The following is a 56,175-nucleotide window of genomic DNA, read 5'->3' on the forward strand; positions in this document are numbered from 1 at the left end:
TGAGATGTCGAACCAGAAGAAACCGCTCGGGGACAACGTGCACAGCCACGGCAACTCACCGATCGCGGGGAAGTCGCCGCCGCCGGAAAGCTCGCGAGGCACCACACCCGCGAACTGCGACAACTCCATCTCCACCGGCTGCGGCACCGACGACAGGTTGTGCACGCACAGGATCCGCTCCGTCTGCCCCCGTTCGTCGGTGTATTCGCGCACAAACGCGAGCACGTGCGGATTCGCATGCTTCACGACGTCAAACGTCCCCCGCCCAAACGCCTTGTACTGCTTACGGATGTGTACCAGCCTGCGCACCCAATGCAGCAGCGAATTGCGCCGCTGCATCTGGCTCTCCACGTTCACCGTGTGCGTGCCGTACTGGTCGTTGCGGATCGGCGGCAAGTACAGCCGCTCCGGGTCCGCCGCGGAAAAACCGCCGTTTTTATCGTTCGACCACTGCATCGGGGTGCGCACCCCGTCGCGATCCGGCAGCCAGATGTTGTCGCCCATGCCGATCTCGTCGCCGTAGTACAAAAACGGCGAACCGGGCAGGCTGAGCAGCAGCGCATGGGCGAGTTCCAGGCGGTCGCGGTCGCCGCCGAGCAGCGGGGCGAGGCGGCGCCGGATCCCCACGTTCGCGCGCATCCGCGGATCCGTGGCGTAAGCGTCGTACATAAACGCGCGTTCCTCGTCGTCGACCATCTCCAGCGTGAGCTCGTCGTGGTTGCGAAGGAAAATGCCCCACTGTGCGTCGTGAGGGATCTCCGGCGTGCGGGCGAGGATGTCCACCACCGGCTGCGCGAGCTCCTGCTCAAGCGCCATGAAGATACGCGGCATGACCGGGAAGTGAAACGCCATCTGGCACTCGCTCGAGCCTCCTTCGGCGGACGGACCGAAGTACTGGACGACCTCGTCCGGCATCTGGTTGGCCTCGGCGAGGAGGAAGCGGCCGGGGTAGTGCTCGTCGAAAAGCGTGCGCACGCGCTTAATGAACTCGTGCGTCTCGGGCAAATTCTCGGAGCTCGTGCCCTCGCGCTCGAACAGGTAGGGGATCGCGTCGAGGCGGATGCCGTCCATCCCCAAATCGAGCCAGAAGCGGATCACGTCTAAGACCTCTTCCTGCACCCGCGGATTGTCGTAATTCAGATCCGGCTGGTGGGAAAAGAAACGGTGCCAAAAAAACTGCTTGCGCACCGGGTCCCACGTCCAGTTCGACTCCTCGGTGTCGATGAAGATGATGCGCGTGCCCTCGTACTGCGTCGGATCATCCGTCCACACGTAATAGTCGCCGTACGGCCCCTCCGGGTCGCGGCGGGACGCTTGGAACCACTCGTGGGTGTCCGACGTGTGGTTAATGGGGAAGTCCGTGATGATTCTGATACCGCGCTTGTGGGCGGCGTCGATAAGCGAAACGAAGTCCTCCACAGTGCCGAACTCAGGCAGCACCTTGCGGAAGTCGCGGATGTCGTAGCCGCCGTCGCGCAGCGGCGAATCGTAAAACGGCGGCAACCACAAGCAGTCCACCCCCAGCCACTCCAAATAGTCCAGCTTCTCCTCCAGGCCGGCGAGCGTGCCGGAGCCGGTGGCCTGCGGGTCGTAGAAGGCGCGCACGAGCACCTCGTAGAACACCGCGTCCTTGTACCACTGCGGGTCCGGACGCTGCCACGGCTCGGCGGCCGGGGCGGGGGTGGGAAAATCGCTCGATTTCGGGGCACTGCTCATGCCCCTCGAGCGTATTAGATGGCGCGCACCGCCGCGGCGATTCGCTCAACCGCCTCGCGCAGGATCTCCGGCGAGGTGGCGAAGTTCATTCGCGCGCGGTGCTCGCCGCCGGGGCCGAAGTCCCTGCCCTCCGAAAGCGCGACCTTCGCGTGCTCGAGTAGCCAGGCGGCGGGCGTGACGCTGGAAATCGCGGTCTCGGAAAAATCCAGGAAGAGCAGGTAGGTCGCCTCCGGCTTCAACACCTTGATGCCCGGCACCGCCTTCGGCAGCTCCTCGAGCAGGAAATCGCGGTTGGCCTTGAGCAACTCGACCTCTTCGTCGAGGTACTCGCGGCCCTGCGAGTAGCAAGCTTCCGCGCCGGCGATGCCGAGGGTGCCCACCCCATCGACGATGAGCGGGGAGATCGCCTTCCACACCTCGACGTCCTCGTCGTTGGAGAAGATGATCTGGGCGCACTTCAAGCCGGCGATGTTCCACGCCTTCGAGGTGGCCGTGATCGTGATGCACACGTCCGGGTTGTTCGCCGCGGCGCAGACGTGCTTGCGGTCGTAGGTCAGCGGCGCGTGGATCTCGTCGACGATGACGCGCCCGCCGTGGCGACGAGCGATCTCGCACACCTCGTCCAGCTCCTCCGCGGTGAACATCCAGCCGCCCGGGTTGAACGGGTTGGTCACGATGATGCTGCCCGCCCCGTTCGCGAACGCCTGCCCCACCTCGGCCATGTCCAGGCCGCCGTTGGAGCTCACCGCCACGCGCTCGCGGCCCGCAGCCTGGGCGATCGGCACGAACGGGAAGTACGCCGGCATCGGCACGATAACGGGGCCTTGCGTGAAGTACATGATGGACAGCAGCACGCCGCGCACCACATCCGGCACCAGGAAGACCTTCTCCGGGTCGGGGCGCCACCCGTAGCGCCAGTCGTAGAAGTCTGACAGCGCCTCTTCCACCTTGTGGGCGTGCGGGGCAGGGGAGTAGCCGAACATCTCGGCCTCAGCGGCGGCAACCAGCGCGTCCTTCACCGCGGGTGCGGTGGGGAAGTCGCTCTCCGCGATGAACATGGGAATGACGTCCTCGCCGTACTGCGTCCACTTGCGGGTGCGGCGGGCTCTCAACGTTGCGGGGTCTGGGAACTGCATGGGTGTAACGGTAGCTATTCGTCGTCGGGCTCGCCGGTATAAAAGCCGAAAGCTTTCAACCGTTCCCGGTCGGCCGCGGAGGAGGAGGCGGTTAAGCGCAACAGTTCGGAGTAGATCCCGCCTGATGTGGCCAGCTCGTCGGGTGAGCCGATCTCGTCGACGTGCCCGTCGCGCAGGGTGATGATGGTGTCCACGCCTGCGATCGTCGACAAGCGATGCGCAATCATCAGCGTCGTGCGGCCCACCATCAACTCGTCGAGACCCGCCTGCACAGCGCGCTCCGCCTTCGTATCCAGCGCGGACGTCGCCTCGTCGAGCACCAGTATCGGCGCGTCCTTCAACATGGCGCGCGCCACCGCAACGCGCTGCTTCTGCCCGCCGGAAAGACGCAGGCCCCGCTCGCCGATGACAGTGTCGTACCCGTCCGCGAAGTTCGTGATGAAATCGTGAGCATTTGCACGCTTGGCGACGTCCACCACCTCCTCACGCGACGCCCCCGGCTTGCCGTACGCGATGTTGTCGTGCACCGTGCCCGAAAACAGCGCCGCCTCCTGGAACACCACGCCCGTAGTCGCACGCAGCTTCTCCACGTCGAGCTCGCGTACGTCCTCGCCGCACACCTCCAGGCGGCCGCCCGTGGCGGGGTAGAGCCCGAGCAGCAGGTTCACGATGGTCGACTTCCCCCCGCCGGACTCGCCCACGAGCGCGATCTTCTCACCTTCGCGGGCCGAAAACGTCACGCCGTGCAGCACCGGCTCACCCGCCACGTACTCGAAGCTGACGTTGTCGAAGGACACCACCGGCTCCCGCACCGCAAGCGGCGGGTGCTGCACGGGCGAAAGCTCCGGCATGCCCGACGTCTGTGTCGCCGCGACCACCTGGGCGTTCGCAGTGGGCTCGACCGGGGAGTCCATGACCCGGAAGTAGTCGCGCGAACCAGCCACGGCACGCTGGGCGGAATCGACGATCCAGCTCATCATGGTCACCGGCTGGCGCGCCATGGTGACCATCTGGATGAGCATCACCATCTCACCGACGCTGAAGTGCCCGCCCAGGGTGCGGGTGAACACGATGAGGTAGATGCCGAAGAAGATGAGGTTCATCGCCACGCCACGCAACGTGTCCATGGAGTGCCACCAGCGCGACTGGGGCCGCGTGACGTCCACCACCGACGTGTAGTGGCGGCCGAAAGAATCCAGCTCGCGCACCTCCGCGCCGTAAGATTTGGTCACCTTCACCTGGCCGACCACCTCGGCGAAGCGCCCGTTCGCCTCGTCGATGTGCGCGTTCTTCTCCTGCTCGAAGACCTGCCACCGCTTCGACGTAAGCGCGGTGAGCCAGGTGTAGAGCGGAAACAGCAGCGCCAACAGCACCGTCAACGGCCAGTAGTAGGCGGCCGTGATGGCCAAAATCGCCACCACCTGCAAAAGCATCGGCAAAAAGTTGTTCGTGAACGACTGGATGAACTGCGTGACGTTCGCAATCGAACGATCCAGCCGCGCGATAATCGTGCCTGTGACCTGCTTGTCGAAGTACGACTGCGGCAACGCCAGCAACTTCGCGAAATACCGCGTGGACAAAATCTGCCGGATGCGCGACACCATCACGTCGCCCATGTATCCCGAAACGTTGCGCAGAAGCGACGCGCCCGCCTCGGCCGCGAACAGCGCCACCGCGAGCCAGGTGACGGTGCGGGTGGGGGAGGGGGCTGCGGAGCCGTCGTTAAGAAATGCGACGATTGTGTCGGTCGCCTCCCTAATGAGAAACGGCGACACCAAACTCAACCCCGCCACCGCCGTGGACACCACCACCACTCCGATATAGAACGGCCACAGAGCGGAGGTGCTACGCAACACGCGCGTCAAAGACTGCATGATTTCCGCATGGTACTACCGCGCTACACTCACACCCATGATGAAGCGCCTCACCCTCGCCGCCACCCTCGCAACCTCCCTCGCTCTCACCGCATGCGTGACCGGGGACGAAGCAGAAGAACAAGGTGCCACCGGCGAAGACATCGAGGTAACCACCCCAGCCGAAGAAGACGAGGAGCGCTTCGAAGTCGACGAGGTAGACCCGAAAGTAACGGACGAGACCACCGGCGAGCGCGTCGAAGACCCCGCCATGGACCTGAGCTACAAATGGCAGGGCACCGAGTACTCACCCAACGGCTCCGTTGTGGTCGTGGCCGTGACCAACGAATCGGATGCGCCCATGCCCGCCGACACCCTCAGCGTGAAACTGCGCTACAACGACGGCAACTCCATGCAGGATGCGCGCTTCAACCCGGACGCGGAAGCCGCCGGCATCGACATGGTTGGGGTGGACCACCCGCTCGGCCCCGGTGCGACCACGAACGCGAAGTACCCCTTCGACGTGTCCACGGGCAACCTGTGGGACGCGGAGTTCACCATCGGCAACGTCACCTTCAAAGGCAATTTGAACAACTAGAAGCAGCCGCGCAGGTAGCCGAGAGGGTCGTGGGTTTCGCCCTCCCCGACACGCCATGCTTGTCGACGCCTCCGGTACACCTCCCAGCCCACCTCACCACCACGGGCAAAGCCGAGCAGCCAATCATTGAGCTCGGTGCCGGGGCGGAAGAGCGCGGCGAGCTCACTCGAGTGCGTGCCGGCGGGAAACTCCGCCTGCCAGACGTTGCCCGGGGCGTGCTCGCAAGCCTCGTCCACCCAGCGTCGAATCAGCGCGTCCGAGTTGAACTGCCCAGCCACCGGCCTGCCCGCCGCCTTGACCGCCGCAACGTACTCGCCCGCAGTGCCCTTCTTCAGCCCCATACGGCGACCGGCGGAGCGCACAAACGCGCCGCCTAGCCCCGCCCGGTCCAGCGCGGCACCGTGATTGATGAACTCGTCGCGCGTAGAGGTGACCACCAGGTCCACCTGCGCCAGCTCCGTGCCGTCGAACGGGTGCGGCCCCACCGCGCAGTCCGTGATGTACTGCGTGCGGAAACGCTGGTATCCGCGCTCCATCTTCTGCGGGTTGTCGCGGTACAGCGCGTTGAGCGCATCACGGGTCAGCGGGGTAGACAGCGCCGCTCGCGCCGCCCACTTCCGCGCAGAAAACGGCCTGCGGGGAAACGCCGGCGAGAGCGCGAGCGCGCGGCGGAACTCGCCCTTGTAATGGTCGCGCCGGGCAAGCCACAACGCGATGCCCGCGCCAGCAGACTGGCCCACCACCGTCACGTTCGTCGGATCGCCACCGAACGACTCAACGTTGCGCTGCAGCCACGCAAGCGCCTCCGCACAATCCGCCACGCCCCGGAAATGCCCCGGCGCATCCGTGTGCAACGGCAGAAAACCCGGAAACTTCAACCGGTAACCCACCCTCACCAGCACCACACCGGCGCGCGCGAACGCCTCCGGGTGCATAAAGGTCTCAGTATGGTCACCGACCTCGTAGCGGCCGCCGTGGATCCACACCACCACCGGCAGGTCATCCCCTGGGCGCGCGCCGTCCGGAGTGGTCACGGAAAGGGAGGCGGTGCCGGGTTGGGGCCGGGTGGCGTCGATAAGCAAGCCCTGCTCGACCCGCAACGGGTCGTCGAACGCGCCCACGATGCGGGAGTAGGGGACCGACTCAAACCAGCGCGCACCATCGCGGGTCACGCCCACGACGGTACCGGCGGGGCAGGTGACTTCCGTGTGCATGCCTTGAAGCGTATCCACATAGAATGGCGCGCATGAAAAACCCGTTGCTCGAGCCGTCCACACTGCCGTACAACCTGCCGGATTTCCAGGCGATTCGGCTCGACCACGTCGAGGAAGCATTCGAGCAAGCGCTACACAACCACGCCGCCGAAATCGCAGACATCACCACCGCCGAAACCCCCACCTGGGAAAATACCGTCGAAGCCTTCGAGCTCGCGGGCGCGGACCTCGACCGGGTGATTGCCTGGTTCTTCAACCTCCAATCCACCGACGGTAACGCCGACTTCGACGCCGTGGCCGACCGCATAGTGCCCCGCCTGTCCGCACACGTCGACTCCATCTACCAAAACGGGGAGCTCTACCAACGGCTACGCGCCGTACGTGTGCCCGCCGACGAAGCCTCCCGCCGCCTCCACGCCGAACTGCTGCGCCGCTTCACCCGCCGCGGCGCCGAACTCGACGCCACCGGCAAAACCCGCCTCCAGGACATCAACCGGCGCCTTTCCGAGCTGTCCGAACGCTTCGGCCGCAACCTGCTCGCCGACACACGCGGACTCGCCGTCACCTTCACCCGCGACGAACTCGCCGGACTCTCCGAGGAGCAACTCGCCGCCTACGAACGCGACGGCGCATACGTTATCCCCATCGAACTGCCCACCACACAGACACTCCAAGCCGAGCTCGACGTCGCGCAATCGCGGCGCAAGCTTTTCGACGCCTCCCGGTCCCGCGGCGCCCACACCAACACCGACGTCGTCCTAGAAACCGTGAAGCTGCGCCAAGAACGCGCCCGCCTGCTCGGCTTCGACACCCACGCCGACTTCGTCATCGCCGAAGAAACCGCCAGGACGGCCGCCGCCGCACGCGGACTCATCGCCGACCTCGCGCCAGCCGCCGCCGCAAACGCCGAAGCGGAACGCAAACTCGCCAGCGAACTCGCAGGCGAAGAACTCGACGGCGCCGACTGGCCGTACTGGCAAGCCAAACGCCGCGAACAAGAACTCGGCTTCGACGAAACCGAACTGCGCAAATACTTCCCCCTCGAGCAAGTGCTTATCGACGGCGCCTTCCACGCCGCCAACCTCCTCTACGGCATCACCGTGACCAAACGCGACGACCTCAACGGCTACCGCGACGACGTTGACGTCTGGGAGATCAAAGACGAAGACGGCACCGGACTTGGCCTCCTACTCACCGACTACAACGCCCGCGAATCCAAACGCGGCGGCGCGTGGATGAGCTCGTTTGTGGAGCAGTCGCACCTGGCGGGCACAAAACCCGTAGTCACCAACGTGATGTCCGTGACCTCGCCGTTACTCACTATCGACGAGGTAACCACCGTCTTCCACGAGTTCGGTCACGCCCTTCACGGGCTGCTCTCGGATGTGCGGTACCCCTCGCATTCCGGCACGAACGTCCCGCGCGACTGGGTGGAGTTTCCCTCGCAGATCAACGAGAACTACGCCTTCGCCCCGGAGATCGTGCGCAACTACGCCCGTCACGTGGACACCGGCGAGGTGATCCCCGATGAGCTCTTGCGTGCCATGAACGAGGCGCGCCAATTCGGCCAGGGCTTCGACACCGCCGAGTACCTCGCCGCTTCCGCGATCGATCTGGCGTGGCACTCTTTGGAGGGGGACTTGCCCGAGGACATTGCCGCCTTCGAGCAAGAGGTTCTCGGCGATTACGGCCTAGACGTCGACGGCCTGGAGCCGCGGTATCGATCCACCTGGTTCAACCACATTTTCGGAGGTGGCTACTCGGCGGGCTACTACTCCTACCTGTGGGCGGAGGCGCTCGACGCGGACGGGTTCTCGCTGGTGGAGGCTGAGGGCATCAACCGCGCGACGGGGCAGAAGTTCCGCGACGCGATTCTGTCGCAGGGCTCGTCGCGCGATTATGCCGCGGCGTACCGGGCGTTCCGCGGCCGAGGCAAGGACGTGCGCCCGTTGCTGGAGCGTCGCGGTCTCGCCGGCGCCGCAGCACCCGATACTGCCGCGCCCGGCACCATCGCATCTGGCGAAGAGGCGTAGCGCCCGTGTCCATCTTCGACCTGAGCCCCTGGCTGCAAGTCCCGCTGATCCTGGCCGCGGCGGTGCCTGTCGGTGGGCTACTCGCGTGGGGATTACTCCGGGTGATCGACTGGGTGGCGGCGAGAACCTCGAACACGTCCGATGCGGTGGACGCAACGATGTGAACCGGTGCTCCGCTACGTCTCGGAGCCCGTTTCCGGCCGGCGAGGGCAAAGCGCTAGGCTTGTGTGCCATGGCCAATCCAGAGGAGCTGCGTAAGCAGGATCAACGCTTGCCGAAGCAGCAGCGCAAGTATCCGCAGTCGCGGGTAACGCAGGTGATGTGGCTGCTCATCGCGCTGGTGATCGTCGCTGCTGTCATCGGCGCGCTGTAACCGCCCGCGTCCTGCGCGACGGGGATCTTTTCGTGCGCGGCTCGGTGCTCTTGTTTTAGGCGCAGGGCTCCTCGACGCAGGGTTTTCAGGCGCTGGGTTTCTAGGCGCTGGGTTTTTAGGCGTTGGTGAGGATGTGTGCGGCGCCGTAGGGGTGGGTGGTGTTTGGTACGGGTGTGCCGTTGGGCGATACCCAGCAGGTGGTGCCGTTTACCCGTTGCATTCCGCCGCGGCGGTTGTTGTGTGCGGGGTTGTCGTGGTTGATGCGGTTGTGGTAGCTGCACAGCATGGCCAGGTTCGACATGTTGGTTTCGCCACCTTGGGAGTATGCGGTGACGTGGTGGACTTGGCAGTACTCGGAGGCGTGTTTGCAGCCCGGCCACGGGCACACCGTGTGGGTCATTTTCGCGAGTGTGCGCTGCTTGTCGTTGGCGTAGCGGGCGCTGCGGTACAGGTTGACTGCGCCTTCGTGGGGGTGGAACAGTGCCACTTCGGAAAGTTCGGGGCGCATGGCGAGGTATTCGGCTCCGGTGATGGTGGTGCCGTCGGAAAGCCCAAGCACGACCTCGTCGCCGTCGCTGGCCATGATGCGCATGTGTTGTTCCAGGGTCACCACCACAATGGGCCGCGGTTGTGCGTGGGCGATACCGCCGCCGTCTTTGCGGATGAGTTTCAAAAAGCGGCGCAGCATTTGCGGCCCTGCGGGTTTTGTCGTGTCGATGTCTTGGCGCAGGTAGTGCTCCAAGTCGGCGAGGTCGCGTTCGTCGGCGGTGAGAAACAGCGAGCGCAGCCCGTTGGAGGATTGGGTCAGCCGCAGCGATTTGGTGCGGTGGAATTTCTTCTCCGGCACGACCTTTGCGATGCGGGTTTCCAGCTGGCGGTAGGTGGCGGGCTCGGCGAGGAGTTCGAGGCGTAGGTTCCAGCGCGCGACGCGGTCTTTGATGTGGGCGATGCGGCGCTCGATGAGCCGGAGTTGGTCGAGGCTGAACGCGCTTTGCGCGGCGAGGCGGCGGGCTTCGGTGGCTTTGTAGGCGAAGCGTTTTTCGCCGTAGTAGGTGTCGTGGAGTTTTTGCCACTGGGTGGCAACGGCCGGGTCGAACCCGGCGGCGAGTGCTGTGGGCCGGTCGAACCCGTCGAGGGCGTCGATGGTGGGCCCGGTTTTAAGGTAGCGGTCGAATCCTGTCATAGCCCGGCACGCTAAACTCACACGCAAGCGTCGTAAAGCCCTGCCTGCGAAAACTGTGGATAACTTTGTCCAGCCACCCCAGTTATCCACAGTTCGCTCTAGGGGCGTTGCGAAGCCTCCGCGATACGCGTAAACAGTGGAAGTTTCGCAAGCTTTTCGACGGTCACGGGGTCACCGGAGGCGTCGCAAAGCGGAATGCACCAGTTGGAGTACTGCTCGGAGTTCGTGCCGGGCTGGTTCTGGATGCGGGTGTCGCCCACCATGTCCACCAGGTTCGTGCAGGTCATCGCCGACGGGGTGGATGCGATGAAGCGAGTCAGGCCTTCGAGCAGTGCTTCGGTGTCCTCGTAGTCGCCGAGCGAGCGGTCGGTGAAGTCGAGCGATGCAAGCGCGGTGCCGTCGAACGCGCCTTCCGCCTGCGCGACGGCGAGCACTTGGGAGATCCACACCGCGTCGGCGGCGTTGAGCTCGTCCAGAGTTTCCTCCACCAGGCCAAGCTCGTGGCGCAGCTCGTTGTGCGCGCCATTGACGTACCCGGCGGTGGGCGGCAGGTCGTGCGTGCCGATCGCAGTCAGCGAGAGGTTGCGGTACTGCTGCGCCGGTCGTGGCGCCTGCTCCGGCGGCACCGACTCGAACCACAGCACGGTGGTGCCCAAAATGCCCTTGTCGCGCAGCACGTCTTGGACCCACGGCTCGAAGGTGCCCAGGTCCTCGCCAACCACTACTGCGCCGGCGCGTTCCGCCTCGAGCGCCAGGATGCCCACCATGGCCTCGTGGTCGTAGTTCATGTACGCGCCGTAGAGCGGTGAATCCATCCGGGGCACCCAGTACAGGCGGAAGAGCCCCAGGATGTGGTCGACGCGGATGCCGCCGGAGTGGCGCAGCACGGTGCGCAAAAGGTCGCGCCACGGCGCGTAGCCTTCCGCGGCGAGGCCGAACGGGTTCCACGGCGGCTGCGACCAGTCCTGGCCCTGCTGCGAGTACTGGTCCGGCGGCGCTCCCACGGATGCGTCCGGCACCAGCACGGAACCGAGAGTCGCGGCATCAGCGCCACCAGGGTGAATGCCCACCGCGAGGTCCGTCATAATCCCGATAGACATGCCTGCGTCCACCGCGGCCTCCTGCGCGACGCGGCGTTGCTCGTCGGCAATGAACTGCAGCCATATGTAGTACTGCACGAGCTCTTCGATGTCGTCGCCGGCGTCGTGGCGCGGGGCGCCTTCGTGCTCCGACTCGGCGGCTTGGGCGGCGCACCAGTGGGCGAACTCGCGCAGGCCCTCGCCCTCCGCTTCGGCGAAGGTGAAGAAGTCGTCGCGGCGGGCCTCGTTGGCCATGGAGAGGTGGAACAGTTCGCGCAGCGCCGCCAGCTTGGCCGCGAAGACGCGGTCGCGCTGCAGCGGCTCCGCGGAGCGGTTCAGCGCTTTGAGCGGGGCGGCGAACTCTTCCATTTCGGCGCGCGAGCGGGCGTCGAGCGCGGCGTATTCCGGCACAGCCTCCACGGAGATGTAGATGGGGTTCACGAAGCGCCTCGAGGTGGGCAGGTACGGCGAATCCTCCACCGGCGGCACCGGTTCGGCGGCGTGCACGGGGTTGATCAGCAGGTAGTCGGCCCCCACGGCGCCGACTTCGCGCGCGAGCGCGGCCAGGTCGGCGAAGTCGCCGACGCCCCAGGACTGCTCGGAGCGCACGGAGTACAGCTGCGCCATCACGCCCCATACAGGCTTGGCTACCACGTCCGTGGTGGTGGAGACCGTTGCCGGTACGACGATCAGCGGGCAGGTCTCGTTCAAGTTGTCGGACTCGAGGTGCAGCTCGTGGTAGCCGCAGGGCAGGTCGCCGAGCACGTGGTAGGTTGCCTCGCCCCAGGCCACGCCGTCGTCGGCGACGAATGGTGGCGCCCAGTTCTCGTCCTGCCAGGCGTCGCGCGAGGAGCCGTCTTCGAGCGCGATCCACACGTGCGACCAGTGCCCGTCGTGGACGTGCACGTTGAAGTGCTTTTCCTGGCCTTGCTCCGCCACCACGCACAAAGGTAACGGACGTGTCGCCCAGTAGGCGTGGCGGGCGGCGAGGTGGAATTCGAGTTCTTCGTCCGAAGGATCGTCGTCAAGCGCGACGCCCATTGCCCGCAACAATTTCACGAAGCTTTCGGCGGGCGGCTCGGTGATGAGCCCGTTGGAGGCGCGGTAGGAGGTGCCGAAGCCGTAGGACTCGGCGAGTGCATGCAGGAGTTCCACGTTTGTCACAAAAGAGCATTGTGCCAAAGACGTCACGTCGGCGCGCGGGGTAGGGTTGGCTTCTATGCCGTCGAAAGGATTCACCACAGAGCTTGGGTTCACTATCGCCGAAGATGACAACTGTCTGCGCCGTCTTATCAGGTTGTGCGAGGAGAATCCGCACATCGTGCTGTTTTCGCGCCCGCGGAATTACGAGTGGGTGAACGTTACGGCCGGGGAGTTCCTCGCCGAGGTGTATGACGTGGCGAAGGGCCTGGTTGCGGCGGGTGTTGAGCCGGGGGATCGCGTGGCGATTTTGTCGAATACGCGCTACGAGTGGCAGTTGGTTGATTTCGCGATTTGGGCGGCCGGCGCGGCGAGCGTGCCGATTTACCCGACGAGTTCGATGCACCAGATCCAGTGGATTTTGGAGGATTCGGGGGCGAAGGTCGCGTTCACCGAGACGCGTGATCACACGGAGCTGATGAGCCCGTTCCTGCCGGGCGGTGGCTTCGATTCGTCGGCGCAGCTCGAGCGCATTTACGAGTTCAATGCGGCGGGTGCGGAGACCATCAAGTTCGAGGGGCGCAGTGTCCCGCAGGAGCTTATCGACGAGCGCTGCGACGCAATCACGCATTCCCATTTGGGCTCGATCGTGTACACCTCGGGCACCACCGGTCGGCCGAAGGGCGTGGAGCTCACGCACGGCAACTGGGCGTACCAGTGCTACGCGCTGCTGGAGAACGAGATCGGGCGCGTGGCGTTCCCGGGTCAGCGCATCATCGTGTTTTTGCCGCTGGCTCACGTGTTGCAGCGCGCGGTGGCGATTGCGTCGACCATCGTCGGTTCCACCCAGTCGCACTGGGCGGATACGTCCACGCTGACGGTGCAGCTGCAGCGTTTCCGCCCGAACCTGGTGCTGGGTGTGCCGCGCGTGTTTGAGAAGGTGCGCGACGGTGCCTACAACAAGGCGGCGGACGGCTCGGCGGTGGGCAAACGCGTCTTCCTCGAGGCGGAGAAGGCCGCCATTGAGTACTCGAAGGCGCTGGATACTCCTGATGGCCCGACGCGGGTGCAGAAGGCGAAGGTGAAGCTGTACGACAAGCTGGTGTACTCGAAGATCAAGGAGGCGGTGGGCGGTTCTGCTTGGTACGGCATCACTGGCGGGTCGGCGATGTCGTCGGATTTGAGCCACTTTTACCGCGGAATGGGCCTGCCGATCTACGAGGGGTACGGGCTGACCGAGACCTGCGCGGCGTGCTGCGTGAATAACGCCAACGCGAACCGGATCGGCACGGTGGGGCGGCCGGTGAACGGTTACTCGGTGCGTATTAACGACGACGGCGAGATCGAATTCAAGGGCCCCGGCGTGTTTGAGAAGTACTGGGGCAACCCGGAGGCTACGGCGGACGCGTTCGACGACGGCTGGTTCAACTCAGGCGATTTGGGCGAGGTGGACGAGGACGGTTTCGTGCGCATCACGGGCCGCAAGAAGGACCTCATCGTCACCGCAGGCGGCAAGAATGTTTCGCCGGGGCCGATGGAGGAAATCATCCGCCAGGACCCGCTGATTTCGAACGCACTCGTGGTCGGCGACGGCAAGCCGTTCATCGGCGTGTTGGTCACGCTGGACGAGGAGGAGCTGAAGCGCTGGAAGGCGAACCACAACATCCCGCAGCAGCGCAAGACCTCCGAGCTGGCGCAGGACCCGGCGCTGCGCGCGGAGGTGCAGGACGCGATCAACATGGCGAACGCGACCGTCTCACGCGCGGAGGCGATTAAGAAGTTCCGCATCCTGGACCGTGACCTGTCTGAGCAGCATGACGAGATGACGCCGACGATGAAGGTGAAGCGCAATGTGGTCTTCCAGCGCTTCCAAGAGGACATCGACAAGCTGTACCAGCGTTAAACTCCGGCGCGCCTTCCCGGTGCCGCGGGGAGGGTGGCCTAGCATCGGCGGGGAGTTTCAAAAGTTCCTGTGATGCAAGGGGGTGCCGCGTGCACAAAACAGCTGCTGTGCTGCGGCACCGTGAGCTCACACAGGAGATTTACAACATCGGCGACGAGGTCGCGGAGTACATCGAGCACGCCGCCGAGGCGATCGCTGATTACGACGGCGAGCTGACCGAAGATTGCCTCGCGGAGTTCGTGGAGATCGTCGACGATGCCCGCCAGGATGCCCGCCGCGTCGTCGCGGAGCTGATCGGTTTGCGCCAGGCACTCACCTCGGGGCGCGCCGCGGGGGTGCTGTCGGCTTCAGCGCGGCCCGAGGAGCGCATTCCGGAGCCTGAGCTTCTCGACGCCTCCGGGTTAGAAGACCTCTTCCCCCTCCAAGCGCCATTTTCCGTGCAGACGATGCACGACGCACTCACCGGCCGCACCGACCTTGTGGTGCAGCACCTGGGCGAGGTGGTCAGTTACACCCTGGAGCAGACCGATATGGTGGCGCGCGAGCTGGGCGTGGTGAGCCTGCCGCACCTCTACGCCCGAGTGGGCGAGATCGTCGAAGATGCCGTCATGGGCTGGGTGGAAACCGTATGCATCGATCACCCGGCGTTCGTGCGCACGATGCGTGGGTCGAACCCGCCGGAATTCTTGGACGAGCGCGCACGCATTGACCGCGTGGTGGCGAAGGTGGCGGCGAAGCGCTCCCGCCGCGGCGCATAAGGCGGGGGTGCATCGCGATGACTGACCAGTTCGGCGTATACATCCACGTCCCGTTTTGTTCCACGAGGTGCGGGTATTGCGATTTCAACACGTACACGCCGACGGAGGTGGATGCCTCCCACGCGAGCTACCTTGACGCGCTGGAGAGGGAGCTTGAGTTGGCGGCGGCCAAGGGTTTGCCGGTGGCGGACACTGTGTTTATTGGAGGCGGCACTCCGAGTCTTCTGGGGGCTGAGGGACTGGGGCGCATTCTTACTGCGGTGCGTAACACGTTCGGGCTGCGGGCGGGGGCGGAGGTGACTACGGAGTCGAATCCGGAGTCCACTAGCCCCGGGTACTTCGAGGGCTTGCTGGGCCATGGGTTCACTCGGGTGTCGTTGGGCATGCAGTCCGCTTCTACGCCAGTGTTGAAGGTGTTGGACCGGCAGCACACGCCGGGGCGTGCGGTGGCGGCGGCCTCGGAGGCGCTTGCCGCTGGCTTTGAGCACGTGAACCTCGACATGATCTACGGCACGCCGACGGAAACTGACGACGATGTGCGCAAAACCCTCGACGCTATCCTCACCACAGGCGTGGACCACGTGAGCGCGTACAGCCTCATCGTCGCCGACGGGACGCGGATGGCCCGCCAGGTGCGCACCGGCGAGCTGCCCGCGCCCAGCGAGGACGCCTATGCGGACCGTTACGAGCTCATCGCCGACACGCTGGAGGGCGCGGGCTACGAGTGGTACGAGGTGTCCAACTGGGCGAAGCCGGGCGGGCAGTGCCGCCACAACCTCATCTATTGGCGCGGCGCGCGCTGGTGGGGCCCGGGGGGTCGTCGATAAGCATGTGCGTGCTGGGCTGCTGCAAGATGGCGAGCGGCTGCGCGTGACGGACAAGGGCCGTTTGCTGGCGGACGGGATTATTACGGATATCCTGGCTGCCGAGTAGGTGCACAACCAGGCCGCGGAAGGGGGCCGGAAGGAGGCAAGCATGGCTGCAGCGGACGAACGCAGGCAGGCGGTGCTGCGCGCGATTGTGGCCGACTACATCGCGAGCCAGGAACCGGTGGGCTCGAAGGCGCTGGTGGAGCGTCACAAGCTGGGGGTGAGCTCCGCGACGATCCGCAACGACATGGCGGTGCTGGAGCAGCAGGGCTACATCTCGCAGACGCACGCCTCCTCTGGCCGCATCCCCACCGAGGCGGGCTACCGCGCCTTCGTCGACGCGCTGAACGATGTGAAGCCGCTGAGCCAGGTGGAGCGCCACGCCATCCTGGAATTTTTGGAGTCCGGCGTGGACATGGAGGATGTGCTGCGCCGCTCCGTGCAGCTTCTCGCGCAGCTGACGAATCAGGCGGCGATGGTGCAGCTGCCCACCTTGAGCGTCTCGCGGGTGAAGCATTGCGAGGTGGTGTCACTGAGCCCCACGCGCCTGCTGCTTGTGCTGATCACCGACACCGGCAGGGTGGATCAGCGCAACGTGGACCTCGCAGCACCGATCGGCGATGACGGGGTGCGGCTGGTGCGCGATTTGCTTAACGACGTGCTGGTGGGCAAAACCATGCAGGACGCCAGCGATTCGCTGCGCAGTCTGACCACCAGGGCGATGGACAACGTCCAGGACGCCGTGGAGCGCGCCAGCGAGGTGTTGATCTCCACGCTGGTGGAAACCGCGCCGGACCGGCTTATCGTCGCGGGTTCTGCGAACCTCACCGCCGGCGGCAGCTTGCAATCGGTCATTGATGCGCTTGAGCACCAGGTGGTGGTGCTCAAGCTGCTCGCGGGCGCGCAGGAGCTGGAGCACATTTCCGTGCGCATCGGCAGCGAGAACGAGAACGAGGAATTATCTCGCGCCAGCATTGTTACAACAGCATATGGCCCAGGTGATGAGGCGCTTGGCGGTCTCGGGGTGGTCGGCCCGACGCACATGGACTACCCCGGTACCATGCAAAAGGTTGCCACCGTGGCCCGCTACATCAGCCGCATCCTGCGGGGCGAGTAAGGGCTATTTGCGGCCTGGAACGGTGCAGAAGACGTAAAGAAACTCGTTGAAGAAGGTTAGTTAGAACATTGGCTCGTGATTACTACGGCATCCTGGGCGTGGACCAGGAAGCCACGGAGCAGGAGATCAAGAAGGCGTACCGCAAGCTTGCGCGCAAGTACCACCCGGACGTGAACCCGTCTGAGGAGGCGGCTGAGAAGTTCGCGGAGATTTCGCTGGCGCAGGAGGTGCTGCTGGACCCGCAGAAGCGCAGCATCGTGGACCGTGGCGGCGACCCGATGGACGCCGGCGGCGGCATGGGGGGCGGCGCCGGTTTCGGCGGGGGCCTGGGCGACATCTTCGAGGCGTTCTTCGGCGGCGGTGCCGGAGGGGCGCGCCAGCCGCGCTCGCGCGTGCAGCCGGGCAACGACGCGCTTTTGCGCACCACCATCACGCTGGAAGAGGCGTACGCCGGCGCGAAGAAAGACGTCACCGTTGATACGGCAGTGTTGTGCGAGCGGTGCCACGGCACCGGTTCGAAGTCCGAGTCGAAGCCTGTCACCTGCGATCAGTGTGGTGGTCAGGGTGCGGTCCAGGAGGTGCAGCAGTCTTTCCTGGGCAACGTGATGACGCAGCGCGAGTGCCCGAAGTGCCGCGGCTACGGCGAGATCATCACCGACCCCTGCCAGCAGTGCGCCGGCGACGGCCGCGTGCGCGCCACCCGCGACCTGGTGGTGAACATCCCGGCGGGCATCGCCTCCGGCATGCGCATCCGTATGGCGGGCCAGGGCGAGGTGGGCCACGGCGGCGGCCCGGCCGGCGACTTGTACGTCGAGGTGCAGGTCGAGCCGCACCCGGTGTTCGTGCGCGAGGGCAACGACCTGCACCTGCGACTTTCTGTGCCGATGTACGACGCGGCGCTGGGCACCGAGATCGCTGTGGACAACCCGGCGGGCGAGCAGACCCGCATCGAGGTCCCCGCGGGCACCCAGCCGGATGAGCGGGTGGTGCTCCAGGGCGAGGGCATGCCACGCCTGCGCGCGGAGGGGCGCGGCGACATGGTGGCCCACATCCAGGTGATCGTGCCGACGGCGTTGAGCAACGAGGAGCGCGCCGCGCTCGAGGATCTGCGCGACGGCTGCCCGGACGAGGCCGCGGTGCAGACCGAGGACGAGGCCGCGGAGACCGGCTTCTTCAGCCGCATGCGCGGAAAGTTCCGCCGCTAACATGTCGCTGCCGTACTTCCTCGCCGAAGACCCGAGCTCGGGCGTGCTCGAGGGCCCCGAGGCGAAGCACGCCAGCGTGAAGCGGATCGCGCCGGGGGAGCGCATCATGCTTATCGACGGCCAAGGCACCCAAGCCGAAATCCAGGTCACGGACGTCACGTCGGGGCGTGTGCAGGGTGAGGTTGTGGGGGCGGAGCTCGTCGATAAGCTTCTGCCCCAAGTCACCGTCGTGCAAGCCATCCCGAAAGGCGAGCGGGCGGAACTCGCTGTGGACCTGGCGGTGCAGGGCGGCGCGGACGAGATCATCCCGTGGATTTCGCACCGCACGATCGCGCGCTGGCCAGCGAATAAGCAGGCCAAGCAGGTGGAGAAGTGGCGTTCTCAGGCGTTGTCGAGCGCGAAGCAGGCGCGGCGCGCGTGGGTGCCCGAGGTGCGCGAGCCGGTGACCACGAATCAGTTGCGCGACTTGCTCGCCGATTCTGGCGCGCTCGCGTTGGTGCTGCACGAGGACGCCACGGAGTCCATCCGCGACGTCGATTTTGCCGGTGCGGAGCAGGTGGTGCTTATCGTCGGGCCGGAGGGAGGCATCGGCGACGACGAGCTGGAGGTTATCGGTGCGCGCGCCGTGAAGTTGGGCCCGGAGGTGTTGCGCACCGCCTCGGCGGCGTTTGCGGCGTTGTGCGCGATCGGGGCGCTTTCCGGGCGCTGGTAGGGTTGAGCCACATGGAAGAAGTGGTCACGCGCAAAGTCGAGCTGGATTCGGCGTACGCGCAGCCCGTTCTAGGGTTCAACGACGACAACCTGCGGGTACTCAACCAGCACCTCGGGGTGGATCTGCACGCGCGCGGTACGACACTCAGCGTGCGCGGTGAGGCGTCAGACGTGGCGCATGCACTGCGTGTGGTCGACGAGCTGGAATCCATGGCGCGCCGCGGCGTGCCGTTAACCGCGGAGACGGTGGTGCAGGCCGCGAAGATTATGGAGGCCGAAGCACCGGAGTCCGTCGCGGACATCCTCGGCGCGGAGATCGTGGCGCGCCGCGGCAAGGTGATCCGCCCGAAGACGGCTGGCCAGCGGCGCTACGTGGACGCGATCGACGAGAACACGATCACGTTCGGCATCGGCCCCGCCGGTTCCGGTAAGACGTACCTCGCCGTGGCGAAGGCCGTGCAAGCACTGCAGAACAAAGAGGTCAAGCGCATCATTTTGACCCGCCCGGCCGTAGAAGCGGGCGAGAAGCTCGGGTTTTTGCCGGGCACCCTGAGCGACAAGATCGACCCGTACCTGCGCCCGCTCTACGACGCGTTGCGCGACATGATGGACCCGGAGGTCATCCCGAAGCTTATCGAGGCAGGGATTATCGAGGTCGCGCCGCTTGCCTACATGCGCGGGCGCACCCTTTCGGATGCGTTCGTGATTTTGGACGAGGCGCAAAACACCACCGGCGCGCAGATGAAAATGTTCCTCACGCGTCTCGGTTTCGGCTCGAAGATGGTGGTCACGGGCGATACGTCCCAGGTGGACTTGCCGCGCGGCACCGTGTCGGGCCTGCGTGTGGCGCGTCGCATCTTGGGCGACATCGACGACATTTCGTTCCAGGAGCTCTCCGGCGACGACGTGGTGCGCCACCACCTTATTTCCCGCATCGTCGCCGCCTACGACCGGCACGATGCACAGAACGCGGCGCGCTACGAGAAGCGCCAGCGCGAGATTGAGGCGGAGCGCGAGCAGGAAGCCGGGCAAGGGGGCGCGCAGTGAGCATCGAGGTGTTAAACGAGTCGGGCGAGTTGGTCAATGAGCAAATGCTTATCGACGTCTGCTCGTTCGCCCTTTCCACCATGGATGTCCACCCGGACACGGAGGCCACCATCACGTTGGTCGATGAGCCGACGATGGCGGATCTGCACGTGCGCTGGATGGACCTGGAGGGCCCGACGGATGTGATGAGCTTCCCCATGGACGAGCTCTCGCCCGGTGGCGGCCGCCCGGATGCGGCTGAGCCGGGGCCGGCGATGTTGGGCGACATCATTTTGTGCCCGGCGTTCGACGCGAAGCAGGCGGAGATGGCGGGCCACTCGCTCGGCCACGAGATGGCGCTGCTTACCGTCCACGGCGTACTGCACCTGTTGGGCTACGACCACATCGAGCCGGAGGACGAGCGCGAGATGTTCGCGCTGCAGAACGAGATCCTGGCGGATTGGTACGACTCGCTTTCCGCGCGCGGCGTGCAGTTCCAGGAGCGCCCGGAAAACGCCCACGCGTTCCCATCGGCTGCGGACCGCGACGAGCTGGACAAGCTCATGCGCGAAGCAGAGACGGGCACTGATACTAAGGGCCGGGACGCGTAAGTGGAGTTTACTATCGCGTATGCGGTGGCCACGGTCGTCGCGCTGTTGCTTTCGGGCCTGCTCGGGTCCGTGGAGTCTGCGCTCGCCCCGATTTCGAAGGCGCGCGTGGAAGGCATGGTCAAAGACGACGTGCCGGGTGCCGCCGCGCTGCTGAAGGTGGTAGCGCGCCGCGCCGACCACGTGAACACGCTCGTGTTGCTGCGCACCGTGTTGGATATCACGGCGGCGGTGTTCGCCGCGATGTTCGCGATGGACATCATTTCCTCCGACGCGTGGGCGATTGCCGCTGCGATTGGCGCGGTGACGCTTTTGCAGTTCTCCATCATCGGGGTGTTCGCGCGCACGGCGGGCAAGCGCAACCCGTACTCCATCTCGCTTCAGTCGGCGCGGTGGCTGGGTGCGTTCCAGGTCATCCTTGGCCCGCTTGCCCGCGGGCTGATTTGGGTGGGCAACTTGTTCAACCCGGGCGAGGATTTCGCGGACGGTCCGTATGCCACCGAGGTGGAGCTGCGCGAGATGGTGGAGGTTGCCCAGGAAAAGGGCGTGGTGGAAACCACCGAGGGCCGCATGATCCAAAACATCTTCGACTTGGCTTCCACGTACGCGCGTCAGGTGATGGTGCCGCGCCCGGAGATGGTGTGGATCGAGGGGGAGAAGCGGGTGCGCCAGGCCACGTCGCTCATGGTGCGCTCGGGCCACTCGCGCGTGCCCGTGATCGGGGAGAGCGTCGACGAGATCATCGGCGTGGTGTACCTGAAGGACATGTTCGACGACCGCGGCGCCCCGCTGGATCCGGACACACCACTTTCGCAAGTGATGCGCGAGCCCTTGTTCATCCCGGACTCGAAGCCGCTCGACGTGTTGCTCTCCGGCATGCAGCAGGCGAACACGCATATAGCAATGCTTATAGACGAATACGGCAACGTCGCCGGCATGCTCACCATGGAGGACCTGCTCGAAGAGATTGTCGGCGAGATCACGGACGAGTACGACGAGGACGAGGAGGCGCCGATCGAGGAGATCGAGCCGCGCGTCTTCCGCGTCCAGGCCCGCCTGCCGCTGGACGACCTGGTGGATTACCTCGCCGACCACCTCGATTACGAGCTGGAGTACTCGGAAGAGGTTCTGGACAACGTGGACACCGTCGCAGGGTTGTTGTCGTACGAGTTGGGTCGCGTGCCGCTGCCGGGTTCGTCGATTCTGCGCGACGGCGTGCGCTACACCGCAGAAGGTGGGCGCGACCGCCGCGGCCGGGTGAAAACCCGGACGGTGCTGGTGTCGGTGGGGGATGAGCCGAAGGAATCTTTAGACGTCGATTAGCTGCGCAAAACGGCGTAAGATGTTACTTGTAAGGCATTCCACCTACAGGAAGGACACTTTCCAAATGCGCGCTGTGCGTTACTACGGTCAGAAGGACATCCGCGTCGAGGAGATCGACGCTCCCACCGCAGGCCCCGGCGAAGTACTCATCAACATCGCTTGGTGCGGCATTTGCGGCACCGACCTGCACGAGTACCTTGAGGGCCCGATCTTCGTTCCGGACCATGGCCACCCGCACCCGATTACGGGCGAGGAGCCGCCGGTCACCCTCGGCCACGAGTTCTCCGGCGTTGTCGCGGAGCTTGGCGAGGGCGTGGACGACCTCGAGGTTGGCCAGCACGTCGTCGTCGAGCCGTACGTCCTGCCGGACGACGTGGACCCGAAGGAGCCGGGCCCGTACAACCTGCACCCGGACGTGAACTTCATCGGCCTGGCCGGCGGTGGCGGCGGCCTGTCGGAGAAGGTCGCGGTCCAGCGTCGCTGGGTCCACCCGATCGCGGACAATGTACCGCTCGACCAGGCCGCGCTCATTGAGCCGCTGTCTGTGGCCCACCACGCGTTCGTCGCCTCCGAGGCGGGCAAGGGAGACGTCGCGCTCATCGGTGGCGCTGGCCCGATCGGCGTGCTCACGGCAGCCGTCGCAAAGGCGTATGGCTGCACTGTTGTCATCTCCGAGCTGTCCGAGCTGCGCCGCCAGAAGGCACTCGACGCGGGTGTCGCCGACCACGCCATTGACCCGTCCGCGACCGATCTCAAGGAAGAGATCCTGAAGATCACCGACGGCAAGGGCGCCGACGTCGCATTCGAGTGCACCTCCGTCAACGTCGTGCTCGACCAGCTCATCGACTGCTTGAAGCTCAAGGGCACCCTGGTCGTCGAGTCCATCTGGTCGAAGAAGGCCGAGTTCGACATCCACGCGCTCGTGATGAAGGAGCTCACCGTCCGCGGCATCATCGGTTACGCCCACGACCACGAGCAGACCATCAAGTTGGTCGAGGAGGGCAAGATCGACCTCGAGCCGTTCATCACCGGCAAGATCGGTTTCGACGGCGTTGTGGACGAGGGCTTCGACACCCTGATCAACCGCAACGAGACCGCCGTGAAGATCTTGGTGTCGCCGGAGCTGTAATCCCGGGGGAGTTTACACTGCTCGTATGAGCAACATTCTTTCAATCCAGTCCGCTGTCGCGTATGGCCATGTTGGCAACTCGGCAGCGGTCTTTCCTTTGCAGCGAATCGGCCACGAGGTCTGGCCGGTGTACACGGTGAATTACTCCAACCACACCGGCTACGGCGCGTGGAAGGGCCCGATCATTCCCGCGGCAGAGGTCGCCGAGGTCATTGAGGGCATCAGGGAGCGCGGGGCATTCGAGCTTATCGACGCTATCCTCACCGGCTACCAGGCCTCCCCGGACATCGCGGACGTGATCGTCGACGCCGTGTCGGGCATCAAGGCGGAAAACCCCAACGCGATCTACGCGTGCGACCCGGTGATGGGTAGCGCGAAGTCCGGCTGCTTCGTGCCGGACGCCGTGCCGCCGATGTTTCGGGAGAAAGTCGTGCCGGTCGCCGACGTAATCACCCCGAACCAGTTCGAGCTGGGGTACTTGGTTGAGCAGGATGTCACCGACTTGGATTCCACCCTCGCTGCCGTCGACGCCGCCCGCGAGATGGGCCCCGACGTGGTGCTCGTGACGTCGCTTACCCGCCCTGACGCACCGTCCGCGGATGCCGCCGCGGACGGCGGGCCGGGAGTGGTTGAGATGCTCGCCGTCGACGACACCGGCGCCTGGCTCGTGCGCACCCCGCGCCTGCCGTTCAAGCGCAACGGCTCCGGCGACGTGACCGCCGCGCTGTTTACAGGTCATATCGTGCACGGCGCAAGTGCTAGGGATGCCCTTTCGCGCACCGCCAGCGCCGTCTACGACATGCTGCGCATCACCCACGAAGCCGACGCGCCCGAACTGAAACTCGTTGAGGCGCAAGACTTTTACGCCAACCCGGCGGAGCAATTTATCGTCGAGAAGCTGTAAAGCCCATGAACATCATCTCGCTGCAGTCGGCGGTGGCCTACGGGCACGTGGGGAACTCGACGGCGGTGTTCGCCATGCAACGCCTCGGCCACGAGGTGTGGCCGGTGAACACGGTGAACTTCTCCAACCACACCGAGTACCCCGCCTGGCGCGGGCCAGTGATCGCCACGAGCGACATCGCCGACATCCTCGACGCGATGAGCTGGGTCTACCCCCAGGTCGACGTGTTTCTCACCGGCTACCTCGGCTCGCCGGAACTCGCCGAGGTGGTGCGGCGCACGGTCGAGCGCATCAAGGACGCGAACCCGGATGCGCGCTACGTGTGCGACCCGGTGATCGGCAACGCTACCGTGGGCTCGTTTGTGGGCGAGGAGATGCCGGACGTGTTCCGCGAGGAGCTCATCCCGCTCGCGGACGCGATCACGCCGAACCAGTGGGAGCTCGCGCTGCTCGCCGGCCTAGAGCGGCAGCCGAGTGTCGAGGAAACGGTTGAAGCGGCCCGCGGCCTCAACGAGCGCGCGCTTGTGACCTCGGTGGACACTGGCAACGATGCCACGATCGGGCTCATCGATGTCACGGCCGACCAAGCTCTCATGGTGGAAACGCCGCGCCTCGGCGGCAACGTGGTGGGCGCGGGCGACCTCGCCACGGCGCTCTACACCGCACTGCTGCACGAGGACCCCACGCGGCGGCTGGAGCACCTCGCTGGCTCCATGTTCGACGTGGTAAGCGATGTCCGCGAGCGCGGCTTAGACGAGCTGCCGCTGGTTGAGCGGCAAGGGGAATTGGTGGCCCCGCGCTCGTCGTTTAGCGCCCGCGCGCTGTAGTCCTCGAGTAAGGCGAGCGACGACGCTACGGTGGCCTGCATGACTGCATCCGCTACTTCGCATGATCTCGCTCAGCGCGCCCGTTCGCTCGACGGCAAGGGCTACGGCGCGTACAAGCAGCTCGCCGGTGAATACAGCGACGGGGCGCTACGCCTGGTCATCGACCATATCCAGGCGGACCCCTACGCCGCGCCGTCGAAAGTGCGCGTGATCGCCCCGCGCGAAGCATTTGCTATCGACGCAACGCTTACTGCCTCGCCCCTCGACCGCACCGCCGCGGCCGACGTGCTGGCCCGCCGGTTCGCTGCCGAGGCCAAGGGGAACCGCGATATTTCTATTGGCGTGCTCGGCCAGGAGGTGCTCCCGCGCACCAACGTGGAGGTTTTCGAAGACCGCGTGGAGTTCCGCCTGCTCGTCTCCCTGCCTGCGAAGGGACGACGCATCCTGGGCCGACGCGCCGCCGAGGTGCTCGAAGACGCCGTGGAGCTGGCCAGCCGCGCGCTCGCTGTCGACGAAACCTCGGTCCGCGACGCCGTGGAACTGCTGCGCGACCAGGAGGCGCTGCGCGCTGAGCTGCCCGACCGCGGCCTCGTCGCATTTATCGGTGATGGCGCGAACCTGCCGCGCCGCTCCGGCGATTCCGACCTGCCGCTTGAGGGCGGCGTCGCCTTCCAATCCCCGGAGCACCTGCGCGCCACCTTCGACCTGCCCAGCGGCCGCCGAGTCACCGGCATGGGCGTGCCGGAGGGCGTGACCGTGATCGTCGGCGGCGGCTACCACGGCAAGTCCACGCTGCTGCGCGCCCTGGAGCGCGGCGTCTACCCGCACATTTCGGGCGACGGCCGCGAGTGGGCGATCACCCGCGCGGACGCGGTGAGCGTGCGCGCCGAAGACGGCAGGCCGGTCACGGCGCAGGACATCTCCGCGTTCATCACCAACCTGCCCACCGGCGCCGACACTGCCGCGTTTTCCACCACTAACGCGTCCGGCTCCACATCCCAGGCGGCGAACGTGGTGGAGGCGGTGCAGTCCGGGGCGAGCACATTGCTTATCGACGAAGACACCTCCGCGACCAACTTCATCATCCGCGACGAACTGATGGGCCGCCTCATCGAAGCGGACCGTGAGCCGATCACGCCGCTCACCGCTCGCGTGCGCTCGCTGCACGCCGAACTCGGAGTGTCCACGGTGATGGTGGCGGGCGGGTCCGGGGCGTTCCTCGGGCTGGCGGACACGGTGATCGCCATGGATGCTTACGTGCCTGCCGATGTCACTGAACGCGCGCACGAGATCGCTGCGGAGGCCGGCGCCGCGCCCCCACAGCGGGCGTTGGAAGATACCTCGTTCGCCCGCGATACGCGCACGCTGAACCCCAGCTGCTTGTCCGTGGAGGTCCGCGGCCGCCGCAAAGCACCGAAACCCCGCGGTGCGGACACCATCTCCATCGGGCGCAGCGACATCGACTTGTCAGCGCTCAGCCAGGTTGCCGGGGCGGCGCAGGTTACGGCGATTGCTGAGGCGCTGGAGGAACTGGCGCGGGAAAGGAGAGAGGTGTCGCTGGCGGGAGCCGTCGATAAGCTATGTGCCCTTGTGCACGCCGAGGGGCCTGCGGCGCTGAGCCGGCGCGACCACCCCGGCCATCTCACCGCGCCGCGACGGTTCGAGGTGCTCGCCGCGCTGAACCGTTTCCGGGATCTGGACGCGCGGTAGTTACACCGCGAATTTTGCGCAATTTGTGCGAAAAGCAGGTCCAAATTCTAATATCTAAGTATGTTACTTTCTCTCGTGCTGGAGAACTACAGGTCGTTTCGCGACCGGGCTGTGCTCGATATGCAACAGCGCTCTTTTCAGACTCTGCGCCCGAAAGACGGGGACTGGAATGCGGCGACCCACCGTCAAGCAGCGATCATCGGCCCCAACGCCGCTGGTAAAAGCAACATTCTTCGGGCTGTATCGCTGATCTCCGAGGCGGTGCGGTGGTCATTACGTGAGCAGAATCTGCGTATCTTGCGCGACCCGTTCGCGCCTGCTGCGGAGGAGCCGACTGGTTTTTCGGTCGAGTATGTCGTCGAGGGGGTCCGGTACGAATGGGAATGCGTGTTGGGCGACTCGGGTGTTGAATCCGAGTTGCTTCGGGCGGCCGACAAAGGCCGGTGGAAACTCATTTTCCGGCGCATCGCCAACGAGATTGAGTTCGGCCCCAGCTGCCAAATTCCCGCACCGGCGCAAGAGAACATCGAGCAATTCCTTCTGCCGTGGACACTCACCCTGTCCGCGTGGGGCGGCGTGAAGAACCGGGGGCCTTACTACGCAGCTGCACAGTGGTGGGAAGAGCAAGTGATGACCATCCTTCCTGCGGAAATGGATCGAGTGAATCGGCACCGCTGGCTTGTCGATGTCATTGCGCACGACCCTCGCTGGTTCAAGATGAGCCATGTTGCTCTCCAGGCCGCGGACTTAGGCATTGCGGGGTTGAGCATCAACGAGCACGAGGTCCCGGAAGAAGTCCGGTTGGTTATGCGAAAAATCGAGGAAGCGACCGCTGGCAACGACAACGCGGTGGTAATCCGTTCTTCCGATGTCGAAGAACTCTTCCGCCAACTCGAATTTGTCCACGTGATCGACGGAGAAGAGATGAGCCTGTCTGAGACCGAGGAATCCGAGGGCACCAAGAACTGGCTCGACCTTGTCATTCCCGCAATGTACTGCCTGACCCGCGGTGGTGTCTTGCTGGTCGACGAGTTGGATTCGAGCCTGCACCCCGATCTAGTAAGACTGCTCATCGAGCTGTTCGCCAACACCGAGATCAACACACTCGGCGCGCAGATTGTTTACACCACGCACGACATCACGGTGCTCGGCAACCATCCTTCGCCGGTTGTTCCTGCCAACGAGACTTGGCTCGTGGAAAAGGTCGGCGGCGCCTCGGAGCTCGTGGCACTGGACGAATACGATGTGCGTTCATCCAACAACGTCGAGCGGCGCTACATGCAGGGCGTGTATAACGCGAAGCCGTTTGTCTCGGCGGAACCTCTCGCCGCGGTGGTTCGCGATATCATCGCAACGGGGTGAGGGAGTGTGGGACGGAACCGAAGAAAACCAGCGGGGAATCGAAAACGATGGCCTGCACTGCTAACCGGAAGCACATCTCATCAGACTTCCCAGTGGGTGCGTTCGTTACCGCGTCAGCAAATGTGAAGTGTGTGCCCCCAGATACGTACGGGCCGAGTGGATCAACTGCGGCAAACTTGATAGCAGAGGAGTTTCAACGTCGTTCCGGTCGGCGGCGCTAAATACGGCTGGTTCACAAGCCCACGTAGAATCGCCCACCATGAGCACCAACCCGACCGACGCGAACGACCCAGCTGCATTCCCCGACTTTCCCGACTTCCCGGACGAGGCGGACCTGCCCGCAGACGCGAACGCCTTCGCCGACGGCGAGCCGCGCCCCGACGCCGGCGGCTTCACCGCCACCCCGGAGGGATTTAAGTCGGGCTTCGTAAGCTTCGTCGGCCGCCCGAACACGGGCAAGTCCACGCTGACCAACGCGCTGGTGGGCGAGAAGATCGCGATCATGGCGGACCAGCCGGAGACTACCCGCCACCCGATCCGCGGCGTGATCAACCGCGACGACGCGCAGGTGATCGTGGTGGACACGCCCGGTATCCACCGCCCGCGCACTCTGCTCGGCGAGCGGCTTAACGACGTGGTGAAAGACACCTTCGCCGACGTGGACGTCATCGGTTTCACGGTGCCGGCGGACGAGAAGATCGGCCCCGGCGACCGCTACATCCTGGAGCAGATCCGGGCTACGAAGCCGAACACGCCGATCATTGGTGTGGTGACCAAGCTAGATAAGACGCCGAAGGACACCGTCGGCGAGCGCCTGCTCGAACTGCAGGAGCTGCTCGGCGAGGGCTCGGAGCTCGTCCCGGTTTCCGCGACGGCGGGAATCCAGACCGACACGCTTTTAGATGTCATCGTGGAGCACCTGCCGGAAGGCCCGCGCTTTTACCCGGAGGGCCACACCACAGACGAAGAGCTAGAGACGCGCATCGCTGAGCTCATCCGCGAAGAGGCATTGCAGGGGCTTCGCGACGAGCTGCCGCACTCCGTCGCCGTACAGATCGACGAGATGCACCCGGATCCGGACAACCCGGAGCGCATGATGATCTACGCGGTGCTCTACCTTGAACGCCCGGGCCAGAAACGCATCATCGAAGGCCCCGACGGGCGCCGCCTGAGCGGCATTGTGCACCGGGCGCGCCGCCAGATCATCGAGCTCGTCGGCCAGAACGTGTACCTGGATGTGCGCGTGAAGATTTTAAAGAACTGGCAGCAAGACCCGAAGGCGTTGGGCAGGCTTGGCTTCTAGCCCGCGCCGGGGGTCGCGTCCGAGTTGGCGCGACCGCGCATTCGTGGTGCGCACCTACGATTTCGCAGAGGCGGACAGGGTGGTCGTGCTGCTCACGCGCGAGCACGGACTGGTTCGCGGGGTGGCAAAGGGCGTGCGCAAGGCGAAGTCGCGCTTCGGCTCCCGCCTGCAGCCTTTCGTAGACATTGACGTGCAGGTTTACCCGGGCAGGGCGAGCGGGCTGGCCACCATCACCGGGGCCGACACGGTGACGTACTACGGGCACAAGCTCACGGGCGATTTTGAGCGCTACACCGCCGCCTGCGCTGTGATGGAAACGGCCGAGAAGCTCGCCTTCGCGGAGGCCGATCCGGAGCTGTTCGCCCTCGTGCGCGAGGCGCTCGGCGCACTGGAGCGCGGCGGGCATCCAACACTGGTGCTCGACGCGTTCATCCTGAAAGCCACCGAGCATGCCGGGTGGGGGTTGAGCCTGTTTCATTGCGCGAACTGCCAGGCCCCGGGCCCGCACAAGGCCTTCAACGCGGCCGTGGGCGGGGCAGTATGCACGAATTGCCGCCCGCCGGGTAGTGCGGACGTGGATCCGGAGACGCTGCACGAGATGTGGCTGTTGCAGCACGGGCATCCGGTTGGGGCAGAGCGCGCCGCGCAGATTCACCGGCTCACAGCGGCGCACGTGCAGTTCAACCTGGAGAGTGGTCTCAAGGCGCTCAAGATTATGGAGCAGGCATAATAAGGCGCATGACCCAGCCGAATTCGCCGCGCGTGCCGCAGATCGACCCGCAGTTCATCCCGAAACACATCGCGCTGGTGATGGATGGCAACGGCCGGTGGGCGCAGCAGCAGGGGCTCAAGCGCACGGAGGGCCACAAGGCCGGCGAGGCGAAGCTGATGGAGTGCGTTGACGCCTGCATCGAGCTCGGCGGTGTGGAGTGGTTGTCGGCGTACGCGTTTTCCACGGAGAACTGGCGCCGCAGTCCCAGCGAGGTGAACTTCCTCATGGGGTTCTCGCGCGATGTGCTACGCCGTCGCCGCGACGAGCTTCACGCGAAGAATGTTCGGGTGGTGTGGGCGGGGCGTCGTCCCAGACTGTGGGCGAGCGTGATCAAGGAGCTTGAGGTTGCGGAGGAACTCACGCGCGACAACACCGGGCTCACACTCGCCATGTGCGTGAATTACGGCGGTCGTGCGGAGATCGCCGACGGTGCACGATTGCTTGTCGACGATATCCTGGCGGGCAACATCACCCCGTCCTCCATCGACGAAGAAACATTCGCGCGCTACCTTTACCGGCCGGACATGCCGGATGTGGACCTGTTCCTGCGCCCGTCCGGCGAGCAGCGCACCTCGAACTTCCTGCTGTGGCAGTCCGCGTACGCGGAGATGGTGTTCCAGGACACACTGTTTCCGGATTTCGGAAAGCAGCAGCTTTTCGACGCTGTCTTGGCGTACGCGAAGAGAGACAGGCGCTTTGGCGGAGCCGTCGATAAGTTCGAAAGCTCTTAAGCGTGCTCGCGTGCTTTTTGCCGCGTCGCCTGGCAGGCGCGGCACACGCCGTACACTTCTGCGTCGTGCCCGATGAGCTCGTATCCGAAGCGCTCGGCGACTAACTCGGCCCACTTTTCCACTGGGCCGCCCTCGATCTCTTCGCTGCGGCCGCAGTCCGCGCACACGAGGTGATGGTGGTGGTGGCCGGTGAGGCAGTCGCGGTAGAGGGTTTCTCCATCGGGGGAGTGGAGGACGTCGACGGCGCCGACGTCGGCGAGCGATTGCAACGTGCGGTACACCGTGGTGAGGCCGACTTTCTCGTCGCGGTGTGTGAGTGCGTCGTGGATGTTTTTCGCCGAGGCGAACTTGTCCATGTCGCGCAGGACCTCAACCACCGCCGCGCGCTGGCGGGTCATCCGAGGGCCCAGCTTGGGCACGGGCCGGGGCTGCTGCGGGGTGCGACGGTTGGTGCTCATACCGGCAGAGTCTAGCGTCGCGCTTGGCTGTGGCTAATCGCGCTGCGGGCGGGGAGTGTGCGGGACGAGCCCGGGGTCGGTCTCTGGACGCCACGCTGCGGGCGGGTCTACGATGGCTGCGCCAGCAACACTGGATTCTGCGCTGGTTTCCGAGCTTGCGCGGGCGCTTCGGCGCTGTTCAAGGTCGTCGCGCTGCTCTGCCGACTGAGATTCTTCGAGCTTCGCCAGCCTGTGGATGATGTCAATCACGCCCGACTGCGCCAACGAATACGTCACCTCACGCCCTGTGCGGTGTGCCGAGACCAGGCCCGCTTTGCGCAGTACACGCAGATGCTGCGAGATCAAAGGTTGCGATTTGCGCAGTTCGGCCACGAGTTCGTGCACCACCCGGTCCCCGGAATCAAGCAGCAGCAGGATTTCCAACCGGGTGAGCGAGTCGAGCACCTTCACCAGTTCCGCGGCGTGCTTCAGGTCGGCGGGTGCAAGAGCGGGGTGCTCGCTCATGGCGCCTTCCTTCCTTCGCTTTCCCCTGCGGGCCGGTGTTAGAGCAGGTGGGTAATGGTTATGGCACACAATACCCAAACAACCAGTCCGGCTCGGACCTCTGTCCAAATTTTCAGGAAAGAAATTGATTTTTTAGGTTCTGCCCGCTCGATCCCCTTTGTTTCGCACCGTGGGTGTCCCCGCGGTGCGCGTGGGGCGATTGGCTAGACTATGTGCCGTAAATGCGGCCCTTGCCGCGACACGTTGTACACCCAGGAGTTTTTGATGCCAGCCAGCAAGATCGATACCGTAGTTAACCTCTGCAAGCGCCGCGGTCTGGTGTATCCTGCGGGCGAGATTTACGGTGGCACCCGCTCGGCATGGGACTACGGCCCGCTGGGCGTGGAGCTTAAGGAAAACCTGAAGCGCCAGTGGTGGAAGCACATGGTGACCTCCCGCCCTGACACGGTCGGCGTGGATACCTCCGTCATTCTTCCGCCGAAGGTGTGGGAGGCATCCGGCCACGTGGCGGTGTTCACCGACCCGCTGGTGGAGTCGCTGTACACCCACAAGCGCTACCGCGCCGACCACCTGCTGGAGGCGTACGAGGAGAAGCACGGCCACCCGCCAGCGAACGGCCTGGCCGACATCAACGACCCGGAGACGGGCCAGCCGGGCAACTGGACCGAGCCGCGCGCCTTCTCCGGCCTGATGAAGACGTACCTCGGCCCTGTAGACGACAAGGAAGGCCTGCACTACCTGCGCCCGGAGACCGCCCAGGGCATCTTCGTGAACTTCAAGAACGTGATGACCTCGGCGCGCTTGAAGCCGCCGTTCGGCATCGCGAACACCGGTAAGAGCTTCCGCAACGAGATCACCCCGGGCAACTTCATCTTCCGCACCCGTGAGTTCGAGCAGATGGAGATGGAGTTCTTCGTCAAGCCTGGCACGGACGAAGAGTGGCACCAGTACTGGATTGACAACCGCTTTAACTGGTATGTCGACTTGGGCATCGATCCGGAGAACCTGCGACTCTACGAGCACCCGCAGGAGAAGCTGTCGCACTACTCCAAGCGCACCGTGGACATCGAGTACGCCTTCGGCTTCACTGGTTCGAAGTGGGGCGAGTTGGAGGGCGTGGCGAACCGCACGGACTACGACCTGAAGACGCACGCGGAGGCCTCCGGTGAGGATCTGTCCTACTTCGACCAGGAGGCAGGTGAGCGCTGGATCCCGTACTGCATCGAGCCGGCCGCGGGCCTGGGCCGCGCAATGATGGCGTTCCTCATCGACGCGTACGACGAGGAGGAGGTTCCAAACTCCAAGGGCGGCACGGACACCCGCGTCGTGTTGCGTTTGGACCGTCGCCTTGCCCCTGTCAAGGTTGCGGTGTTGCCGCTGTCGAAGAAGCCGGAGCTTTCCGGTCCCGCGGAGGAGCTCGCGGCCCAGCTGCGCAAGCACTGGAACGTGGATTACGATACCTCCGGCGCGATCGGTCGCCGCTACCGTCGCCAGGACGAGACGGGTACGCCGTTCTGCGTGACCTACGACTTCGACACCCTCGAGGACCAGGCTGTCACCGTCCGCGAGCGCGACACGATGGAGCAGGAGCGCGTGCCGCTGGCCGAGCTGGAGAGCTACCTCGCCGCACGCCTGGTGGGCTGCTAAATGCATTACGTCAGCTGGGACCGCACGGACCGCGACGCGCCGAAGCTGCTCGCGGAGGCCGGGCCTGAGGTGCTCGGCCGGTTCACACACGAGCGCGCCGAGGTCGGCGGCGAGGTCTGGGAGCTCAATGCCGTTCCGGATTCCGGCGCGGTGGCCACCCGTGGTGGTGAGGAGATCGTTCGCGCCACGGGCCGTTTCACGCGCGCGGAGCCCGTCGAGGTGGTTATCGAGGGCCAGCGCTACTCACTTGTGCCGGAGACGTCGAAGGAGTGGATCGTCGACGACGCGGCGGGCAACAAAGTCGCTCAGTTCACCCAGGACCACAACGGAGTGCGCAAAGCGATTCTGGAGTTCGAGGGCGAGACCGACTTACCGCTCACCCAGGTCGCTGGCCTCGCGTGGGTCACCCGCGAGGTGTTGGAGGCCCGCAAGATGCTCAACTCCAACGCGCTCATTGGGTTTTTGGTGTTCCTTTCGCTGTTTGTCGTCGCGGTGGTGCTTCTATGATTTGGCAGGGCACATCGCTTATCGACGACTCCGTGGCTTCCCATCCCGTCATCGCAGAGTCCTCGGACGATTCGATCACCTTCGGCGAGCACACCCTGCGCGTGGTCTCGCCCCGTCCGACCCATTACCGCGCGGTGCACACCGGTACCGGCGAAGAGTACGCGTTGCGTAAAACCAGTATCACGGTGACCCGGTACACCGCGAACTGCGGAGAACGCACCTACATTGCGAACCGCGTTATCGCGGATTCTTTCGCCTCCATTTTTTCTTCGCGCCGCGAGATCCGCGCGGTGAACCTTGAAGCGTTCGGTAGCACGGGGCCGGATTACGACATCTCGGCCACGAACGCGCCGGGCACCTACGCCCACACCGAGCCGAGCCCAGACGCGGCTGAACTGGGCGGCATCGCGGCCGACCCGAACGCGAGCGCCGTCGTGGCACGCACCGCAGGTAAAGCAACCGGGGACTTGGAGCTTAGCCCTGTCGTGGCCTTCGACGACCCGGTGGCGTTGGACCTGGTGTTCATTTCCTGGGCGCTGACCTTTGTGGACACGCCCTCTCGCCGGACGCTGTACTAGGCCTTCAAACGCTGGCTTCGCAGCACAAAAGCCCGGGAGTTTTGCTCCCGGGCTTTCAACGCGTCTAGGGCTAGAAGGTGCCGCCGCGGTTGGCTGGGCCGCCGCCGGAGAAACCTCCGCCGCCGCCGCCGGAGAATCCGCCGCCGTAGCCGCCGCCTCTGCCGCCGCCGAGGATCGCGCCCCACAGCATGGCGCGAGCCATCGTGTCCGCGGTCTGGCGGTTGCGCGCGGCCTGGTAGCGGCGCACGTCGTCGTCCGCAGCTTTCTCCGCACGGCGCGCGGTGTTCGTGGCGGTGCGTGCCATTTCGATCGCGCCGCGGGTGTCGCGCACACGCAGCTGGTGGGCCTGCGCGTATTGGCGCTTCGCCTCGTTGAGCAGCGTGCGGGCGTGCGAGCCGATGATGCGGCCACGCGAACGGATGAGGTCCTCAGCACGCTGAATCTGGGCGGTTGCCACCTGCATCTGCTGGTCGAAAAGCTGCAGTGCGCGCGACTGATCGCCAGCCACTCCCTTGGCCGTGTCCAGGGCCGCGTCGATCTCAGCATCAAGAGCGGTGAGCTCCTCGTACACCGCGAGCGGGTCGGTCTCCTGGCGGTTGCCAATCGCGTTCAAGCGGGTGCGTGCCCGATCGGAGAGGGCATCCAGCGAAGCGACGTCGATACGCGCGCCCTGCTTCGTTGCTGTCTTGACCTGCTCGATTTCCTGCAGCTCGCCCTCAATCTCGCGGATGAGCGCAGGCAAGTTGGACTGCGCCAAACGGATGTTTTCCCCCGCGCGCTCGATGGCCTTCAGGTTGGTGTCAGAGACCTCCACTGCGTGGGAAGCGCCAGACAGGATATCGATGAGTGCACCCTGTCGCCCGGCCGGTTGCGCGGCAATCTGGCGGGCCTCGCCGAGCGCCTTCTCCGCCTCGTCGAGGGACGCGCGGGCGAGATCCACGTTGTCCACGACGGAGGAGAGCATCTCCGCGTCGTAGTTCGCCTTCAGCCCGTCGAGCGTGTGCTGCGCGGGTTCGAGGCGCGCGCGGATGTCCACGGTGCGCGCGAGGATCTTGTCCACTTCCTCCGGTGCGCGCATGAGCACGCCGCGCATCTCATTGAACTCCTGGGTCCGCGCGTTCAGCGCTTCCTCCGCCTTACCGGAGGAGGAGATGATGTCCACCAGCATGGCACGCTTCTCCGGCTCGGTTTCCGGGATTGCGTCGTAAAGCTTCTGGTGCGTGTTGAACGCGCGCTGCAGGGTGGAGGTCGCCTGGTTCATCGCGGAGGTGAACGGGCGGACGCGCTCCGCGCCGAACTCGCTGGAGGCCAGGGCCAACTCTTCTTTACCGCGGGTGATGGACTCGTCCGCCGAAACCAGCGCGTCGCGAGCCACCTGCTCGAGCGTGGCCGTAGGCAGCCGGCCTAGGGAATCCGTGTCGCCCGGGTCGAGCGCCTTCGCGGACTCCAGCTGTTTCTGCTGCGTCTGCTTCGAGTTGCGGCGGGTAGCGGCGTAAATGCCGCCACCTGCAACCGCGGCAACGCCTAGGCCGCCGAGTGCCCAGCCAGCCCCCGAGCCGCCGTCGCCGGAGCCCGAACCTGAACCGGACCTGCCCGCCGCATCGATCGCGTTGAGCGCCGCCTGCGACCAGTTCAGGTCGGTCAACTGCCCGTAGGCGGCCTGATCCATGCGGTCCACCTCGGCCTGCGTCCACTGGTCGCCAGCGCCGACGCTGTACGCCCGCTCGTCCGGCGAGATCGCAATGATTGCGGTGTTCGGCCCGTTGGCGCCTTTCGCGTTATCCATCCACGAATCGGGGGTGTAATCGCCGAACGAACTCAAAAACACCACTCGGATGGACTTGCCATGGGACGAGCCGTAGTCCTGAATCGCCGTCTCGATCTCCGAGCGCTCGCCGGAGGACAGCACCCCAGCCTCGTCGGTCACGGGCTGGGTGAGCAGGCCGGGTTCCACGCCTACCTTGGTGGCGGTTGCCTGGGCGACCACCACCGGGGCGTCGGCGTTATCGATGACAGTCGCGACGGCCCCTGGTGCGGCCGATAATGCGAAGCCGCCAGCGGCCAGGGGCGCGGCGGCGAGCAGACGAAATGCGCGCGTATTCATGTCCCCTAGGGTAGCCCTTCGGGCAGTCGCTGGGCCGTTTTGTGTGCGGGAGCGTTTACCCTTGGTCAACGTGTACAGCTACGATGCCGCCGACGTTGCCCGCCGCGCCACCGAGGGCGAGAAAGGTGCCCAGGTCGCCCCGGGTGAAGACAACCGTGGTGCGTTCGCGCGCGATCGCGCCCGCGTGTTGCACTCGGCCGCGTTACGCCGGTTGGCGGACAAGACTCAGGTGGTCGGGCCCCGCGACGGCGACACTCCGCGCACGCGCCTGACGCACTCGCTGGAGGTCGCCCAAATCGCCCGTTCCATCGGCTCGGGCCTGGGCTTAGACCCCGACCTGTGCGAGATGGCCGGACTCACGCACGACATCGGCCACCCGCCCTATGGCCACAACGGCGAGGTGGCGCTCAACGAGGTCGCGGCTGATGGCTTTGAGGGCAATGCGCAGACGTTGCGCATTCTGGCGAGGTTGGAGCCGAAAGTGCTTATCGACGGTTCCTCGTACGGCCTCAACCTCACCCGCGCCTCCCTCGACGCGGCGTGTAAGTACCCCGTTACTCGCACCAACCCGGACGGTTCGCTGAACCGCAAGTATTCGGCCTATGACGAAGACGCGCACATCCTCGCATGGGCTCGCGAGGGCCACACCGACGGCGCCCCGCCGATGGAGGCGCAGGTAATGGACTTCTCCGACGACATCGCCTACTCCGTTCACGACGTCGAAGACGGCATTGTCTCCGGCCGTGTATCGCTGAAGGTGTTGTGGGACTTCGTGGAGTTGGCGGCTCTGGCGGACAAGGGGGCCGCGGCTTTCGGAGGCACCGCTGATTCGCTTATCGACGCCGCCGATCGCCTCCGTGCCATGCCCGCCATCGCGGCCGCCGCGGACTTCGACTATGCCCTCAGCAGTTGGGCTGGGTTGAAGCAGCTCACCTCCCAGCTGGTGGGACGCTACGTCGGCGCGGTGACTCAGGCGACGCGCGAGGACGAGGCGAACCAAGTCCTGAGCAACGGTTCGCACTCTGGTGGCGGTCTCGGCCGGCAACACGGCTCCCTCGTTGTGCCCTCCGACATGGAGGCTGAGGTGCGCCTACTGAAAACGGTGGCGGTGCTCTACGTCATGGACGTTCCTGCGCACTTGGCGCGCCAGGATAGGCAACGCGACCGCATCTACCGCGTCCACGAGTATCTGCGCGCGGGTGCCCCGGGCACGTTGGACACCATGTTCCAGGAGTGGTTCGCGCAGGCTGAAAGCGACGCGGAACAGGAACGTGTGATCGTGGACCAGATTGCGTCCATGACGGAATCGCGCCTCGAGCGCACCGCGAAGAAAGCTTCCGCCTTCACCGGCTACTACTAGCGCACGAGTTCGACGCCGACGTCGGCGAAGACCTGCAGCACCATGCGCGTGCGATCGTCGTCAATGCACCAGTCCGAGACCACTACTTTCGCCGTGCCCACTTCGCGCAACAGGTCCGCAAGACCATCGAGGTTGCGTGGGGCGGGGCGCTCGCGGCCAAACACCGCGGCGGAAATCGCGGCGCTTAGCTCAGCGACGTCACTTACCGGGGACGTGATGAGGATTGGGTTGCGCCTACGCCCGTAGCCGTAGCTATGCATCGTTCACCTCGCAGAAGCTCTCGTAGTGGTCGGCGGTGTAGTACCAAACGTCTACATCCCCGTCGGCACCGCCGCCGGTGACAATCCGGCGCGCGCCGCGGTGGTGCAGACCCGGGGTGTCTACGGTGTATTCGCGGTAGTAGCCGGACGGCTCGTCGGGAAGCAATTGCTCGTAGTTGCCGAACCGCTTGTCGTCGTTATCGGGGTAAGGATACGGCCCGCCCTGCTCGATGCGCTCAATAGTCTCGTGCGCCTCGGCCGGCAGCGACGTGCACGCCGGCAAGCCGGAGCTGCTCGCCGGGGTGCTTGGAGCCGTCGAGTTGGAGCTTGACGCATTCGGTGCAGCGGGCCCTTGCGGCGCGGCGCAACCGCCCAGCATTAGGCAGGCAACTGCGGCTGCCAGCACTCGTCTCATGGCCCGTATCTTTGCACACGCTATTGTTGCATCCATGGCAAGGGGCAGAATTCCGGAGAGCGACATCCAGGCGATCCGTGAACGCGCGCCGCTCGACGAAATCGTGGGCGAGTACGTGCAGCTCAAACCTGCCGGATACGACTCGTTGAAAGGCCTTTCGCCCTTCAAGGACGAAAAGACGCCGTCGTTCCATGTCCGCCCCGAGCACGGCTACTACCATTGCTTCTCCACGGGCAAGGGCGGCGACGTGTTCAGCTTCATGATGGAGATGGAACAGCTCACCTTCCCCGAAGCGGTTGAGGCCGTGGCAGACCACATCGGCTACCACATCAACTACCAGGGCGGGTCCACCGGTGCGCGCGACGTGAAGCCTGGCACGCGCCAGCGCTTGCTTGCGGTAAACAAGGCGGCGCACGAGTTCTACATGGAACAGCTCGAAACGCCGCAGGCGCAGCCGGGGCGCGAGTTTTTGCTTGGCCGCGGGTTTTCGAAGGAGCTCATCCATGATTTTGAGTGCGGTTATGCCCCGGACGGCTGGGACACGCTGACGAAGCATTTGCTGCGAAAAGGCTTCGATGTCCAGGAGCTCATCGACGCGGGTATATCCTCGCAGGGCAAGCGCGGCCCGATAGACAAGTTCCGGCGTCGCTTGATCTGGCCGATCAAGGACGCGGCAGGTAATACTATCGGCTTCGGCGCGCGCAAGCTTTTCGACGATGACCCAATGGGTAAGTACATGAACACCCAGGACACGATGCTGTATCACAAGTCCAAGGTGCTCTTCGGCATCGACAAGGCGAAAAAACACATCGCCGAAGGCCACCAAACCGTCGTGGTGGAGGGCTACACCGACGTGATGGCCATGCACGCGGCCGGGGTGAAGACGGCGGTGGCCACCTGCGGCACGGCCTTCGGCAAGGAACACATGAGCCTGATCCGCCGCCTCATGCTGGACGACAACTTTTTCCGCGGCGAGCTGATCTACACCTTCGACGGCGACGAGGCGGGGCAGAAGGCCGCAATGCGCGCCTTCAAAACGGATTCAGAGTTCGGGGCGCAGTCGTTCGTCGCGGTGGCGCCGGAGGGGATGGACCCGTGCGATTTGCGTCTCGCACGCGGTGACGCGGCTGTGCGAGACCTCGTGGCATCGCGCGTGCCGGTCTACGAGTTCGTCATCGAGGCGCTGCTGCAGGATTACTCACTGGACACCGCGGAGGGGCGCGTGCAAGCGCTCAAGCGCACCGTGCCTGTGGTGGCGTCCATTCCAGACAAGGTGCTGCAGCAGGAATACGCGCGACGACTGGCGGGCTGGATTGGTTGGCCGAACCCGGACGAGGTGCTCGAGCAGGTGCGCGCCGAGGCGAAGAAGCCGAAGCAGGAAAAACGCGTGGCTCGCTCTATCAGGGAAGCGGATCCGGCAGCCGGCGGAAACGCTGGGCGCCAGCAAGCGATGCTCGTGGCGCCCAACCCGCACGACCCTGTGCTGTGGCCGCAACGGGAAGCGTTGAAGATCGCGCTGCAGCACCCGGCGAAGGCAGGCAACTACTTCGACGGCATCAACCCGGACGGGTTTACCAACGACGCGTACCGCCAAGTTCGCGAAGCGATCACCGAAGCCGGAGGTGCGGCGGCGGCCCCCGAGCCAGCGACGTGGCTCGCGGCCGTGGCGGGGGAGATGCGCGATGTGGCGGGCCGCAACTTCGTCTCGGAGCTCGCGGTCGAGCCGATTCACGCCGACGACCTCGACGTTTACGCCGATTCTGTGCTGTCCCGCCTGCAGGAAACGCGCGTCGGCGACCAGATCGCGCAGCTCAAGGCCCAGCTCCAGCGGATGCGCCCCTCGGACGACGAGGAAGCGTACAACGCCCTCTTCTCCGATCTGGTCGCGCTCGAGCAGGCGCGCCGGGAGCTTAACGACAGGGCGTTCCGCGGAAACCGCTGAGCCCGCACCCAAAGCCGAAAACCCAGGGTTAGTTGTCAGCGTGCTTGCGCACGGCCCACTCCACCGCGTCCAGCGGCAACGAGGCATCGAAAGCATCACGGGCCTCGCGCAGCGTGTTGAGGTATTCGCCGTACTGCTCCCCACTCCAGTCTCCGGTGGTGTCGATGCTGGCGGCCTCGGCGCGCTTGGAGCAGATGATCACCGGCTTGTCCGCTTCGCCTTCTTCCTGCTGTCCGGCGATGAAGTAGGCCACGGCGGAGGCATACTTCGGTGCGAGGCCGGTGTTGGTCAGGGACGTGTAGGCGTCGATAGGCGATTGCCCCTCAAGCTTGCGGATTGCGGCGAGAAGCTGTGCTGCTTTGCCTTTGTTGCGCAGCAGGGCCTGAAGCTGCATGACGTCGTTGCTCTGGCCTGCGGTGTAGCCGAAGCATGCGCCGAGGAAGTCGATGATCTGCTCGCGGGCGAAGCCGGATTCGCGAACGTCGGCGGCGAAGTCGAACACCTCGGAGCGGGTGATGGAGGCGGTAGCGTCGTCACGGAAGGGAGGGACGCGGCGCAGGTGGTGCGGCCAGCCGGTTTTCCAGCGGATGGGGGAGAAGGTGGCGGTGTCACCGAGCACGTCCTGCGGGGTGGGGTTGATGGCTTCGAGTGCTTCCACAATGTTGTTCACAATGTTGTTCCCAATGTTGTTCATGCGCCCCATCATCCCAGAAACAGGCTGACGGTCCCTACCCTGGCCCGGCGTGATGAATGTGCTGCTGCTCGACGCCCGCTTTCCTGACTCTATCCCCGCCGCATGGGTGGGGCGCCACGCGGTGTGCACGGAGGAGGTCGCAGATTCGGTGCGCAGGCTGTTCGCACCTGACGGGGCGCAGGCGGTGGTCACCACAGACATTACGCGGCCTGAGGTGGAACAATTGCTTATCGACGGAGCTCCGCTTCTCACCGCCCCCACCCTTTCCGACCCGGTCGCCGAAGCTGTGCGCGTGATGGGCGAGGCGCGACGGCGCGGCGAGTGGGAACGGGCGATGACGCACGAATCGTTGCTGCCGTTCTTAGAGGAGGAGGCCGCGGAGGTTGCCGAGGTGATTACCTCCGGCGGCTCGGACGAGGAGTTGAAGAAGGAGCTCTCAGATTTGCTCTTGCAAGTACTCTTCCATGCCGAGATCGCCGCGGAGCGTGGCGCGTTCGACTTTGCGGACGTGGCAGCCGCGTTTGTGGCGAAAATGCGATCGCGCGCCCCCTACCTCTTTGATGGATCCACCGGGACGGTGGACAAAGCCACACAAGACAGGCTGTGGGCCGAGGGGAAGGCGCGCGAGAAGCGGGGAAGTTAATAGGGGACGTTAATACAGGGCGGCTAGCGTACAGCCGGCAGGACGTCGCGAAGCTGCGGCAAGCCCGCTTGGGAGGACAGCTGCGAGCTGAGCTTGATGGCCTGATCCATTGGGGTGACCGGGTCCGGCTTCACAATGCCGCACGCAACGGCGCGGTCGCCGAGGGCGCCGACGGTGGAAGCGGTGACCAGACGCAGCGCCGCGTCCTGGCCGATGACGTCGTTGAGGGTGCCCACCAGCTGGCCGCGGGTGGTGTTTGCGCCCGCAAGGCCTGCGCCGCGGAGGGTGACGCGCAGGACGTCGCAGTTGGCGGTGGCAATGTTGCCGTTGGCCAGCTTCACCAGGCTGGCGAGCTGGGAGGCAGTGGGGGCGGCCTGGGCGGCAGGCGCGACGAGGGTGGTCAGGGCGGTTGTGGCCGCGAGAGCTGCGGCGACGAGACGGTTGCGGCGCATGGAAACGCTCCTTGTGGGCATTGAGGGTGGCATACGGGTGTATAGGACAGCTCCACACCATACCTGTTATTGGAGAGGATAGTGTGGCGGGCGTGAAAATTGTTACATATCTGCGGAGGCGAGGCTCGCGCTCCCCGGAGTGCTCGACGCGGTAGGCTATGCGCCCATGGCAACCACCCGGCCCGGCTCCTTGGACAGCCGCCCCCGCGCTGCAAGGGGCTGCGGTTGCGTCGCCTTGCTCGCCGCGGCCACCGCGGTAGTGCTCGTGGTTGCGTTGGCGGCGTGGGTGCTGTCCTATTTCGGCGCGCCGCTCGAGTTTGAGTCGCGCGAGCCGGTGCCCAACACGGTTCCCCCAGCTGCGGCGGAGGCCCCGCCGGCAATCGACATCCACGCGCCGGGGCGCACCGCCGACCAGCTCTTCGACTGGTCCCAGCCGATCGGCAACGCCATCAACATCAACGGCCAGGCGGTGCGCGCGTACGCGAACGCGGCGCTGATCGCCCAGGAGGCCTGGCCGGAGTGCCACCTGACGTGGAACACGCTCGCGGGCATCGGCTGGGTTGAAACCCGCCACGGCACTTACACGGGGCGCAGCTTCGATCCGGCGCGGCTCGACGAGCACGGCTTTCCGCAGCCGCCGATCATTGGCCCGGCGCTCGACGGGGAGACGGGTTTTGCCCACGTGCCGGATACTGACGGCGGGGCCTACGACAACGACCCAGAGTACGACCGGGCCGTCGGCCCGATGCAGTTCATTCCGGAATCCTGGGCCCGATTCGGCCGGGATGCGGACGGTGACGGGGTGGCGAACCCGCAGCAGATCGACGACGCAGCGCTTGGTGCGGCGAACCTTTTGTGCAACTCCGGAACCCAGATGCGCGATCTCTCCACTGAAGAAGGGTGGTTGGAAGCCATTTACTCCTACAACCACTCCTCGGATTACGTGGCGCGGGTGCGCGACGCCGCCGCAAATTACGCGGTCTCGCAGCCGGCGCACCGTTAGCGTGACAGTGTCAGCAACGGGCCCGCCTACGCGGCGAAAGGTCCGTACACTTGGGGGCTGTACCAATTCACCGCTCAAGTTCACTGCTCAAGGAGTTGAACGAATCATGGCTGACATCATGCACATCTTCGCGCGCGAGATCCTGGATTCCCGTGGCAATCCGACCGTCGAGGTAGAGGCATTGCTTTCCGACGGTTCCGTGGGCGAGGCCGCAGTTCCTTCCGGCGCGTCCACCGGCGAGCACGAGGCGCACGAGCTTCGCGACGGTGACGAGCGCTACGGCGGCAAGGGCGTGCGCAAGGCTGTGGAAAACGTCAACGAGCAGATCGCGGACGCGTTGATTGCTGTGGAGGCAGATGACCAGCGGGTCGTCGATAAGCTTATGTGCGACCTTGACGGCACCCCGAACAAGAAGAACCTGGGCGCGAACGCGATCTTGGGTGTGTCTATGGCCGTGGCGAAGGCCGCTGCGGACGCGGCCGAGCTGCCGCTGTTCCGCTACATCGGCGGCCCGAACGCGCACCTTCTGCCGGTGCCGATGATGAACATCCTCAACGGTGGCGCGCACGCAGACTCTGGCGTGGACGTACAAGAGTTCATGATCGCCCCGATCGGCGCGGAGACCTTCTCCGAGGCACTGCGGATGGGTACCGAGGTGTACCACGCGCTGAAGAGCGTGATTAAGTCCAAGGGCCTGTCCACCGGCCTGGGCGACGAGGGCGGTTTTGCGCCGTCGGTTGACTCCACGAAGGCAGCCCTCGACCTCATCGTCGAGGCAATTGAGAAGGCGGGTTACACCGCGGGCGACGAGATTGCGCTTGCCCTCGATGTCGCATCGAGCGAGTTCTTCGAAAACGGCACCTACAACTTCGAGGGTGGCCAGCACTCCGCTGAGGAGATGGCGCAGGTCTACGCGGATCTGGTGGAGCAGTACCCGATCGTGTCCATCGAGGATCCGCTGGACGAGAACGACTGGGACGGCTACGTCAAGCTCACCGAGGCCATCGGCGACAAGGTGCAGATCGTCGGCGACGACTTCTTTGTCACCAACCCGGAGCGCCTTGCCAAGGGCATTGAGATGGGGGCCGCCAACGCGCTGTTGGTGAAGGTGAACCAGATCGGTACTCTCACCGAAACCTTCGACGCGGTGGATCTTGCCCACCGCAATGGCTACCGCACCATGATGTCGCACCGTTCCGGTGAGACCGAGGACACAACGATTGCCGACCTCGCCGTCGCCCTCGGCTGCGGCCAAATCAAGACCGGTGCCCCGGCGCGTTCGGAGCGTGTGGCGAAGTACAACCAACTGCTGCGCATCGAGCAGATTCTTGGCGACGCTGCCGTATACGCCGGCCGTGACGCTTTCCCGCGTTTCAAAAAGTAACGCGCCTTAGTTACATCCCACCCCTCCGGCAAAGGTTCGCCGGAGGGGTGGGATTGTCCTCGCGCACACCACTTGGGCGGGATAGAATCCGATCCGTGAATTCGAATGCGTCGATCCCGCTCCGCTATGCAACGCCCGAGACTGGCCCTACACTTGGAAACATGTTTAATCTGACGGTGGATTACGTCGCTGAACGCACTGATCACGCAAGCTTCGACCGGGGCCAGAAGATCGACCCCGAGCGCGTGGACATCACGGAGCGCAGCGAGTCCCGAGTCGCCGCAACCGTCACCGCCCCGCACGAATATCACGTCATACTCGACCTTCACGGCACAGACGTAGTTGCGGAGTGTACCTGCACCATTCAGCACGAGTGGTGCCGTCACGCCGTGGCCACCGCGCTAAAGCTGGTTAACCAGCAGGGCGAGATTTTCAGCGAGAAAACGCGCGAGCGCGAAGCCCACAACGCCGTCACCCACGATCCGCTGGATGAGTTCATCGCGAATATCAGCCACGACGAGCTGGTAGAGGTCGTGCGAGACCTGCGAGTGGCCCAGCCCCGCATTGATCTAGCGCTTGAACTGGCGGCTGCACTGCACGGTGGCGGAGAGGAGGCTGTTGCTCAGCGTCTTACGCAGCGCGTGACTCGCCTGTCTCGCAAGAACCCCGGCTGGTCTGCGCGCCTGACCGCTGAGGTGGCGCAAGAATGGTTTGAGCTGCTTGACGTGTGCGCCGTCGGCATCGACCGGGGTTGGGGCGCGCAGCTGGTTGTGCCGCTTGAGGATGCAACGCAGGGCATCGGCGAGATGCTTTTGCGCACTGACGACGCATACGGGGTACTCGCTGATGCGTACCGCACGGCGATCCTGTTGCACCTCGCGGCGTACCGCCAAGCTCCTCCGACTCCGCCCGAGGTCGTGGAGTGGATTTCCTCACTGGTGTTTGAGGAGTCTGGTTTCGGCGAGCCGGACCTGGAAGATTACGGCGAGTGGCTGGACGTTGAGGCTATCGACGAGCTGGAGCACCGCGTAGAGAAGCAGGACGGTGGCGGCCGCTACGACGACTCACTGGAGTACCTGCGCGAGGGCATCGCCCGCCTGCGTGGCGACGACACTGCGCTGGAGCAGATGCTCACCGGTGATGAGTTGCTCGAGTTCTACGAGCAGCGGAACCGTGAGGACGACGCACGCCTGCTGTTGACCGAAGCGGCGACCGAGCGCGTGTCGAAGAAACGCCTGGGTTTGGGTGGCACCGGTGTGTCCATGGAGGCTCTGACTAGCCGTCTGGACCGCTACTGGGGCCCGGGAACGTTGTTGAAATACCGCCACGCATTCGCCAAATCCCACCCGGGGCGTGGCTTCCGCGAGCTTCTTGCCACTGACGGCGTAACGCCGGAGATTACTCACGATGTCATCGGGTCGGCTCCGAGTTGGCTGCGTGCCAACCTGCAGCTCATGCACGCGATTCACTTCGACGACTTCGACTTGGGCTACCAGGTAGCCAAGGAGCACCCGCGTAAGGACGAGCTCGATCCTGAACTTATTTCCGAGATGGGTACCGTCATCGGTGTGAACGTGGATCGTGCGAAGGGTACGGAGCTCATGTTCCGCCTGGTGGAGCACTTTGCTGAGGCTGGCGATTTGCCTTCGTACAAGCGCATGGAGTCCGAGCTGCGCGACATCCGCAAGTTCGTCACTGACGACGCGGCGGCGCTCGAACGATACGAGGAGCTTGTGCGCGATTTGCGCGAGCGGTACTCGAACCGCGCCGCGGTCCGCGAGATCATCGATCGCGTGTAACTTCCGGGCTACACTCTCCCCATGGCCCCACGGGAATCACGCGACACTAAAAACACACGCGCCGTACGAGGAACGTCGCGGCGCGTGTTTTCGCGCCCCGGAAAGCGTCCTAAGACCGTTCCTGTAGCGAGCCGTGACGCCGAACGCGCCGCCGGCGCGAAGACCTCCCCTGCAAAGGGGATCACGTTCCCGAAGCAGGACCTGCGCAGCGTGCTCATCCTGCTCGCCGTGGTGTTGCTGGTGTTGTTCGCCATCGCGGCGCCGCTTCGCAACTACTACGAGGGTCGAGCGGAAATCGCCCGTGCCCAGGACGCCATCGCCCACCTCGAAGCCCAGAAACAGGACCTCGAGGAAGACATCGCGATGTACGACAACGAGGAATTTATCAAACAGGAGGCCCGCCGCCGCCTGGGTGCAGTGGAGGAGGGCGAGGCGGTGTGGCGCATCGTCGACCCGCGCATGACGGCTGGTGAATCCATTACTACAAGCCGCGACGATATCGTGGACGAGCGCGCGGTGACCGAGGTGCTGTGGGATGCACTGCGAGAGGTTCCGGAGTCACCACAGGAAGCCCCCGACGCGCCGGTTGAACCGCCCACCGAGCCCCCTGCACCTGAAGCGCCCGAGGCACCGGGCGAGCAGCCTACTCCGCTGCCCGCCGATCAGCCCGCGGACGGGGAGGCTCAGCCCGCCCCGTAGCTTGAGCGTGGAACAATGGCTGGCATGCAACCGGATGAACACACCTTGGCCATCGTGGCGGAGCAGCTTGGCCGTGCACCCCGCGGCGTGCTGGATATCGCCTACACCACCCCTGACGGGCAGCCGGCGGTAGTAAAAACCGCGCCGCGTCTCGACGACGGCACGCCGTTTCCCACGCTGTATTACCTCACGGAACCGCGTCTTACCGCTGAGTCGTCCCGCCTTGAAGTGGCGCAGGTAATGAAGTGGATGGAAGCTCGCCTCAGTGCCGATACTCCGGAGGGTGAGCGCCTGCGCGCAGACTATCTCGCCGCGCACGAGCACTACCTGGCTAAGCGGAACGCGATCGAAGACTTGGGCACCGATTTCTCCGGCGGCGGTATGCCCGAGCGTGTGAAGTGCCTCCACGTGCTCATCGCCTACGCACTGGCGGAAGGTCCTGGCCGCGTGCGCTTCGGCGACGAGGCAGTCGCGCTCGCAGCTGAGCACGGCAACCTGTGCGGCACCGCCATCCCCGCAGACTGGCCTACGCTGACCGATCTGGGCATCGCGCTCGAGGAGGCGGGGGAGGGGCTGAAGTGACCCCCAATACTTCGCAGCGCGTTGCTGCAGTAGATTGCGGCACGAACTCGATCCGCTTGCTCATCCACGACGCGGAAACCGGAGAAGTCGCTCGGGAAAACACCATCGTGCGTCTTGGCCAGGGCGTGGATGAAACCGGCGCTTTCCATCCCGACGCCATCGCGCGCACCCAGGAGGCGCTCGCAGCGTACGTTGAGCAGATGGGGCAGGAGCGAGTCACGCGTGTGCGCATGGTCGCCACTTCGGCCACCCGCGACGCATCGAACCGCGAGGTGTTCTTTGACATGACGCGTGACCTCCTCGGCAAAATCCAGCCGGGGGCGGTCGCGGAGGTGATTTCCGGCGAGGAGGAAGCATCGCTTTCCTTCGCGGGCGCAACCGCGGACATGGACGCTGCGCGCGGGCCGTTTTGCGTCATCGACCTTGGCGGTGGCTCCACCGAATTCGTCATGGAAACCTCGGACGGAATCAGCGCCGTATCGACGCAGATGGGCTGCGTCCGCGTTACCGAACGCTTCATGCATACCGATCCGCCTACCGAAGCGGAGACGCTTCAAGCGCGAGCATTTATCGACGATCGCCTAGCCGAGGCCGCCGAGCGCGTCCCCCTCGCGGAGGCCAACACATTCGTCGGGTGTGCAGGTACGTTCACTACGCTTTCTGCGCTCGCGCAAAACCTCGATGCGTACGATCCGGAACAAATCCACATGTCGGAAATCTCGTTTGACCGCATGCGCGAGGTCACTCAGGCGCTGCGAGCCGCCACATCGGCCCAGCGTGCGGAAAACCCCGTGGTGCACCCGGGGCGAGCGGACGTGATTGCCGCTGGCTCAACTGTGGTGGAGCAGATGATGCTCGCCTTCGAGCGCGAGGCGGCTGCGTCGGCTTTTGTGATCAGCGAGAAGGACATCCTGGACGGTATCGTCGCAAAGCTTCTGCGACCCTAGCGGCCTAATCCTCGTCCGGCTCCAAAATCTGATCCTCGAGCTCCGCGCGCTTTTTGCCCCGCAGCTTGCCCTTGTTGAGGTCCTTGACCTCGCGCATGCGCGGCTCCGGATCGATCTTGTTCGCCAGCGCCTTACGCGCGGAACCGGTGACCTGCTTCGTCACGGGGGAGTTGATCACCGTCTGAGTTGCGTTCACGATCTGGTGGTAGCGCTTGCGGCCAGCCTTGGTACCGAAGACGTAGCCGGCGGCGGCTCCGATGACGAATTGATACATAGGCCCAGCCTACATACCCGCCCGCCGCGGGGAGGGGAGGACAGTATGTGAGGCGCGACGGCTCACCCGATATAGTGCTTAGAGCGCACAACGATTGCGAAGGGGCTATAGCTCAGTCGGTTAGAGCTACGGACTCATAATCCGTTGGTCGCGGGTTCGAGCCCCGCTGGCCCCACCAGATTTTTGCCACCCCGTGACGCCGGGAAGAGCGACGGGGTCACGGGTGCGATCTTGGTAGTGAGTAGAAGGCGGTTTCCTCGAAAGTCCGAGCAAGTCCCAGAAGGTCCGAGAAACCGCAAGCAGTGCGTTCCCCCAACGCACACGCGCAAGCGCCCCGCTTCGAGAAAGAAGCGGGGCGCTGGGTATTGCTCCTCCAACTGGGCTCGAACCAGTGACCCTTCGATTAACAGTCGAATGCTCTGCCAACTGAGCTATGGAGGAATATTTAGTTCGTTGCGCTGTGCAACGATGTGTAACTCTAGCGCGCGGGGTGCACAATCCCAAAATCGCCAGCTAGTCGCGCAAAAATGGAGTGTGAAGGGCGTCGATCAACGGGGGTTTCCAAGACGCGTTCGAAAAAGGCTCGCGCTCATATCGGCGTGGTGGTTAGGGTAGAGACATGAGAAAACCACTGCTTGCCGCGACCGTTGCAGCAGCTGTCGCCGCCACCACCGTCACTGCCCCTTCTGCACTCGCCCAGGACGGAACGGAGGATGCCTCCTCGTTGTCCTCGGAGTTGTCTTCGGCGTCGTCCTCGTCTGAGGATGGAGAAGGGCTAAGTCCGGGCGCTATCGCAGGGATCACTCTTGGCGTGCTCGCTGCGGTGGGTGCCGGGGGAGCATTCGCGGTGCAGCAGGGCTGGGTCAAGCTGCCGCCGCAGGTCGCAGACGCTGCCCGCAAATTCGGCATACCCGTGGGGCCTAGCCCCGCACAGAAGCCAGCGCCGCGCCCGGCAGGCAACCAGAAGCGTGGGTCGTGCGACGCGGCGCAGTTCGATCGCCTCGTTCCGGGCTGGCCGAATTTCACGGGCACGGTGGTGAACTACTGCGACGGGCAGTGGGCGGTTGCCTCCGCCAACCAGACGGATTGGTTCGTGCGCTTCCGCTTCGTCGGCGACCGCTGGACCGTGGTGCCCACCGACGGTGTGAAGCTCACCGGCATGAGGCAGGGCTGCTACAACGGCATCAAGTTGCGCAACCAGGGCGCGCCGGAGGAGTTCATGCGACGCACCCCGATCTGCACTCCGGCAGAGATCGGGGCTCGGGCTTAGATACAACACACTCGGCGCAAACCTAAAGCAAGAAAAAGGGCCTGGGAAGCAACTCACGGTGAGGTGCTTCCCAGGCCTTTTTTGCGGGCCAGATTAAAGCTCGTAGGTCATCGGGGAGCCCGGGCCGAGCGGGATGCCCAGGAAGTACCACAGCAGGAAGAAGGCAAACCAGCCGAGCAGGATGGTGAAGAAGTACGGAAGTGCCATTGACATCAGCGTGCCCACACCGGCCTTCTTGTAGTACTTCTGCATGAACGTCAGCGTCATGGCGAAGTACGGCGACATCGGGGTGACAATCGAGGAAGCGGAGTCGCCGATGCGGAAGAGCATCTGGGTGACTTCGGGCGAGACGCCGATGAGCATCATCATCGGCACCACCACAGGCGCCATGAGCGCCCACTGGGCGGAGCCAGACGTGATGAACAGGTTCACCAGCGCCACCATTACGACGAAGCCGAAGAACAGCGCGACCTCGGGCAGATCCCAACGCTGCAAGAGCTCCGCGCCTTTAATGGCGGTCCAGCTGCCCAGGTTCGACCAGTCGAACCACGCGAGGAATTGAGCGACTACGAAAAACAGCACGAGGATAGGTACCAGGGTGGTCAGGCCCTTTGTCATGAACTGCGGGACGTCCGCCCAGTCGGTGATGGACTTCGTGACCAAGCCGTAGACAGCGCCGACGAGGAAGAACATGATGGCAATCGGCACCGCGATGGAGCGGATGAGCGGCGACTCCATGAAGCCTTCCTCCGGTCGCGCAAACGGGGAAGCTGGGACGAACAACAACATGAAGTAGACCACGAAGAAGGCGAGCAGCGCGACGCCGGACCACTTCAGGCCCTTCATCTCGATCGGGTCGAGGTCCAGATCGGCATCGCCTGAATTGCCCTCGGATTCGCGCGAGTCATCGCGGTTGCGCTCATCGGCGCCGTCGGCCTCATCCGCGTCGTTGTCCCCGTTGTTTTCGTCGTCGTTGTCCTCGTCGTTGTCCTCGTCGTCGCCACCCGTGGCGGCCTCGATGTCCAGCGCTTCCTCGTTGATCTCCTCTGGGTCGAGCTCGTACTGCTCACGCTTCTCCACGTAGAACTCGGTGATTGCGGTGATCAAGATGGCCAGCACGATCCCCGACGGGATAACGAAGAAGATGTTCGCCAGAGGGGAGACGAAGTAGTCCGGGTCCACAATCTGCGCACCGCTGGTGGAAATGCCCGCGAGGAGCAGGTCGGTGATGTTCAAGATCAGCGACGCGTTGAAGCCACCGGCTGCGGCGGCGAAGCCGACCATGGTACCCACGAGCGGGGAGCGGCCCACCGCGTGGAAGGCCATGGCGCCGAGCGGGACGATGATGACAAAGATCGCGTCGGAAGCAATGGAGCCGGTCACGCCAGCAAGCGCCACCATGAAGGTGAGCATCCGTGGGCCCACCTTCGCCACCATCGCGCGAATCATGGCGGACAGCAGCCCGGAGTGCTCCGCCACTGCGACGCCGAGCATCACCGTGACAATCACGCCCAGCGGCGGGAAAGCGATGAAGTTGTCCACCGCGTCGGTGACCATCCGCGAGATGTTCTCGGCGGTGAGCAGCGACTCCACCTCAACAACCTCACCGGTGCCGGGGTTTTCGGCCCGCATTCCGGCGCGTGCCCCAAGCCAAGACGCCAGGGCGGTAATGCCCGCGAGGATGACGAACAGCCAAAACGGGTCGGGCAGCTTGTTGCCTACGCGCTCGATCCAGCCGAGGACGCCGCCTTTGTTGTTGCGCTTGGAGTCGTCGTCGCGCTTTTCGGGGCTTTTGCTTGTCGACGTCCTCCCGGTATCTTCCCTTACCTTCTTGCCGTCACCTGGTCGGATTGTGAACGATTCGGCCATGCTGTTGCTCCTCGGGTTGGTTAGAAAACAGTGTGAGCTTACCTGTCGGGCCGAAGAAATTTTGCTCTTCCGCATATTTGCGGCCCGTTGGGTGGATGAGTGGACGGGTGTAGGAAAGTAATGCACACTGAGAGGAAACAAAGAGAAAACTGATAATGGGGGGTTTTGATGCGGAGCAATCGTCGAAAAGCAATGTGTGCTCTTGCGTGCACTGCTGCACTGACACTCGGCGCGTGCGGGAGCGAAACAGTCGAGCCGGTAGCGGAGTCCGAAGTTGAGGCGGGCGCACCACTGCCCGTAATCCCCGTTGTCCCGTTGGCGGACGAAAACTTCCGGCCGGCTGCGCCGGAGGGCAGCGACCCGGCAACGGGTTTCGAATTTGCCAGCGGAGTGCTGCCGTTTGCGCAGTACGACCCGCTGGGGTTCGATGCCGCGCTGTTCGACCCGCAACTGGAAATCACCCCGGAGGAGTATCAGGCGGCGGGGCTGCCGGTGCCCCAGGAGCGCACGCCCGAGATCGAGGCGATTATGGATGGCGCACGGATTGCGACCATCTTCTTCGAGGATCAATTGAATTTCGCGCTACAAATCGGCACGATGGCGATGTCGCGGGAAGTGTACGAGACGATTTGGGGCGCGCTACCCGAGCACCGATCGGAGGTGCTGCCCTCGGCGTATGCCGTGGCCAAGAGTGAGGGCGAGTGCACCGCTTACGTCGACACGGCCCGGGGCACGTTGTTCGCCGGGGTGATCGAACTGACCGGCGACTTGGGCCAAGCGGGGTTGTGCGACCGTGCTTTCGGCGTCCTGGAGCGGCTCTATCTTGCGCACCCCGCCAACTAGTTCCCGCTAAGATCCGCAAAGGTGAGCACACCACGCGGCGACAACCAGCCACCCCAGCGACCCGCTAAGGCCGAAAGCGAGCGAGCGCGATCCGAGACCCGCTCCAGCGCCAGCGCGCGGCCGAAGCGCGCCGGAACGCCTCAGGTGCCGCGTCCCACGGTGTTCCGCCCGGGGCGTGGGTGCGTGCTGGGAGGAGCAATCGCCGCGGTGCTGGCGCTCTTGCTGCTCGTCTTCTTGCTCATGCGCCCGGCGCTGGTGAGCCAGGGCGAGCGCACCATCGACTCGACCACGCTGGGCTCGAGCTTCGGCGACATCGCGGAACTGGCCACGGAGGAGTTCGTGTTTTCCGAGGTGGGCAAGTTTGACGACGAAGGCTTGCGCCTGCTCGGCGCGCGTGTGCCGTTTACCGACAAGAACTTCCTCGTCAGCTACGAGGGCCGGGTGACCGCAGGCATAAAGGACACAGGCCGAATCGGCGTGGACGTCGACGAAGAGGCCGGTGCGATCACTGTGCGCGTGCCCCAGGTGGAGGTGCTCGAGACGCACGTGGACGCGGAGTCGGCGCAGGTGTGGGACCAGACAATGAACCCGCTGAACCAGCTGAAGGTTTCGGATGTCACGGAGTTCATCTCCAGCCGCGAGGACGCCGCCGAGCAGAAGGCCATCGATCACGGCCTTCTGGACCGGGCGCGCAGCCAGGCTGAGCAGCTCATGGTCAACCACGCCAAAGCGCTCACGTCGGGCACCGCAATGCAGGATTACAACGTAGATGTGGAGTGGATACAGTGACACAGATCAACCTGGAGGAGATCCTCGGCGAGTGGCCGGTGGACAATGTTTCGGCGGGGCTTACCGGCCTCACTGGCAAGGTGGAAACCACCTTTGGCGACGAGGACCGGGTGTACGAGCTGGCCAGCGTGACGAAGCTGCTGTCGGCCTACGCGGTGCTCGTGGCGGTGGAAGAGGGCGCGTTCGAGCTGGATAGCGCGTGTGGGCCCGAAGGGTCCACCGTGCGGCACATGCTCGCCCACGCCTCCGGCGTCGGGTTCGACTCCCGCGAGCCGCAGAAGGCGCCGGGGGAGCGGCGCATTTACTCCTCCGCGGGCTACGAGTGGTTGGCCGATTACGTGGAGGAGACCACCGGCATCGCGTTCGCCGACTACGCCCGCGAGGCGGTGTTCGAGCCGCTGGGCATGGAGACGGCTGAGATCTATGGCTCGGCGGGTCACGGCGGCAGGGCGTCGTTAAGCGATTTGCTCCTCTTCGCCCGCGAGCTCGCAAACCCGCGCTTGCTTGCCGACGTCACCGTGGGCGAGGCGTTCACCAACCAATTCGGCGACCTGCGCGGCGTGGTGCCCGGCTACGGCATGCAAAAACCCTGCCCGTGGGGCCTCGGCTTTGAAATCAAGGGAGAGAAATCCCCGCACTGGACCGGCGACGGCATGCCGGAAGACACCGTCGGGCACTTCGGCATGGCCGGCACCTACCTCTGGCTCGCCGACGGGCAGGCGATGGTGGCGCTTACGGACCGGGAGTTTGGAGACTGGGCGAAGCCGCTGTGGCAGGAGACGAACACGGCGATCTGGTCGCAGCTTTCCTAACCCCCGCGTGTCCCTCTTACGTGGGTGGGTAGCCTGGCGCGGGTGGAAATCTCTGAAAATGTAGGCAACCTGTACTTCGTCCTCGAATACACCGGCGTGGCGCTTGCCGCCCTGGTGGGCGGCACCGTGGCGAAACGCATGAATTTCGACGTGGTGGGCTTTGCGTTCATCGCGCTCATTTCGTCCCTGTCCGGCGGCCTGATCCGCGACGCGCTGCTCAACGCAGGTCCTGCGCTCGCGCTGCAAAACCCCGGCTACCTCATCACCGCAACGGTGGCCGCCGCCGTGGCATTCTTTGTCCCCCTGCATGGTGTGCTGTGGGACAACTTCCGCTTCTACGCGGACGTAGTGACCATTGGCGTGTGGGCCGTCGGCGGCACACTGCGTGCGGTGGAAAACGACATGTCGTGGCCGGCTGCAATCCTGCTCGCTGTGATCACCTCCGTCGGCGGCACGCTTGTGCGCGATGTCGTGTTGCGCCGCGTGCCGGGGCTGTTCACCGAGCAGAAGATGTACGTCTTCCCGGCAATCTTGGCGTCCATCATGATGCTCAGCTTCAACCACTTCGGCCTGGTGTGGCAGGGCATGCTCGCATCGGCAGCTGCTGCCCCGGTCGCTTCGATGCTGGTGTACTGGCGCAGCTCGCGGCCGAAGCAGGACGAAGAGCACCCGGAGAAGCCGCTGGAGGAAAGGCTCGGGGAGGCGCTCGGCGTTAGCACGGACGAGGTGGAGCAGGCCCTCGAGGAGACCACGGACGAACAGCTTCTCGACGCGCTGCGAGGCCTACTCACCTACGAGGTACGCCACCGTGCCGAATCGAAGAGCTAACCGGTCTCGCTGCCAACGGGCGGGCGCGTCGGGCGAGCGCTTACGATTTCCGGCATGTACTTCGACGACTTGGTCAACGCTGTCGGTTTCACGTTCGCCGTGCTCGACCTGTTGGGTGTGTTCCTCAACGCGCTGATGGGTGGGTTGGTGGCGCGCAGGATGAAGTTCGACGCGGTGGGGTTCGTACTGCTTGCCATCATCTCCGGAATGGCCGGCGGCATGATGCGCGACGCGCTGCTCGGCGAAACCCCCGCCACCGCCCTGCAGAACCCCTGGTACATCGGCACCGCGCTCGTCGGCGCCCTCGTTGCGTTCTTCATCCCGCTCGCCGGTGTGGCGTGGGAGCTGTTCCGCTTCCACGGCGACATGATCATCGTGGGCGTATGGGCTGTCACCGGCACCGTGACGGCGATCGGGGCGGACGCGAGCTGGTTTGGTTGCGTGCTCATGGGCGTACTCACCGCCACCGGCGGGATGGTCATCCGCGAAGTGCTCATCGGACAGGTGCCGAAGATTCTGGTGGACCAGCAGTTTTACGTGGTGCCGGCGGTAGCTGCGTCGATAAGCGTGCAACTCTTCTACGCCCAGGGGGCTGAATCCGTGGGCCTTGTGGTCTCCGCGCTCGTGGGCTTTGCGCTCGGCACGGCGGCATATTGGGCGGGGTGGTACGTGCCGGGGGCGGATAGCTTCACGCGTATCGACGAGTTCTTTGCCGGTGTTAAGCGCCAACTCGCCGACGCAGCACCGCGCGGCCTGAAGCGCTGGGGCGAACGCCACGAGCAGAAGTGGGACTCGGATCCCGTCTCCCCGCGTAAGGCCGCCCCCACGCGCGGGGACGTTGTAGGCGAGCTCGACGAGGTGGCTGGGGACGGCGTAGCCACTCAGGATGAGTTTCTAGAGGCGCTCTATCGCGCGTATGTGGATTCGAC

Annotated in this window: 54 protein-coding genes, 2 tRNA genes and 1 pseudogene (3 of these 57 only partly in view); 40 read left to right on the forward strand and 17 right to left on the reverse strand. The window is 64.9% G+C overall.

The features are described 5' to 3' along the window. A protein-coding gene (locus HWX32_RS02765; protein WP_175934628.1) for a trehalose synthase crosses the window boundary here: on the reverse strand, window position 1 shows a 1-nt sliver of it. The gene continues 1,022 nt to the left of window position 1, outside the view; a 1-nt sliver of its 1,023-nt coding sequence is all that appears in the window; only part of the start codon is in view: it crosses the left edge, with 1 base visible at window position 1; the stop codon falls past the left edge of the window. Further along, a protein-coding gene (gene treS, locus HWX32_RS02770) for a maltose alpha-D-glucosyltransferase (protein ID WP_175934629.1) crosses the window boundary here: on the reverse strand, window positions 1-1,716 show its 5' portion. It extends 9 nt beyond the left edge of the window; only the first 1,716 of its 1,725 coding nucleotides appear in the window; its start codon is at window positions 1,714-1,716; its stop codon lies beyond the left edge, outside the window. Before treS ends, HWX32_RS02765 begins: the two co-directional genes overlap by 10 nt. Window positions 1,717-1,730: 14 nt before the next feature. Then, window positions 1,731-2,852: a MalY/PatB family protein gene (locus HWX32_RS02775; RefSeq protein WP_175934630.1), complete on the reverse strand. Its 1,122-nt coding sequence runs from the start codon at window positions 2,850-2,852 to the stop codon at window positions 1,731-1,733. A gap of 14 nt (window positions 2,853-2,866) precedes the next feature. After that, a complete protein-coding gene (locus tag HWX32_RS02780; protein WP_175934631.1) occupies window positions 2,867-4,726 on the reverse strand; it encodes an ABC transporter ATP-binding protein in 1,860 nt (619 codons plus the stop codon). A 37-nt stretch (window positions 4,727-4,763) separates the two neighbouring features. Here HWX32_RS02780 and HWX32_RS02785 point away from each other — a divergent pair, with 37 nt between their 5' ends. Further along, window positions 4,764-5,303 (forward strand): hypothetical protein, encoded by a 540-nt coding sequence (locus HWX32_RS02785; protein ID WP_254868237.1) that lies wholly within the window; start codon window positions 4,764-4,766, stop codon window positions 5,301-5,303. Here the strand turns inward: HWX32_RS02785 and HWX32_RS02790 are convergent. Continuing rightward, on the reverse strand, window positions 5,300-6,517 hold the full coding sequence (locus tag HWX32_RS02790; RefSeq protein WP_075469512.1) for a carboxylesterase family protein: 1,218 nt from the start codon (window positions 6,515-6,517) through the stop codon (window positions 5,300-5,302). The two genes, HWX32_RS02785 and HWX32_RS02790, sit on opposite strands and share 4 nt — an antisense overlap. 23 nt (window positions 6,518-6,540) lie before the next feature. On the opposite strand from HWX32_RS02790, the gene HWX32_RS02795 reads away from it, so the two are divergent. The 3 genes from HWX32_RS02795 to HWX32_RS02805 all read left to right on the forward strand — a co-directional run bounded on the left by HWX32_RS02795 (window position 6,541) and on the right by HWX32_RS02805 (window position 8,923). Beyond that, entirely contained in the window at window positions 6,541-8,550 is a 2,010-nt protein-coding gene (locus HWX32_RS02795; RefSeq protein ID WP_175934632.1) for a M3 family metallopeptidase, read from the forward strand. A gap of 5 nt (window positions 8,551-8,555) precedes the next feature. Then, window positions 8,556-8,714 carry a hypothetical protein gene (locus HWX32_RS02800; RefSeq protein WP_175934237.1) on the forward strand — a complete coding sequence of 53 codons (159 nt, stop codon included), beginning with the start codon at window positions 8,556-8,558 and terminating at the stop codon, window positions 8,712-8,714. Between the two features lie 68 nt (window positions 8,715-8,782). Next, window positions 8,783-8,923 carry a hypothetical protein gene (locus tag HWX32_RS02805; RefSeq protein ID WP_165603628.1) on the forward strand — a complete coding sequence of 47 codons (141 nt, stop codon included), beginning with the start codon at window positions 8,783-8,785 and terminating at the stop codon, window positions 8,921-8,923. Between the two features lie 115 nt (window positions 8,924-9,038). Here HWX32_RS02805 and HWX32_RS02810 read toward each other — a convergent pair whose 3' ends face one another. Beyond that, window positions 9,039-10,106 carry an HNH endonuclease signature motif containing protein gene (locus HWX32_RS02810; protein WP_175934633.1) on the reverse strand — a complete coding sequence of 356 codons (1,068 nt, stop codon included), beginning with the start codon at window positions 10,104-10,106 and terminating at the stop codon, window positions 9,039-9,041. Between the two features lie 98 nt (window positions 10,107-10,204). After that, a complete protein-coding gene (gene malQ, locus HWX32_RS02815; RefSeq protein ID WP_175934634.1) occupies window positions 10,205-12,349 on the reverse strand; it encodes a 4-alpha-glucanotransferase in 2,145 nt (714 codons plus the stop codon). A 55-nt stretch (window positions 12,350-12,404) separates the two neighbouring features. Here malQ and HWX32_RS02820 point away from each other — a divergent pair, with 55 nt between their 5' ends. The 17 genes and pseudogenes from HWX32_RS02820 to HWX32_RS02900 all read left to right on the forward strand — a co-directional run bounded on the left by HWX32_RS02820 (window position 12,405) and on the right by HWX32_RS02900 (window position 30,583). Then, entirely contained in the window at window positions 12,405-14,228 is a 1,824-nt protein-coding gene (locus tag HWX32_RS02820) for a long-chain fatty acid--CoA ligase (RefSeq protein ID WP_175934635.1), read from the forward strand. 89 nt (window positions 14,229-14,317) lie between these two features. Next, on the forward strand, window positions 14,318-14,986 hold the full coding sequence (locus tag HWX32_RS02825; protein WP_075468856.1) for a hypothetical protein: 669 nt from the start codon (window positions 14,318-14,320) through the stop codon (window positions 14,984-14,986). Between the two features lie 17 nt (window positions 14,987-15,003). Then, window positions 15,004-15,919 (forward strand): annotated as a pseudogene (hemW, locus tag HWX32_RS02830) (radical SAM family heme chaperone HemW). Between the two features lie 42 nt (window positions 15,920-15,961). Next, window positions 15,962-16,972: a heat-inducible transcriptional repressor HrcA gene (gene hrcA / locus HWX32_RS02835; RefSeq protein WP_075468854.1), complete on the forward strand. Its 1,011-nt coding sequence runs from the start codon at window positions 15,962-15,964 to the stop codon at window positions 16,970-16,972. Between the two features lie 68 nt (window positions 16,973-17,040). After that, window positions 17,041-18,177, forward strand: a complete 1,137-nt coding sequence (gene dnaJ, locus HWX32_RS02840; RefSeq protein WP_175934636.1) for a molecular chaperone DnaJ — start codon at window positions 17,041-17,043, stop codon at window positions 18,175-18,177. A 1-nt stretch (window position 18,178) separates the two neighbouring features. Further along, window positions 18,179-18,889 (forward strand): 16S rRNA (uracil(1498)-N(3))-methyltransferase, encoded by a 711-nt coding sequence (locus tag HWX32_RS02845; RefSeq protein WP_075468852.1) that lies wholly within the window; start codon window positions 18,179-18,181, stop codon window positions 18,887-18,889. Window positions 18,890-18,900: 11 nt separating this feature from the next. Next, complete coding sequence (locus tag HWX32_RS02850) at window positions 18,901-19,935, forward strand: PhoH family protein (protein WP_075468872.1); 1,035 nt, start codon at window positions 18,901-18,903, stop codon at window positions 19,933-19,935. Next, a complete protein-coding gene (ybeY, locus tag HWX32_RS02855) occupies window positions 19,932-20,525 on the forward strand; it encodes an rRNA maturation RNase YbeY (protein WP_175934637.1) in 594 nt (197 codons plus the stop codon). Before HWX32_RS02850 ends, ybeY begins: the two co-directional genes overlap by 4 nt. Continuing rightward, the gene (locus tag HWX32_RS02860; RefSeq protein WP_075468850.1) at window positions 20,526-21,845 is read left to right on the forward strand and encodes a hemolysin family protein; all 1,320 of its coding nucleotides are present in this window, start codon (window positions 20,526-20,528) and stop codon (window positions 21,843-21,845) included. Between the two features lie 64 nt (window positions 21,846-21,909). Then, window positions 21,910-22,974, forward strand: coding sequence for a 2,3-butanediol dehydrogenase (locus tag HWX32_RS02865; RefSeq protein ID WP_175934638.1), 1,065 nt, complete (start codon window positions 21,910-21,912; stop codon window positions 22,972-22,974). Window positions 22,975-22,999: 25 nt separating this feature from the next. After that, entirely contained in the window at window positions 23,000-23,878 is an 879-nt protein-coding gene (pdxY, locus tag HWX32_RS02870) for a pyridoxal kinase PdxY (RefSeq protein ID WP_175934639.1), read from the forward strand. A gap of 5 nt (window positions 23,879-23,883) precedes the next feature. Continuing rightward, window positions 23,884-24,705, forward strand: a complete 822-nt coding sequence (pdxY, locus tag HWX32_RS02875; protein ID WP_175934640.1) for a pyridoxal kinase — start codon at window positions 23,884-23,886, stop codon at window positions 24,703-24,705. 39 nt (window positions 24,706-24,744) lie between these two features. Then, a complete protein-coding gene (locus HWX32_RS02880; protein ID WP_175934641.1) occupies window positions 24,745-26,415 on the forward strand; it encodes an ABC-ATPase domain-containing protein in 1,671 nt (556 codons plus the stop codon). 75 nt (window positions 26,416-26,490) lie between these two features. Continuing rightward, complete coding sequence (locus HWX32_RS02885; protein WP_175934642.1) at window positions 26,491-27,777, forward strand: ATP/GTP-binding protein; 1,287 nt, start codon at window positions 26,491-26,493, stop codon at window positions 27,775-27,777. Between the two features lie 259 nt (window positions 27,778-28,036). Then, entirely contained in the window at window positions 28,037-29,080 is a 1,044-nt protein-coding gene (gene era / locus HWX32_RS02890; RefSeq protein ID WP_082259889.1) for a GTPase Era, read from the forward strand. Then, window positions 29,070-29,810, forward strand: a complete 741-nt coding sequence (gene recO, locus HWX32_RS02895; protein WP_175934643.1) for a DNA repair protein RecO — start codon at window positions 29,070-29,072, stop codon at window positions 29,808-29,810. The genes era and recO overlap by 11 nt, the downstream gene beginning before the upstream one ends. Window positions 29,811-29,818: 8 nt before the next feature. Next, a complete protein-coding gene (locus tag HWX32_RS02900) occupies window positions 29,819-30,583 on the forward strand; it encodes an isoprenyl transferase (RefSeq protein WP_175934644.1) in 765 nt (254 codons plus the stop codon). Here HWX32_RS02900 and HWX32_RS02905 read toward each other — a convergent pair. Both HWX32_RS02905 and HWX32_RS02910 read right to left on the reverse strand, forming a co-directional pair. Beyond that, window positions 30,580-31,041 (reverse strand): Fur family transcriptional regulator, encoded by a 462-nt coding sequence (locus tag HWX32_RS02905; protein ID WP_075468843.1) that lies wholly within the window; start codon window positions 31,039-31,041, stop codon window positions 30,580-30,582. The genes HWX32_RS02900 and HWX32_RS02905 overlap by 4 nt on opposite strands. Before the next feature lie 33 nt (window positions 31,042-31,074). Beyond that, window positions 31,075-31,545, reverse strand: a complete 471-nt coding sequence (locus HWX32_RS02910) for a helix-turn-helix transcriptional regulator (RefSeq protein ID WP_175934645.1) — start codon at window positions 31,543-31,545, stop codon at window positions 31,075-31,077. Window positions 31,546-31,809: 264 nt separating this feature from the next. On the opposite strand from HWX32_RS02910, the gene HWX32_RS02915 reads away from it, so the two are divergent. From HWX32_RS02915 to HWX32_RS02925, 3 genes are read left to right on the forward strand one after another with little or no spacing between them, the layout of a single operon-like run. After that, window positions 31,810-33,192, forward strand: coding sequence for a glycine--tRNA ligase (locus HWX32_RS02915; RefSeq protein WP_175934646.1), 1,383 nt, complete (start codon window positions 31,810-31,812; stop codon window positions 33,190-33,192). Next, complete coding sequence (locus HWX32_RS02920) at window positions 33,193-33,699, forward strand: hypothetical protein (protein WP_075468840.1); 507 nt, start codon at window positions 33,193-33,195, stop codon at window positions 33,697-33,699. Then, the gene (locus HWX32_RS02925) at window positions 33,696-34,277 is read left to right on the forward strand and encodes a hypothetical protein (RefSeq protein WP_075468839.1); all 582 of its coding nucleotides are present in this window, start codon (window positions 33,696-33,698) and stop codon (window positions 34,275-34,277) included. Before HWX32_RS02920 ends, HWX32_RS02925 begins: the two co-directional genes overlap by 4 nt. Window positions 34,278-34,347: 70 nt before the next feature. Here the strand turns inward: HWX32_RS02925 and HWX32_RS11295 are convergent, their stop codons facing one another. Continuing rightward, window positions 34,348-36,381, reverse strand: a complete 2,034-nt coding sequence (locus HWX32_RS11295) for a TPM domain-containing protein (protein WP_175934647.1) — start codon at window positions 36,379-36,381, stop codon at window positions 34,348-34,350. A 70-nt stretch (window positions 36,382-36,451) separates the two neighbouring features. Between HWX32_RS11295 and HWX32_RS02935 the strand changes: the two genes are divergently transcribed. After that, on the forward strand, window positions 36,452-37,741 hold the full coding sequence (locus HWX32_RS02935) for a deoxyguanosinetriphosphate triphosphohydrolase (protein ID WP_254868240.1): 1,290 nt from the start codon (window positions 36,452-36,454) through the stop codon (window positions 37,739-37,741). On the opposite strand, the gene HWX32_RS02940 is transcribed toward HWX32_RS02935, so the two are convergent. Together HWX32_RS02940 and HWX32_RS02945 are read right to left on the reverse strand one after the other, a co-directional pair. Further along, entirely contained in the window at window positions 37,738-38,001 is a 264-nt protein-coding gene (locus tag HWX32_RS02940; RefSeq protein ID WP_175934649.1) for a hypothetical protein, read from the reverse strand. The genes HWX32_RS02935 and HWX32_RS02940 overlap by 4 nt on opposite strands. Next, entirely contained in the window at window positions 37,994-38,380 is a 387-nt protein-coding gene (locus HWX32_RS02945; RefSeq protein WP_242648304.1) for a ribonuclease domain-containing protein, read from the reverse strand. The genes HWX32_RS02940 and HWX32_RS02945 overlap by 8 nt, the downstream gene beginning before the upstream one ends. A gap of 70 nt (window positions 38,381-38,450) precedes the next feature. Here HWX32_RS02945 and dnaG point away from each other — a divergent pair, with 70 nt between their 5' ends. After that, entirely contained in the window at window positions 38,451-40,358 is a 1,908-nt protein-coding gene (dnaG, locus tag HWX32_RS02950; RefSeq protein WP_175934650.1) for a DNA primase, read from the forward strand. A gap of 28 nt (window positions 40,359-40,386) precedes the next feature. Here the strand turns inward: dnaG and HWX32_RS02955 are convergent, their stop codons facing one another. Then, window positions 40,387-41,052 carry a hypothetical protein gene (locus HWX32_RS02955; RefSeq protein WP_254868241.1) on the reverse strand — a complete coding sequence of 222 codons (666 nt, stop codon included), beginning with the start codon at window positions 41,050-41,052 and terminating at the stop codon, window positions 40,387-40,389. A gap of 52 nt (window positions 41,053-41,104) precedes the next feature. Between HWX32_RS02955 and HWX32_RS02960 the strand changes: the two genes are divergently transcribed. Further along, a complete protein-coding gene (locus tag HWX32_RS02960; RefSeq protein WP_075468834.1) occupies window positions 41,105-41,695 on the forward strand; it encodes a MazG nucleotide pyrophosphohydrolase domain-containing protein in 591 nt (196 codons plus the stop codon). 23 nt (window positions 41,696-41,718) lie between these two features. Here HWX32_RS02960 and HWX32_RS02965 read toward each other — a convergent pair whose 3' ends face one another. Next, window positions 41,719-42,147: a hypothetical protein gene (locus HWX32_RS02965; protein ID WP_175934651.1), complete on the reverse strand. Its 429-nt coding sequence runs from the start codon at window positions 42,145-42,147 to the stop codon at window positions 41,719-41,721. A 166-nt stretch (window positions 42,148-42,313) separates the two neighbouring features. Here HWX32_RS02965 and HWX32_RS02970 point away from each other — a divergent pair, with 166 nt between their 5' ends. The 6 genes from HWX32_RS02970 to HWX32_RS02995 all read left to right on the forward strand — a co-directional run bounded on the left by HWX32_RS02970 (window position 42,314) and on the right by HWX32_RS02995 (window position 48,561). Then, window positions 42,314-43,150: a lytic transglycosylase domain-containing protein gene (locus HWX32_RS02970; RefSeq protein WP_175934652.1), complete on the forward strand. Its 837-nt coding sequence runs from the start codon at window positions 42,314-42,316 to the stop codon at window positions 43,148-43,150. 106 nt (window positions 43,151-43,256) lie between these two features. Continuing rightward, complete coding sequence (eno, locus tag HWX32_RS02975; RefSeq protein ID WP_175934653.1) at window positions 43,257-44,534, forward strand: phosphopyruvate hydratase; 1,278 nt, start codon at window positions 43,257-43,259, stop codon at window positions 44,532-44,534. A 161-nt stretch (window positions 44,535-44,695) separates the two neighbouring features. Continuing rightward, window positions 44,696-46,333 carry an SWIM zinc finger domain-containing protein gene (locus tag HWX32_RS02980; protein WP_175934654.1) on the forward strand — a complete coding sequence of 546 codons (1,638 nt, stop codon included), beginning with the start codon at window positions 44,696-44,698 and terminating at the stop codon, window positions 46,331-46,333. An 84-nt stretch (window positions 46,334-46,417) separates the two neighbouring features. Next, a complete protein-coding gene (locus HWX32_RS02985) occupies window positions 46,418-47,032 on the forward strand; it encodes a septum formation initiator family protein (protein ID WP_254868242.1) in 615 nt (204 codons plus the stop codon). A 24-nt stretch (window positions 47,033-47,056) separates the two neighbouring features. Next, entirely contained in the window at window positions 47,057-47,614 is a 558-nt protein-coding gene (locus tag HWX32_RS02990; RefSeq protein WP_175934656.1) for a DUF501 domain-containing protein, read from the forward strand. After that, entirely contained in the window at window positions 47,611-48,561 is a 951-nt protein-coding gene (locus tag HWX32_RS02995; protein WP_175934657.1) for a Ppx/GppA phosphatase family protein, read from the forward strand. The genes HWX32_RS02990 and HWX32_RS02995 overlap by 4 nt, the downstream gene beginning before the upstream one ends. A gap of 4 nt (window positions 48,562-48,565) precedes the next feature. Here the strand turns inward: HWX32_RS02995 and HWX32_RS03000 are convergent, their stop codons facing one another. After that, entirely contained in the window at window positions 48,566-48,835 is a 270-nt protein-coding gene (locus HWX32_RS03000) for a hypothetical protein (RefSeq protein WP_075468827.1), read from the reverse strand. Between the two features lie 101 nt (window positions 48,836-48,936). Between HWX32_RS03000 and HWX32_RS03005 the strand changes: the two genes are divergently transcribed. Then, window positions 48,937-49,013 (forward strand) — tRNA-Ile (locus tag HWX32_RS03005). Between the two features lie 190 nt (window positions 49,014-49,203). Here HWX32_RS03005 and HWX32_RS03010 read toward each other — a convergent pair. After that, window positions 49,204-49,276 (reverse strand) — tRNA-Asn (locus HWX32_RS03010). A gap of 178 nt (window positions 49,277-49,454) precedes the next feature. On the opposite strand from HWX32_RS03010, the gene HWX32_RS03015 reads away from it, so the two are divergent. Further along, entirely contained in the window at window positions 49,455-50,105 is a 651-nt protein-coding gene (locus HWX32_RS03015; RefSeq protein WP_175934658.1) for a hypothetical protein, read from the forward strand. A gap of 93 nt (window positions 50,106-50,198) precedes the next feature. On the opposite strand, the gene HWX32_RS03020 is transcribed toward HWX32_RS03015, so the two are convergent. After that, window positions 50,199-51,974 (reverse strand): AbgT family transporter, encoded by a 1,776-nt coding sequence (locus HWX32_RS03020; protein WP_175934659.1) that lies wholly within the window; start codon window positions 51,972-51,974, stop codon window positions 50,199-50,201. A 315-nt stretch (window positions 51,975-52,289) separates the two neighbouring features. Here HWX32_RS03020 and HWX32_RS03025 point away from each other — a divergent pair, with 315 nt between their 5' ends. The 5 genes in view from HWX32_RS03025 to HWX32_RS03045 are tightly spaced (at most 54 nt apart) and all read left to right on the forward strand, a layout consistent with a single transcriptional unit that may run on beyond the window. Beyond that, on the forward strand, window positions 52,290-52,817 hold the full coding sequence (locus HWX32_RS03025) for a hypothetical protein (protein WP_131820137.1): 528 nt from the start codon (window positions 52,290-52,292) through the stop codon (window positions 52,815-52,817). Between the two features lie 21 nt (window positions 52,818-52,838). Continuing rightward, window positions 52,839-53,606 (forward strand): DUF4230 domain-containing protein, encoded by a 768-nt coding sequence (locus HWX32_RS03030; RefSeq protein ID WP_175934660.1) that lies wholly within the window; start codon window positions 52,839-52,841, stop codon window positions 53,604-53,606. A gap of 5 nt (window positions 53,607-53,611) precedes the next feature. Further along, window positions 53,612-54,418: a serine hydrolase gene (locus HWX32_RS03035; RefSeq protein ID WP_175935014.1), complete on the forward strand. Its 807-nt coding sequence runs from the start codon at window positions 53,612-53,614 to the stop codon at window positions 54,416-54,418. Window positions 54,419-54,460: 42 nt separating this feature from the next. Further along, window positions 54,461-55,246, forward strand: coding sequence for a trimeric intracellular cation channel family protein (locus tag HWX32_RS03040; protein ID WP_175934661.1), 786 nt, complete (start codon window positions 54,461-54,463; stop codon window positions 55,244-55,246). Between the two features lie 54 nt (window positions 55,247-55,300). Continuing rightward, on the forward strand, window positions 55,301-56,175 hold the 5' portion of the coding sequence (locus tag HWX32_RS03045; protein WP_175934662.1) for a trimeric intracellular cation channel family protein. It continues 43 nt past the right edge of the window; 875 of the gene's 918 nt are visible here — the first part of the coding sequence; the start codon lies at window positions 55,301-55,303; the stop codon falls past the right edge of the window.

Source organism: Corynebacterium sp. Marseille-P4321, from assembly GCF_903645305.1.
Lineage (GTDB): Bacteria > Actinomycetota > Actinomycetes > Mycobacteriales > Mycobacteriaceae > Corynebacterium.

What these genes read in the sequence shown, in the direction of transcription:
- HWX32_RS02775 (WP_175934630.1), bottom strand. Translation starts at nt 2,852, where the DNA reads ATGCAGTTCCCAGACCCCGCAACGTTGAGAGCCCGCCGCACCCGCAAG.
- HWX32_RS02780 (WP_175934631.1), bottom strand. Translation starts at nt 4,726, where the DNA reads ATGCAGTCTTTGACGCGCGTGTTGCGTAGCACCTCCGCTCTGTGGCCG.
- HWX32_RS02785 (WP_254868237.1), top strand. Translation starts at nt 4,764, where the DNA reads ATGATGAAGCGCCTCACCCTCGCCGCCACCCTCGCAACCTCCCTCGCT.
- HWX32_RS02790 (WP_075469512.1), bottom strand. Translation starts at nt 6,517, where the DNA reads ATGCACACGGAAGTCACCTGCCCCGCCGGTACCGTCGTGGGCGTGACC.
- HWX32_RS02795 (WP_175934632.1), top strand. Translation starts at nt 6,541, where the DNA reads ATGGCGCGCATGAAAAACCCGTTGCTCGAGCCGTCCACACTGCCGTAC.
- HWX32_RS02805 (WP_165603628.1), top strand. Translation starts at nt 8,783, where the DNA reads ATGGCCAATCCAGAGGAGCTGCGTAAGCAGGATCAACGCTTGCCGAAG.
- HWX32_RS02810 (WP_175934633.1), bottom strand. Translation starts at nt 10,106, where the DNA reads ATGACAGGATTCGACCGCTACCTTAAAACCGGGCCCACCATCGACGCC.
- HWX32_RS02820 (WP_175934635.1), top strand. Translation starts at nt 12,405, where the DNA reads ATGCCGTCGAAAGGATTCACCACAGAGCTTGGGTTCACTATCGCCGAA.
- hrcA (WP_075468854.1), top strand. Translation starts at nt 15,962, where the DNA reads ATGGCTGCAGCGGACGAACGCAGGCAGGCGGTGCTGCGCGCGATTGTG.
- HWX32_RS02845 (WP_075468852.1), top strand. Translation starts at nt 18,179, where the DNA reads ATGTCGCTGCCGTACTTCCTCGCCGAAGACCCGAGCTCGGGCGTGCTC.
- HWX32_RS02850 (WP_075468872.1), top strand. Translation starts at nt 18,901, where the DNA reads ATGGAAGAAGTGGTCACGCGCAAAGTCGAGCTGGATTCGGCGTACGCG.
- HWX32_RS02865 (WP_175934638.1), top strand. Translation starts at nt 21,910, where the DNA reads ATGCGCGCTGTGCGTTACTACGGTCAGAAGGACATCCGCGTCGAGGAG.
- pdxY (WP_175934639.1), top strand. Translation starts at nt 23,000, where the DNA reads ATGAGCAACATTCTTTCAATCCAGTCCGCTGTCGCGTATGGCCATGTT.
- pdxY (WP_175934640.1), top strand. Translation starts at nt 23,884, where the DNA reads ATGAACATCATCTCGCTGCAGTCGGCGGTGGCCTACGGGCACGTGGGG.
- HWX32_RS02880 (WP_175934641.1), top strand. Translation starts at nt 24,745, where the DNA reads ATGACTGCATCCGCTACTTCGCATGATCTCGCTCAGCGCGCCCGTTCG.
- era (WP_082259889.1), top strand. Translation starts at nt 28,037, where the DNA reads ATGAGCACCAACCCGACCGACGCGAACGACCCAGCTGCATTCCCCGAC.
- HWX32_RS02900 (WP_175934644.1), top strand. Translation starts at nt 29,819, where the DNA reads ATGACCCAGCCGAATTCGCCGCGCGTGCCGCAGATCGACCCGCAGTTC.
- HWX32_RS02905 (WP_075468843.1), bottom strand. Translation starts at nt 31,041, where the DNA reads ATGAGCACCAACCGTCGCACCCCGCAGCAGCCCCGGCCCGTGCCCAAG.
- HWX32_RS02910 (WP_175934645.1), bottom strand. Translation starts at nt 31,545, where the DNA reads ATGAGCGAGCACCCCGCTCTTGCACCCGCCGACCTGAAGCACGCCGCG.
- HWX32_RS02915 (WP_175934646.1), top strand. Translation starts at nt 31,810, where the DNA reads ATGCCAGCCAGCAAGATCGATACCGTAGTTAACCTCTGCAAGCGCCGC.
- HWX32_RS02920 (WP_075468840.1), top strand. Translation starts at nt 33,193, where the DNA reads ATGCATTACGTCAGCTGGGACCGCACGGACCGCGACGCGCCGAAGCTG.
- HWX32_RS02925 (WP_075468839.1), top strand. Translation starts at nt 33,696, where the DNA reads ATGATTTGGCAGGGCACATCGCTTATCGACGACTCCGTGGCTTCCCAT.
- HWX32_RS11295 (WP_175934647.1), bottom strand. Translation starts at nt 36,381, where the DNA reads ATGAATACGCGCGCATTTCGTCTGCTCGCCGCCGCGCCCCTGGCCGCT.
- HWX32_RS02940 (WP_175934649.1), bottom strand. Translation starts at nt 38,001, where the DNA reads ATGCATAGCTACGGCTACGGGCGTAGGCGCAACCCAATCCTCATCACG.
- HWX32_RS02945 (WP_242648304.1), bottom strand. Translation starts at nt 38,380, where the DNA reads ATGCTGGGCGGTTGCGCCGCGCCGCAAGGGCCCGCTGCACCGAATGCG.
- dnaG (WP_175934650.1), top strand. Translation starts at nt 38,451, where the DNA reads ATGGCAAGGGGCAGAATTCCGGAGAGCGACATCCAGGCGATCCGTGAA.
- HWX32_RS02955 (WP_254868241.1), bottom strand. Translation starts at nt 41,052, where the DNA reads ATGAACAACATTGGGAACAACATTGTGAACAACATTGTGGAAGCACTC.
- HWX32_RS02960 (WP_075468834.1), top strand. Translation starts at nt 41,105, where the DNA reads ATGAATGTGCTGCTGCTCGACGCCCGCTTTCCTGACTCTATCCCCGCC.
- HWX32_RS02965 (WP_175934651.1), bottom strand. Translation starts at nt 42,147, where the DNA reads ATGCGCCGCAACCGTCTCGTCGCCGCAGCTCTCGCGGCCACAACCGCC.
- HWX32_RS02970 (WP_175934652.1), top strand. Translation starts at nt 42,314, where the DNA reads ATGGCAACCACCCGGCCCGGCTCCTTGGACAGCCGCCCCCGCGCTGCA.
- eno (WP_175934653.1), top strand. Translation starts at nt 43,257, where the DNA reads ATGGCTGACATCATGCACATCTTCGCGCGCGAGATCCTGGATTCCCGT.
- HWX32_RS02980 (WP_175934654.1), top strand. Translation starts at nt 44,696, where the DNA reads ATGTTTAATCTGACGGTGGATTACGTCGCTGAACGCACTGATCACGCA.
- HWX32_RS02990 (WP_175934656.1), top strand. Translation starts at nt 47,057, where the DNA reads ATGCAACCGGATGAACACACCTTGGCCATCGTGGCGGAGCAGCTTGGC.
- HWX32_RS03000 (WP_075468827.1), bottom strand. Translation starts at nt 48,835, where the DNA reads ATGTATCAATTCGTCATCGGAGCCGCCGCCGGCTACGTCTTCGGTACC.
- HWX32_RS03015 (WP_175934658.1), top strand. Translation starts at nt 49,455, where the DNA reads ATGAGAAAACCACTGCTTGCCGCGACCGTTGCAGCAGCTGTCGCCGCC.
- HWX32_RS03020 (WP_175934659.1), bottom strand. Translation starts at nt 51,974, where the DNA reads ATGGCCGAATCGTTCACAATCCGACCAGGTGACGGCAAGAAGGTAAGG.